The organism is Streptomyces sp. NPDC001848, from assembly GCF_042891915.1.
Classification (GTDB): Bacteria; Actinomycetota; Actinomycetes; order Streptomycetales; family Streptomycetaceae; genus Streptomyces.
Window position 1 is genome coordinate 1 of sequence record NZ_JBIATP010000011.1, and the last position, 54991, is coordinate 54991.

The 54991-nt window shown below is 71.4% G+C and carries 51 protein-coding genes, 7 tRNA genes and 3 pseudogenes; 18 read left to right on the forward strand and 43 right to left on the reverse strand.

Annotated features, from left to right (window positions below; all coding sequences use genetic code 11):
- Positions 1–94: 94 nt before the first annotated feature.
- The 4 genes and pseudogenes from ACFYZJ_RS22725 to pgsA form a co-directional block, all read right to left on the reverse strand.
- Positions 95–640 carry a hypothetical protein gene (locus ACFYZJ_RS22725; protein ID WP_388570784.1) on the reverse strand — a complete coding sequence of 182 codons (546 nt, stop codon included), beginning with the start codon at positions 638–640 and terminating at the stop codon, positions 95–97.
- Between the two features lie 133 nt (positions 641–773).
- The gene (locus ACFYZJ_RS22730; protein ID WP_388570786.1) at positions 774–1937 is read right to left on the reverse strand and encodes a glycosyltransferase family 4 protein; all 1164 of its coding nucleotides are present in this window, start codon (positions 1935–1937) and stop codon (positions 774–776) included.
- Entirely contained in the window at positions 1934–2857 is a 924-nt protein-coding gene (locus ACFYZJ_RS22735) for a phosphatidylinositol mannoside acyltransferase (protein WP_388570788.1), read from the reverse strand. Before ACFYZJ_RS22735 ends, ACFYZJ_RS22730 begins: the two co-directional genes overlap by 4 nt.
- Before the next feature lie 28 nt (positions 2858–2885).
- Positions 2886–3628 (reverse strand): annotated as a pseudogene (gene pgsA / locus ACFYZJ_RS22740) (phosphatidylinositol phosphate synthase).
- 250 nt (positions 3629–3878) lie between these two features.
- On the opposite strand from pgsA, the gene ACFYZJ_RS22745 reads away from it, so the two are divergent.
- Complete coding sequence (locus ACFYZJ_RS22745; RefSeq protein WP_388570790.1) at positions 3879–6077, forward strand: elongation factor G-like protein EF-G2; 2199 nt, start codon at positions 3879–3881, stop codon at positions 6075–6077.
- Between the two features lie 195 nt (positions 6078–6272).
- Positions 6273–7931 carry a hypothetical protein gene (locus ACFYZJ_RS22750; protein ID WP_388570791.1) on the forward strand — a complete coding sequence of 553 codons (1659 nt, stop codon included), beginning with the start codon at positions 6273–6275 and terminating at the stop codon, positions 7929–7931.
- A gap of 116 nt (positions 7932–8047) precedes the next feature.
- Here ACFYZJ_RS22750 and ACFYZJ_RS22755 read toward each other — a convergent pair whose 3' ends face one another.
- The 4 genes from ACFYZJ_RS22755 to ACFYZJ_RS22770 form a co-directional block, all read right to left on the reverse strand.
- Complete coding sequence (locus ACFYZJ_RS22755) at positions 8048–8614, reverse strand: HIT domain-containing protein (protein ID WP_103842611.1); 567 nt, start codon at positions 8612–8614, stop codon at positions 8048–8050.
- 69 nt (positions 8615–8683) lie between these two features.
- Entirely contained in the window at positions 8684–10660 is a 1977-nt protein-coding gene (gene thrS, locus ACFYZJ_RS22760; protein WP_388570793.1) for a threonine--tRNA ligase, read from the reverse strand.
- A gap of 113 nt (positions 10661–10773) precedes the next feature.
- Entirely contained in the window at positions 10774–12000 is a 1227-nt protein-coding gene (locus ACFYZJ_RS22765; RefSeq protein WP_388570795.1) for a hypothetical protein, read from the reverse strand.
- A complete protein-coding gene (locus ACFYZJ_RS22770) occupies positions 11997–12563 on the reverse strand; it encodes a DUF4365 domain-containing protein (RefSeq protein ID WP_388570797.1) in 567 nt (188 codons plus the stop codon). The genes ACFYZJ_RS22765 and ACFYZJ_RS22770 overlap by 4 nt, the downstream gene beginning before the upstream one ends.
- A 168-nt stretch (positions 12564–12731) precedes the next feature.
- On the opposite strand from ACFYZJ_RS22770, the gene ACFYZJ_RS22775 reads away from it, so the two are divergent.
- Complete coding sequence (locus ACFYZJ_RS22775; protein ID WP_388570798.1) at positions 12732–13457, forward strand: 3'-5' exonuclease; 726 nt, start codon at positions 12732–12734, stop codon at positions 13455–13457.
- Between the two features lie 47 nt (positions 13458–13504).
- On the opposite strand, the gene ACFYZJ_RS22780 is transcribed toward ACFYZJ_RS22775, so the two are convergent.
- The 7 genes and pseudogenes from ACFYZJ_RS22780 to ACFYZJ_RS22810 form a co-directional block, all read right to left on the reverse strand.
- Positions 13505–13576, reverse strand: a tRNA-Val gene (locus tag ACFYZJ_RS22780).
- A 39-nt stretch (positions 13577–13615) separates the two neighbouring features.
- Positions 13616–14062: an SRPBCC family protein gene (locus ACFYZJ_RS22785; RefSeq protein ID WP_388571206.1), complete on the reverse strand. Its 447-nt coding sequence runs from the start codon at positions 14060–14062 to the stop codon at positions 13616–13618.
- 128 nt (positions 14063–14190) lie between these two features.
- Positions 14191–14484: pseudogene (locus ACFYZJ_RS22790) on the reverse strand (Tat pathway signal sequence domain protein); the annotation flags it as partial.
- 61 nt (positions 14485–14545) lie between these two features.
- Positions 14546–14935 (reverse strand): annotated as a pseudogene (locus tag ACFYZJ_RS22795) (hypothetical protein); the annotation flags it as partial.
- A complete protein-coding gene (locus tag ACFYZJ_RS22800) occupies positions 14851–15426 on the reverse strand; it encodes an ABC transporter substrate-binding protein (protein ID WP_388570800.1) in 576 nt (191 codons plus the stop codon). The pseudogene ACFYZJ_RS22795 and the gene ACFYZJ_RS22800, both read right to left, overlap by 85 nt.
- A 745-nt stretch (positions 15427–16171) precedes the next feature.
- Positions 16172–16243, reverse strand: a tRNA-Val gene (locus ACFYZJ_RS22805).
- A 54-nt stretch (positions 16244–16297) separates the two neighbouring features.
- Entirely contained in the window at positions 16298–16735 is a 438-nt protein-coding gene (locus ACFYZJ_RS22810; RefSeq protein ID WP_388570802.1) for a TIGR02611 family protein, read from the reverse strand.
- Positions 16736–16925: 190 nt separating this feature from the next.
- On the opposite strand from ACFYZJ_RS22810, the gene ACFYZJ_RS22815 reads away from it, so the two are divergent.
- Both ACFYZJ_RS22815 and ACFYZJ_RS22820 read left to right on the forward strand, forming a co-directional pair.
- Positions 16926–17339, forward strand: a complete 414-nt coding sequence (locus tag ACFYZJ_RS22815; protein WP_003959770.1) for an SsgA family sporulation/cell division regulator — start codon at positions 16926–16928, stop codon at positions 17337–17339.
- Between the two features lie 260 nt (positions 17340–17599).
- Complete coding sequence (locus tag ACFYZJ_RS22820; protein ID WP_388570803.1) at positions 17600–18157, forward strand: CGNR zinc finger domain-containing protein; 558 nt, start codon at positions 17600–17602, stop codon at positions 18155–18157.
- 196 nt (positions 18158–18353) lie between these two features.
- Here ACFYZJ_RS22820 and ACFYZJ_RS22825 read toward each other — a convergent pair whose 3' ends face one another.
- Together ACFYZJ_RS22825 and ACFYZJ_RS22830 are read right to left on the reverse strand one after the other, a co-directional pair.
- Positions 18354–18506 (reverse strand): hypothetical protein, encoded by a 153-nt coding sequence (locus tag ACFYZJ_RS22825; RefSeq protein WP_177198606.1) that lies wholly within the window; start codon positions 18504–18506, stop codon positions 18354–18356.
- 182 nt (positions 18507–18688) lie between these two features.
- The gene (locus ACFYZJ_RS22830; protein ID WP_388570805.1) at positions 18689–19132 is read right to left on the reverse strand and encodes a hypothetical protein; all 444 of its coding nucleotides are present in this window, start codon (positions 19130–19132) and stop codon (positions 18689–18691) included.
- Between the two features lie 245 nt (positions 19133–19377).
- Here ACFYZJ_RS22830 and ACFYZJ_RS22835 point away from each other — a divergent pair, with 245 nt between their 5' ends.
- Complete coding sequence (locus ACFYZJ_RS22835; protein ID WP_388570806.1) at positions 19378–19902, forward strand: DsbA family protein; 525 nt, start codon at positions 19378–19380, stop codon at positions 19900–19902.
- A gap of 12 nt (positions 19903–19914) precedes the next feature.
- Here the strand turns inward: ACFYZJ_RS22835 and ACFYZJ_RS22840 are convergent, their stop codons facing one another.
- The 3 genes from ACFYZJ_RS22840 to ACFYZJ_RS22850 form a co-directional block, all read right to left on the reverse strand.
- A complete protein-coding gene (locus ACFYZJ_RS22840) occupies positions 19915–20739 on the reverse strand; it encodes a GNAT family N-acetyltransferase (RefSeq protein WP_388570809.1) in 825 nt (274 codons plus the stop codon).
- 52 nt (positions 20740–20791) lie between these two features.
- The gene (locus ACFYZJ_RS22845; protein ID WP_388570811.1) at positions 20792–21613 is read right to left on the reverse strand and encodes an aminotransferase class IV; all 822 of its coding nucleotides are present in this window, start codon (positions 21611–21613) and stop codon (positions 20792–20794) included.
- Positions 21614–21713: 100 nt separating this feature from the next.
- A complete protein-coding gene (locus ACFYZJ_RS22850; RefSeq protein ID WP_388570812.1) occupies positions 21714–22769 on the reverse strand; it encodes a chorismate-binding protein in 1056 nt (351 codons plus the stop codon).
- 180 nt (positions 22770–22949) lie between these two features.
- On the opposite strand from ACFYZJ_RS22850, the gene ACFYZJ_RS22855 reads away from it, so the two are divergent.
- From ACFYZJ_RS22855 to ACFYZJ_RS22875, 5 genes are all read left to right on the forward strand, one after another.
- Positions 22950–23022: transfer RNA gene (locus ACFYZJ_RS22855), tRNA-Gly, on the forward strand.
- Positions 23023–23060: 38 nt separating this feature from the next.
- Positions 23061–23134: transfer RNA gene (locus tag ACFYZJ_RS22860), tRNA-Cys, on the forward strand.
- A gap of 1 nt (position 23135) precedes the next feature.
- Positions 23136–23207 (forward strand) — tRNA-Val (locus tag ACFYZJ_RS22865).
- Positions 23208–23226: 19 nt separating this feature from the next.
- A tRNA-Val gene (locus tag ACFYZJ_RS22870) sits at positions 23227–23298 on the forward strand.
- A 34-nt stretch (positions 23299–23332) separates the two neighbouring features.
- Positions 23333–23404, forward strand: a tRNA-Val gene (locus ACFYZJ_RS22875).
- A 45-nt stretch (positions 23405–23449) separates the two neighbouring features.
- On the opposite strand, the gene ACFYZJ_RS22880 is transcribed toward ACFYZJ_RS22875, so the two are convergent.
- The 4 genes from ACFYZJ_RS22880 to ACFYZJ_RS22895 all read right to left on the reverse strand — a co-directional run bounded on the left by ACFYZJ_RS22880 (position 23450) and on the right by ACFYZJ_RS22895 (position 25701).
- On the reverse strand, positions 23450–23740 hold the full coding sequence (locus ACFYZJ_RS22880) for a zf-TFIIB domain-containing protein (protein ID WP_388570814.1): 291 nt from the start codon (positions 23738–23740) through the stop codon (positions 23450–23452).
- An 86-nt stretch (positions 23741–23826) separates the two neighbouring features.
- On the reverse strand, positions 23827–24750 hold the full coding sequence (locus tag ACFYZJ_RS22885) for a phosphotransferase family protein (RefSeq protein WP_388570816.1): 924 nt from the start codon (positions 24748–24750) through the stop codon (positions 23827–23829).
- Positions 24751–25019: 269 nt separating this feature from the next.
- Positions 25020–25226 (reverse strand): hypothetical protein, encoded by a 207-nt coding sequence (locus ACFYZJ_RS22890; RefSeq protein WP_388570818.1) that lies wholly within the window; start codon positions 25224–25226, stop codon positions 25020–25022.
- A gap of 199 nt (positions 25227–25425) precedes the next feature.
- Positions 25426–25701 carry a hypothetical protein gene (locus ACFYZJ_RS22895; protein ID WP_388570820.1) on the reverse strand — a complete coding sequence of 92 codons (276 nt, stop codon included), beginning with the start codon at positions 25699–25701 and terminating at the stop codon, positions 25426–25428.
- 197 nt (positions 25702–25898) lie between these two features.
- Here ACFYZJ_RS22895 and ACFYZJ_RS22900 point away from each other — a divergent pair, with 197 nt between their 5' ends.
- A complete protein-coding gene (locus ACFYZJ_RS22900; protein ID WP_388571208.1) occupies positions 25899–27209 on the forward strand; it encodes a serine/threonine-protein kinase in 1311 nt (436 codons plus the stop codon).
- A gap of 77 nt (positions 27210–27286) precedes the next feature.
- Here ACFYZJ_RS22900 and ACFYZJ_RS22905 read toward each other — a convergent pair whose 3' ends face one another.
- The 8 genes from ACFYZJ_RS22905 to ACFYZJ_RS22940 all read right to left on the reverse strand — a co-directional run bounded on the left by ACFYZJ_RS22905 (position 27287) and on the right by ACFYZJ_RS22940 (position 38296).
- Positions 27287–28105: a TrmH family RNA methyltransferase gene (locus ACFYZJ_RS22905; RefSeq protein WP_388570822.1), complete on the reverse strand. Its 819-nt coding sequence runs from the start codon at positions 28103–28105 to the stop codon at positions 27287–27289.
- A gap of 63 nt (positions 28106–28168) precedes the next feature.
- Complete coding sequence (gene cobA, locus ACFYZJ_RS22910; protein WP_388570824.1) at positions 28169–29401, reverse strand: uroporphyrinogen-III C-methyltransferase; 1233 nt, start codon at positions 29399–29401, stop codon at positions 28169–28171.
- Between the two features lie 146 nt (positions 29402–29547).
- On the reverse strand, positions 29548–33114 hold the full coding sequence (cobT, locus tag ACFYZJ_RS22915) for a nicotinate-nucleotide--dimethylbenzimidazole phosphoribosyltransferase (RefSeq protein WP_388570826.1): 3567 nt from the start codon (positions 33112–33114) through the stop codon (positions 29548–29550).
- A 343-nt stretch (positions 33115–33457) separates the two neighbouring features.
- Complete coding sequence (gene cbiE / locus ACFYZJ_RS22920) at positions 33458–34666, reverse strand: precorrin-6y C5,15-methyltransferase (decarboxylating) subunit CbiE (protein ID WP_388570828.1); 1209 nt, start codon at positions 34664–34666, stop codon at positions 33458–33460.
- A gap of 127 nt (positions 34667–34793) precedes the next feature.
- A complete protein-coding gene (locus tag ACFYZJ_RS22925) occupies positions 34794–35432 on the reverse strand; it encodes a GNAT family N-acetyltransferase (RefSeq protein WP_388570830.1) in 639 nt (212 codons plus the stop codon).
- Between the two features lie 166 nt (positions 35433–35598).
- Positions 35599–36432 (reverse strand): MetQ/NlpA family ABC transporter substrate-binding protein, encoded by an 834-nt coding sequence (locus tag ACFYZJ_RS22930; protein WP_388570832.1) that lies wholly within the window; start codon positions 36430–36432, stop codon positions 35599–35601.
- A 95-nt stretch (positions 36433–36527) separates the two neighbouring features.
- Positions 36528–37265, reverse strand: a complete 738-nt coding sequence (locus tag ACFYZJ_RS22935) for a methionine ABC transporter permease (protein WP_388570834.1) — start codon at positions 37263–37265, stop codon at positions 36528–36530.
- A complete protein-coding gene (locus ACFYZJ_RS22940) occupies positions 37262–38296 on the reverse strand; it encodes a methionine ABC transporter ATP-binding protein (RefSeq protein ID WP_388570836.1) in 1035 nt (344 codons plus the stop codon). Before ACFYZJ_RS22940 ends, ACFYZJ_RS22935 begins: the two co-directional genes overlap by 4 nt.
- Before the next feature lie 453 nt (positions 38297–38749).
- Here ACFYZJ_RS22940 and ACFYZJ_RS22945 point away from each other — a divergent pair, with 453 nt between their 5' ends.
- Entirely contained in the window at positions 38750–39109 is a 360-nt protein-coding gene (locus ACFYZJ_RS22945) for a hypothetical protein (RefSeq protein ID WP_388570838.1), read from the forward strand.
- A gap of 1 nt (position 39110) precedes the next feature.
- Positions 39111–39527: a hypothetical protein gene (locus ACFYZJ_RS22950; RefSeq protein ID WP_388570840.1), complete on the forward strand. Its 417-nt coding sequence runs from the start codon at positions 39111–39113 to the stop codon at positions 39525–39527.
- Here ACFYZJ_RS22950 and ACFYZJ_RS22955 read toward each other — a convergent pair.
- From ACFYZJ_RS22955 to ACFYZJ_RS22965, 3 genes are all read right to left on the reverse strand, one after another.
- The gene (locus tag ACFYZJ_RS22955) at positions 39517–40014 is read right to left on the reverse strand and encodes a GNAT family N-acetyltransferase (RefSeq protein ID WP_388570842.1); all 498 of its coding nucleotides are present in this window, start codon (positions 40012–40014) and stop codon (positions 39517–39519) included. The two genes, ACFYZJ_RS22950 and ACFYZJ_RS22955, sit on opposite strands and share 11 nt — an antisense overlap.
- Before the next feature lie 45 nt (positions 40015–40059).
- On the reverse strand, positions 40060–40566 hold the full coding sequence (locus tag ACFYZJ_RS22960; RefSeq protein ID WP_388570844.1) for a sigma-70 family RNA polymerase sigma factor: 507 nt from the start codon (positions 40564–40566) through the stop codon (positions 40060–40062).
- A gap of 89 nt (positions 40567–40655) precedes the next feature.
- The gene (locus ACFYZJ_RS22965) at positions 40656–41849 is read right to left on the reverse strand and encodes a glycerophosphodiester phosphodiesterase (RefSeq protein ID WP_388570846.1); all 1194 of its coding nucleotides are present in this window, start codon (positions 41847–41849) and stop codon (positions 40656–40658) included.
- A 325-nt stretch (positions 41850–42174) separates the two neighbouring features.
- Here ACFYZJ_RS22965 and ACFYZJ_RS22970 point away from each other — a divergent pair, with 325 nt between their 5' ends.
- Entirely contained in the window at positions 42175–42864 is a 690-nt protein-coding gene (locus ACFYZJ_RS22970; RefSeq protein WP_388570848.1) for a lysophospholipid acyltransferase family protein, read from the forward strand.
- A gap of 12 nt (positions 42865–42876) precedes the next feature.
- Here the strand turns inward: ACFYZJ_RS22970 and ACFYZJ_RS22975 are convergent, their stop codons facing one another.
- The 6 genes from ACFYZJ_RS22975 to ACFYZJ_RS23000 all read right to left on the reverse strand — a co-directional run bounded on the left by ACFYZJ_RS22975 (position 42877) and on the right by ACFYZJ_RS23000 (position 50177).
- A complete protein-coding gene (locus tag ACFYZJ_RS22975) occupies positions 42877–44400 on the reverse strand; it encodes an MFS transporter (protein ID WP_388570850.1) in 1524 nt (507 codons plus the stop codon).
- On the reverse strand, positions 44397–44948 hold the full coding sequence (locus ACFYZJ_RS22980; protein WP_388570852.1) for a TetR/AcrR family transcriptional regulator: 552 nt from the start codon (positions 44946–44948) through the stop codon (positions 44397–44399). The genes ACFYZJ_RS22975 and ACFYZJ_RS22980 overlap by 4 nt, the downstream gene beginning before the upstream one ends.
- Positions 44949–45085: 137 nt before the next feature.
- Positions 45086–46093 carry an aldo/keto reductase gene (locus tag ACFYZJ_RS22985; protein ID WP_388570853.1) on the reverse strand — a complete coding sequence of 336 codons (1008 nt, stop codon included), beginning with the start codon at positions 46091–46093 and terminating at the stop codon, positions 45086–45088.
- Between the two features lie 306 nt (positions 46094–46399).
- Positions 46400–47131 (reverse strand): alpha/beta fold hydrolase, encoded by a 732-nt coding sequence (locus tag ACFYZJ_RS22990; RefSeq protein WP_388570854.1) that lies wholly within the window; start codon positions 47129–47131, stop codon positions 46400–46402.
- 340 nt (positions 47132–47471) lie between these two features.
- Positions 47472–48902: an argininosuccinate lyase gene (gene argH / locus ACFYZJ_RS22995; RefSeq protein WP_388570856.1), complete on the reverse strand. Its 1431-nt coding sequence runs from the start codon at positions 48900–48902 to the stop codon at positions 47472–47474.
- Positions 48903–48983: 81 nt separating this feature from the next.
- A complete protein-coding gene (locus tag ACFYZJ_RS23000) occupies positions 48984–50177 on the reverse strand; it encodes an argininosuccinate synthase (protein ID WP_388570857.1) in 1194 nt (397 codons plus the stop codon).
- A 258-nt stretch (positions 50178–50435) separates the two neighbouring features.
- Here ACFYZJ_RS23000 and ACFYZJ_RS23005 point away from each other — a divergent pair, with 258 nt between their 5' ends.
- The 3 genes from ACFYZJ_RS23005 (at position 50436) to ACFYZJ_RS23015 (ending at position 52778) form a co-directional block, all read left to right on the forward strand.
- A complete protein-coding gene (locus ACFYZJ_RS23005; RefSeq protein WP_388570858.1) occupies positions 50436–51308 on the forward strand; it encodes a hypothetical protein in 873 nt (290 codons plus the stop codon).
- A 138-nt stretch (positions 51309–51446) separates the two neighbouring features.
- Entirely contained in the window at positions 51447–52034 is a 588-nt protein-coding gene (locus ACFYZJ_RS23010; RefSeq protein ID WP_388570860.1) for a pyridoxamine 5'-phosphate oxidase family protein, read from the forward strand.
- Between the two features lie 3 nt (positions 52035–52037).
- Entirely contained in the window at positions 52038–52778 is a 741-nt protein-coding gene (locus ACFYZJ_RS23015) for a L,D-transpeptidase (protein WP_388570861.1), read from the forward strand.
- On the opposite strand, the gene ACFYZJ_RS23020 is transcribed toward ACFYZJ_RS23015, so the two are convergent.
- Both ACFYZJ_RS23020 and ACFYZJ_RS23025 read right to left on the reverse strand, forming a co-directional pair.
- A complete protein-coding gene (locus tag ACFYZJ_RS23020) occupies positions 52729–54231 on the reverse strand; it encodes a sensor histidine kinase (protein ID WP_388570862.1) in 1503 nt (500 codons plus the stop codon). The genes ACFYZJ_RS23015 and ACFYZJ_RS23020 overlap by 50 nt on opposite strands.
- On the reverse strand, positions 54228–54968 hold the full coding sequence (locus ACFYZJ_RS23025) for a response regulator transcription factor (RefSeq protein ID WP_388570863.1): 741 nt from the start codon (positions 54966–54968) through the stop codon (positions 54228–54230). The genes ACFYZJ_RS23020 and ACFYZJ_RS23025 overlap by 4 nt, the downstream gene beginning before the upstream one ends.
- Between the last annotated feature and the right edge of the window lie 23 nt (positions 54969–54991).

Below are 54991 nucleotides of genomic sequence, written 5' to 3' on the forward strand. Positions count from 1 at the left end.
CCTCCGCCCTCACAGCCCTTCAGGCTCGGGTTCAAGCCCTGAGTGGCGACCCCAGCAGCATGATCAAAACAACGTGTTAATGATCTGCAAGCCCTTACGTCGTCGACCGGTCCGTCAACGCCGCCGGCGGCTCGTCGTCCATTTCGAAGGCCATCGGGAAGGGCGCGTGGCCGGCCAGGCGGAACCAGCGCACCTTGCGGTGCCGCCGCAGCGCCCGCGCGGCCCGTACGGCGTCGTTGTGGAAGCGGCGGGCCATCGGCACCCGGCGCACCGCCTCGGTCAGCTCCCGGGCCGCCGCCTCCCCGCCGGGCGCCTCACGCACCGCCTCGACCTGCTGCGCCTCCGCGAAGACGGCCCGCAGCGCCTGGCTCAGCTCGCTCTCGGCGACCTCCCGCTGCTCCTCCTCGGCCTGCCGGGCCGCGTGCGCGGCCTCGTAGAGGACGATCGACGCGGCCGGGTCGAGCACCCCCGAGGTGGCCAGCTCCTGCGTGACCGAGGCGCGCCGCAGCAGCTGCGCGTCGAGCGCGGCGCGCGCCGCGTCGATCCGGGCGTGCAGCCGGTCGAGCCGCCCCGCGGTCCAGCTCAGGTAGAGGCCGATCGCGACGAGGGCGACAAGGATCCAGATGAGGGTTGCGGTCACGGGCCGCAAGGCTACCGGGGCGCTCCGCCGGGCTTGTGGGGGCGGCCTGCCGTGGCCGTCGCCCGGGGCTGCCGCCCCCGGACCCCCGTTTCGCCTTGGACGGCCTCTTCCTCGATCGCCGGACGGGCCTGCTTCACTCCCGCGCCAGCCCCAGCCGCGCCCGCAGCCCCGTGGCCCGCTCGTCCGCCGCCACCGCTGCCGCGCCCGCCGTCACCGTTTCGTAGACGGACAGGATGTCCGCGCCGACCGTCGACCAGTCGAAGCGGCGCACATGGGCGCTTCCCCGGGAGCTCAGTTGGGCACGGCGGTCCGGGTCGTTCAGCAGGCGCACCGCGGCGTCGGCGAGGGCGTCGGCGTCCTCGTTGGCGAACAGCTCTCCGGCCGCTCCCTGGTCGAGGACCTGCGCGAAGGCGTCGAGGTCGGAGGCGAGGACCGGGGCGCCCGCCGACATGGCCTCCACGAGGATGATGCCGAAGCTCTCGCCGCCCGTGTTGGGCGCCACGTACACGTCGACGCTGCGCAGCAGGCGCGCCTTGTCCTCGTCGCTGATCATGCCGAGGAACTCCACCCGAGAGCGCAGGTCGGCGGGGAGTGTCTCGACCGCCTCCTCCTCGTCGCCCCGGCCGGCGACCAGCAGCCGCGTCTGCGGCCGGGCGGCCAGGATCTTCGGCAGGGCCTTCATGAGGACCGGCAGGCCTTTGCGCGGTTCGTCGATGCGCCCTATGAAACCGATCGTGTCCCCCTGCCACGCGGGCCTTGGCTCGGCCTTCGCGAAGAAGTCGACGTCCACGCCGTTCGGGATGACCACCGCGTCGCCGCCCAGGTGTTCGACGAGGGTGCGCCGCGCGTACTCGCTCACCGCGATCCGCGCGCTGATCTTCTCCAGGGCGGCCTGGAGGATCGCGTACGCGGCGATCATCGCCCGGGAGCGCGGGTTCGAGGTGTGGAAGGTCGCCACGATCGGGCCCTGTGCCGCCCAGCAGGCCAGCAGGCCGAGGGAGGGCGAGGTGGGCTCGTGGATGTGGATCACGTCGAACTCGCCGTCGTGCAGCCAGCGCCTGACCCGGGCCGCGCTCAGGAAGCCGAAGTTCAGGCGGGCCACCGAGCCGTTGTACGGCACCGGCACGGCCCGGCCGGCCGAGACGACGTAGGGCGGCAGCGGGGTGTCGTCGTCCGCGGGGGCGAGGACGGACACCTCGTGCCCGAGGCGGATGAAGTACTCGGCCAGATCGCGGATGTGGAACTGGACGCCGCCCGGCACGTCCCAGGAGTACGGGCAGACGATGCCGATCCTCACGGCGTGCCCTTCTCGGGGTCCTTGCTCGGGTCCAGGTCGGCGAGCCACAACCGCTGCAGCATGTGCCAGTCCTCCGGGTGTTCGGCGATCCCCGTGGCGAAGGCGTCGGCCAGCGCCTGTGTCATGACAGACGTCTTCTCGGACCGGCTACCTGACTGGGGTACCTCGATCGGGGGATGCACACGGCCCTGCATGACGGGCGAGTCGTCGTACCAGAGGGTCACCGGCAGCAGCAGCGCGCCCGTCTGCTGGGCGAGGAGGGCCGGCCCTGCGGGCATTCGGGCCCTCTCGCCGAAGAAGGTCACCTCGACGCCGGAGGCGGACAGGTCGCGGTCGGCGACCAGGCAGACCAGTCCGCCGTCGCGCAGCCGCCGGGCCAGGGTGCCGAACGCTGATCCGCCGCTGTGCGGCAGCACCTCCATGCCGAGGCCCTCGCGGTAGGCGACGAACCGGTCGTAGAGAGTCTCCGGCTTGAGCCGCTCGGCGACCGTGGTGAACGGGGTGCGCAGCTCGGTGGTGACCCAGGCGCCCGCCAGGTCCCAGTTGGCCAGGTGCGGCAGGGCGAGGATCACGCCCTTGCCGGCGGCGAGTCCGTCGGTCAGGAAGTGCAGGTCCTTGGCGTCGAAGCCGCTCTTTATGCGCTCGGGGCTCCACACGGGCAGCCGGAAGGACTCCATCCAGTAGCGCAGGTACGACCGCATGCCCGCCCGCGTCAGCTCGGCGAGCCGCTCCGGGGTGGCGTCGGGCACCACGCGCGCGTAGTTGCTCTCGAGCCGTCGTACGCCCTTGCCGCGCTGCTTCCAGGCGAGGTCGGCGATGGTCCGGCCGAGCCTGGTGGCCACGGGCTCGGGCAGCGTCCTGACCGTGCTCCAGCCGAGGCCGTACAGCCCGTCCGTGAGCCGATCCTGCAGGCTGGTCATGCCGCCGCCCCGCTCCTGTGTTCGACGCTCACTTGGTCGCCTCGCTGCCGTGCGAGGCGTTCTCGCCGTTCGGCACGGCCGCGGCGGCGTCCGCCTCGGCGGATTCCCGGCGCACGGTGACGACCCGCTGGACCAGCGTGACCAGGCTGCCCACGGCGACGATCCACAGCGCGATCGGCAGCAGCCACTGGATGCCGGGCACGCCGAACTTGTGCAGGCCCGCGAACCCGGCCGCGACCAGCGAGATCACCAGCCGCTCGGCACGCTCCACCAGCCCGTTGACCGCGACGGGCAGCCCGATCGACTCGCCACGGGCCTTGGTGTACGACACCACCTGGCCACTGGCCAGGCAGAAGATCGACACCGCGCACAGGACGTTGTCGTGGCCGTTGCCCGCGTACCACAGGGCAAAGCCCCCGAAGATCGCGCCGTCGGCGACCCGGTCGAGCGTGGAGTCCAGGAAGGCGCCCCAGCGGCTGGAGCGGCCCAGCTGGCGGGCCATGTTGCCGTCGACGAGGTCCGAGAAGACGAACAGCGTGATGACGACCGTGCCCCAGAAGAACTCGCCCCGCGGGTAGAAGACCAGTGCGCCCGCGACCACGCCGGCGGTGCCGATCAGCGTGACCGTGTCGGGGCTGACGCCCCGCCGAATCAGAAACGCGGCGAACGGTGTGAGAACACGCGTGAAGAAAGCACGCGCGTACTTGTTCAGCATGGCCTTCCCGACGGTCGGTGAGCCGCGCGGCCCCTGCTGGCCACCGGCGCGCCCAATCGTAGCCACGCGCGCGTGCGCGCGACGGCCGGGCACCCGACCCCGGTGTCACGACCTGATGGCGCCCGGGTCACGGATCGATCGTGCCCTGCGGAGCCCGGCCGGGAAACGGGATCACGTCGCTCGTATGGACGCATTGTGACGCGAGTGCAAAGCTCGAAAGAACCGCGGGCGTCACCGGAGCCGCCTCGCACGCGGGTCCGCATGTCCGCGCCCACAGTGACCTCACCGTGCACGGGAGGCAAGGCCATGGGCGACAAGGCGAACGTACACCCCGGAGCCGCCGGCAGGGCAACGGCGGCCGACCGGCCCGCGTCCGTACGGAATGTGGTGCTGGTCGGCCACAGCGGATCGGGCAAGACGACTCTGGTGGAGGCTCTCGCGCTGACGGCGGGAGCGGTGAACCGGGCGGGCCGTGTGGAGGACGGCGGCACCGTCTCCGACTACGACGAGATCGAGCACCGGCAGCAGCGCTCGGTGCAGCTCTCCCTGGTTCCCGTCGAATGGAACGGGATCAAGATCAACCTGCTGGACACTCCTGGATACGCCGACTTCGTCGGCGAGCTCCGGGCCGGTCTGCGGGCCGCGGACGCGGCCCTTTTCGTCGTCTCCGCCTCGGACGGTGTGGACGGCTCCACCCGCATGGTGTGGGAGGAGTGCGCGGCCGTCGGCATGCCGCGCGCGATCGTGATCACACACCTGGAGGCGGCCCGGGCCGACTTCGAGGAGATGACCCGCCGTTGCGCGGAGGCGTTCGGCGGGGACGACCCCGACGCCGTCCTGCCGCTGTACCTGCCGCTGCACGGCCCGCAGGGCCCCGACGGGCACGCGCCCGTGACCGGACTGATCGGGTTGCTCACGCAGAAGCTGTTCGACTACTCGAGCGGCGAGCGCAAGGAGTCCGAACCGGGTCAGGACCAACTGCCGGGGATCGAGGAGGCCCGCAACCGCCTCATCGAGGGGATCATCTCCGAGAGCGAGGACGAGACCCTCATGGACCGCTACCTCGGCGGTGAACAGGTCGACATCAAGACGCTGATCGAGGACCTGGAACGGGCCGTGGCACGCGGCAGCTTCTTCCCCGTCCTGGCCGCCGCCCCCGCCGCCGAGGGCGCCAGGCAGGGCCTCGGCACGGTGGAGCTGCTGGAGCTGATCACCGGCGGGTTCCCGACCCCGTTCGAGCACCCGATGCCGGGGGTCACCACCATCGACGGCAAGCCGCGCGAGCTGAAGGCCTGCGACACCGAGGGCCCGCTGGTCGCCGAGGTCGTCAAGACCGCCTCCGACCCCTACGTCGGCCGCCTGTCGCTGGTCCGCGTCTTCTCCGGCACCCTGCGCCCCGACCAGACGGTGCACGTCTCCGGACACGGCCTGGCCGACCGCGGCCACGAGGACCACGACGTCGACGAGAAGATCGGCGCCCTGGCCATGCCCTTCGGCAAGCAGCAGCGCCCGGTCACGCACGCCGTCGCGGGCGACCTGGTGTGCGTGGCCAAGCTCGGCCGTGCCGAGACCGGGGACACCCTCTCGGCCAAGGACGATCCGCTCCTGATGGAGCCCTGGCAGATGCCCGACCCGCTGCTGCCGCTCGCGATCCAGGCGCACAGCAAGGCCGACGAGGACAAACTCTCCCAGGGCCTGGCCCGGCTGGTCGCCGAGGACCCGACCATGCGGCTGGAGCAGAACCAGGACACCCATCAGGTGGTGCTGTGGTGCCTCGGCGAGGCGCACGCGGACGTCGCCCTGGAGCGGCTGCGCAGCCGGTACGGCGTCCAGGTCGACGTGGTCCCGCACAAGGTGTCCCTCCGGGAGACCTTCGCGGGCAGGTCCGGCGGCCGGGGCCGTCATGTGAAGCAGTCCGGTGGGCACGGCCAGTACGCGATCTGCGAGATCGAGGTCGAACCGCTGCCGGGCGGCTCGGGCATCGAGTTCGTGGACAAGGTGGTCGGCGGGGCCGTGCCCCGGCAGTTCATCCCGTCCGTCGAGAAGGGGGTGCGCGCCCAGGCCGCCAAGGGCGTGGCCGCCGGCTACCCGCTGGTCGACGTGCGGGTCACGCTGCTCGACGGCAAGGCGCACTCCGTGGACTCCTCGGACGCCGCCTTCCAGACGGCGGGCGCGCTCGCCCTGCGTGAGGCGGCCGCCGACGCCACCATCCATCTGCTGGAACCGGTGGCCGAGGTGTCGGTGCTGGTGGGCGACGAGTACGTGGGCGCGGTGATGAGCGACCTGTCCGCGCGGCGCGGTCGGCTGCTGGGCACCGAGCAGGTCACCGGCGGCCGGACCCTCGTCCGGGCCGAGGTGCCGGAGATCGAGATCGGCCGGTACGCGGTCGACCTGCGCTCCCTCTCGCACGGCACCGCACGCTTCAGCCGCTCCTACGCGCGGCACGAGCCGATGCCGCCGCAGTTGGCACAGAAGGTCCGTCAAGAGGCGCAGCAGGCCTCGTAGTTGAACTCTCGTTCCCGTTTCCATGCCTGGGGCGGGCGGCTTCCGGTCGTCCGCCCCCGCATGTCAGTGCCTGCGGATACGCTGATGTCCTGATCAATTCGATGCACGATGAGCACGATGACCTGTTCAACAGGTGTGCGGAGCAAGGAAGTCGGGAAAGGCCGCAGGAGCGGGTTCGGCGGCGAGGGGGCGGCAGTGACGGACGGATTCGATTTCAGCCCCGGGGCGCAGGTGCCCCTTTCGGGCTCCGCGGGCCAGACGGCGGCGACCTACGCCCTGGCCTCGGCGGCGTACCGGGAGGACGACGAGGTCACGAAGATCCTCCAGGCCGACAACGAGTGGCACACGTCGACCGTCAAGCCCCCGCGTCCGTGGGCGAGGATATTCCGCCCCAAGCTCGGTGAGGCGTACTCCCGGGCAGTGATCGACCGGATGCTGGGCGTCGGGCGCAAGCCCCTCATCCAGTCCTTCGGCACCGAGCCGCAGGTCGTCGTGGAGCACTGCCTGGCGGCCCACCGCATCCGCCGGGAACGCGACAACTGGCTGGCGGCGGTGACGGTGCTGTGCGGGGTGCTGTTCCTGCCGGGGCTCCTGGTGTGGCTGCTGGTGTTCCAGATCCGGACCACCCTCGGCAGGCGGACGGACCGGAGCGCCGGTGCGCTCGCCACGACCCTTCTGGTCGCTGTCGGCGCCCTCGCCGTGATCTTCCTGATCCGTATGCCGTTCTCCGGCTTCTGGGCGTGGTACGCGCGCGCTGCGGTCGTCATGCCGGTCGTCGGCTGGTTCTGGGCCAAGCAGATCTGCGAGCGGACGGCGAAGGACCTGCGTGAGCGCTGGGAAAGTCTGCTGGCCGGCGGCGGCCTGGGCGCCAAGATCCCCGAGGCGGTGCCCGGACACCCCGGCGACGCGGCCGAGCAACTGCGCAAGGAGCTCACCCGGCTGAGCGCCGAGCAGCGGTCCAACTCCGTCTTCTACGCCGGCCCCAAGGGCATTCTGGGCATGGGCACGCGCTGGGGCAGCTGGCAGTTGGCCGAGGACCTGGTCTCCGCCGAGCCGGGGAAGGACTTCCACCCCTTCCGCAGCTGGGACGTGATCACCGCCATCCAGGGCGACCTGGCGATGCTGGAGCGGACGTCGATCAACACCGGTGGCTTCCCGAAGCCCTCCATCACGCACTGGATCGTCACACCGATCGGGGAGAAGGCGACGGAGGTGTCGCGGCCGAGCGGCACCGACGTGGACGCGTACACGATCAAGACGCACGCGATACAGGACATCTGCAACAAGCAGCAGTTCGGCAGCGGCGACCGGCACTACCTCGGTGTCCAGTGGTCGCTGTGGGACGGCCAGTTGATCATCACCATGCTCATCACGGTGACGGTGCTGCACGACACCCTGCGGATCGAGGTCACCGGACACGCCCTGGGGCCCGTCAACTCCCTGTTCACCACGAAGCCTGAGCCCAAGGAGAAGGAGGTGGCGAAGACCGTCAAGTTCTGGGAGACCCGCAAGGTGAGGCTGCCGCTGGTCGACGCGGACGAGGTGGTGCGGCTGGCCGCGCGCGCCCCGCTCAGCTGGTATCCGCCGTTGCTGAACTGGCTCGGCGGCTCACTGACCCTCCCGGAGCCGTTCGGCCTGCGCCACGCCTGGGCGGACCAGCCGTGGCGTCACCGCTTCATGGCCGACGACGCGCTGCGCGCGGCCACGCCGGTACTGCGGGTGGTGCACGCGGCGGCGATACGGGTCCTGAGGGACCACGGGGTGGACGTGGAGGCGTTCGGGACGCGGTCGGCGTTCCTCAGCACGCAGGTGCAGGATCCCACGCCGAAGAAGGCGGACGTCTACGACGCGTAGTGCCGCCGGCGGTTTGGCGTTGCCGTTCCGGCCGATGGCGGTGCTGGGCCGTCGGCGCCGGTGGCGAGGGCTACCGCCCCCAGCACCGCCATCGGCCGGAACGGCCTCGTCCTCGATTACGCAGAGCCCGTAGGCCAGGCCTCCGCCAGCATCTTCCGGGTGTCCGCCAGCAGCTGCGGCAGCACCTTCGTGTGGCCGACCACCGGCATGAAGTTCGTGTCGCCGCCCCAGCGTGGCACGACGTGCTGGTGCAGGTGGGCGGCGATGCCCGCGCCGGCGACCGAGCCCTGGTTCATGCCGATGTTGAAACCATGGGCCCCGGAGGCCGTGCGCAGCGCCGTCATCGCCTGCTTGGTCAGCTCGGCGAGCTCCGCCGTCTCCGGCTCCGTGAGGTCGGTGTAGTCGGCGACGTGACGGTAGGGGACGACCATCAGGTGGCCGCCGTTGTACGGGTACAGGTTGAGCACCGCGTACACCTGCTCGCCCCGCTTGACGATCAGCCCGTCCTCGTCCGACTTGGCCGGGATGGAGCAGAACGGGCAGCCGTCGTCGGCCCCCGGACCGGTCGGCTTGTTCTCGCCCTGGATGTAGGCCATCCGGTGGGGCGTCCACAGGCGCTGGAACGCGTCCTGCGTCCCCACTCCGATCTGCTGCTCCGGCTCACTCGTCATGAGGTGCAGCATATGGCGTCGGTGCCGGGGCAGGGCAAAGGCCCCCGGATCGCCCGGGGGCCTTCGGACTCCTGACGGCCGTCAGACCTGCGCCCGCTCCTCGACGACCTTCACGATCTTCGCGATGGCCTCCTCGAACGGGATGCCGTTCTCCTGGGAGCCGTCCCGGTAGCGGAACGACACCGATCCGTGGGACATGTCCTCGTCGCCCGCGATGACCATGAAGGGCACCTTCTGCTTCTGGGCGTTGCGGATCTTCTTCTGCATGCGGTCGGAGGAGGAGTCGACCTCGACGCGCAGGCCCTTCTTCTTCGCGGCCGCGGCGAACTTCTCCAGGTACTCGACGTGCGCGTCGCCGATCGGGATGCCGATCGCCTGGACCGGGGCCAGCCACGCCGGGAAAGCGCCCGCGTAGTGCTCGAGCAGCACCGCGAAGAACCGCTCGATGGAGCCGAAGAGCGCGCGGTGGATCATGACCGGGCGCTGCTTGGAGCCGTCGGCGGCCGTGTACTCCAGGTCGAAGCGCTCCGGCAGGTTGAAGTCCAGCTGGACCGTCGACATCTGCCAGGTCCGGCCGATGGCGTCCTTGGCCTGCACGGAGATCTTCGGGCCGTAGAAGGCCGCGCCGCCCGGGTCGGGCACCAGCGGCAGGCCCTGCTTCTCGGCGACCTGGCGCAGGGTCTCGGTGGCCTCCTCCCAGGCCTCGTCGGAGCCGACGAACTTCTCCGGGTCCTTGGTGGACAGCTCCAGGTAGAAGTCGGTCAGGCCGTAGTCGCGCAGCAGGTTGAGCACGAAGGTGAGGGTCTTGTCGAGCTCCTCGGCCATCTGCTCACGCGTGCAGTAGATGTGCGCGTCGTCCTGGGTGAAGCCGCGGGCGCGGGTCAGGCCGTGCACGACGCCCGACTTCTCGTACCGGTACACGGTCCCGAACTCGAACAGGCGCAGCGGCAGTTCGCGGTAGGAGCGGCCGCGCGCGTCGAAGATCAGGTTGTGCATCGGGCAGTTCATGGGCTTGAGGTAGTAGTCCACGCCCTCGTCGAGCTGCATGGGCGGGTACATGCCGTCGGCGTACCAGTCCAGGTGGCCCGAGGTCTCGAAGAGCTTCCCCTTGGTCGCGTGCGGGGTGTAGACGAACTCGTAGCCCTCCTCCTCGTGACGGCGGCGCGAGTAGTCCTCCATCACGCGGCGGACGATGCCGCCCTTGGGGTGGAAGACGGCGAGGCCGGAACCGATCTGCTCGGGGATCGAGAACAGGTCCAGTTCGGCGCCGAGTTTGCGGTGGTCCCGCTTCTCGGCCTCGGCGAGGAAGTCCAGGTACGCCTTCAGTTCGTCCTTGGACGGCCAGGCGGTGCCGTAGATGCGCTGCAGCATCGGGTTCTTCTCGCTGCCGCGCCAGTAGGCGGCCGCGTTGCGCATCAGCTTGAACGCCGGGATGAGGCGGGTGGAGGGCAGGTGGGGACCGCGGCAGAGGTCCTTCCAGCACAGCTCGCCGGTCTTGGCGTCCAGGTTGTCGTAGATCGTCAGCTCGCCGGCGCCGACCTCGACGTCCGCGCCGTCCTCGGAGGAGGCGGAGCCCTTGAGACCGATCAGCTCCAGCTTGTACGGCTCGTTCGCCAGCTCCTCGCGGGCGGCCTCGTCGGTGACGACGCGGCGGGAGAAGCGCTGGCCGCGCTTCTGGATCTCCTGCATCTTCTTCTCGATGGCCTTGAGATCCTCGGGCGTGAACGGCTTGTCGACGTCGAAGTCGTAGTAGAAGCCGTCCTTGACCGGCGGGCCGATGCCCAGCTTCGCCTCGGGGAAGATCTCCTGCACGGCCTGGGCCATCACGTGCGCGGTGGAGTGGCGCAGGATGTTCAGGCCGTCCTCGGAGGAGATCTCGACACCCTCGACGGTCTCGCCGTCCTTCACCTCGTAGGCGAGGTCCTTCAGCTCACCGCCCACGCGTGCGGCGATGATCGAGCGCTCGCCGGCGAAGAGGTCGGCGGCCGTAGTGCCCGTCGTCACCACGCGCTCTTCCCGCTCGGAATCGCGTTGGATGATCACACGGACGTCTGACACCGGACTCTCCTGACTGCTGGTGGATGCGGCGCCATACCTGGAGCGCGCGCATGACTGGGATCGTACCGACCCACGGCCGCCCACCGCGAAACGGTTCCGGTGCCCCGAGGGGCTCAGTCCCCGCCGCACACCTCCTCGAAGAAGGTCGTGATCTCCGCGGTCTCCTGGAGTGACTTCATCAGCCGGTCCCGCTCCGCCTCGTCGACCTGCACCGGTGCCACCCCGGACGCGGCCGCGAGGCGGCGGAAGCCACCGCGGCTCTCCAGCCGCCCGTGCACCCTGATCGGCAGTCCGACGAGGTGGGCGTGGCCCGCGATGCGGTACGACTCCTCGTCGAGGGTCATCCGTACGTGCGGCACCTCGGCCCCGGCGAGGACCCGCAGCCGTACGGTGCCCTCGCCGCGCGGGCCGGAACGGCGAAGGCGGACGACGGCCCCGGTGATCCGCACCGGTACGGACGGCTCCTCGCGCAGATAGCGGGCGCCGGCCTCGCGCAGGGCGGGCAGGTCTCCCGGGGAGAACTCGACCGGCTCGACGGGCGTCCCACCGCCCTCGGGGACACCGGCGGCGGGCGCCCACTCGACGGCGATCCGGGCGCCTTCGGAGCCGCGCACGAGGGCGACCAGCGCCTGTGTCAGCTCATGACTGACCCCGGCCTCGACGGCGCTGTCGAACGCGTCCATGCCGCCGGTCGCCCGCTGGTAGTCGACGGCCTCGCGGGCGGCGTACAGCGCCTGGTGGAGGCGTACGGCGAGCGGCCGGCCGGTGGCGACGGGGACGAAGGCGGTGAGCCTCCGGCCGCCGGTGGCGGCACCGATCAGGACCTGCTCCAGCGACGCGGCGGCGGGCCTGCGGTGCCGGGCGCCGTGGTAGCCGGCCCGGGCGCGGGTGGCGAGCGCGGCCGCCAGCAGCATCTGGCGGGCGGCGGTGCGCAGCTGGTCCTCGACGTCCCAGGGAGCGGCACCCACGGGTCCCGCCGGCACATCACGCCACCAGTGGATCTCGTCGCTGGGCACGGTGAGACCGAGCAGCACGTCGCGGGCGGAGGGCGAGCCGCTGCGGGTGAGGGCGAGCAGAGCCTCGCCGATCAGGTCGTCGCAGTCGGGGAAGGCGCGGCTCTCCGGCACCAGCAGGCTCGTTCCCGTGCCGCCGGGGCCTGGTGGGGTCCACCGGCCGTAGTGTCCGGGGGCTCCGCCGCGGCGTTGCCAGCCGTGGCGGTGCAGCAGGGCGCCGAGCACGGCGGGGTCGACCTGGTCGGGAGCGGGCGGCCGGTTCCACAGCGGCTCGGCCGGGTGCGGCCGGACGGTGCGGGACTGATCGTCGAGGGGACGGTGTGTCACGGTCTGCCTCCCGTTCCGACCCGGGTCATGATCTCGCACAGGGCGCGGTCGTCGAAGATGCGCGAGGTCGGGACGCGCACGGTGGTGCGGTGCCGGCCCGTGATCGGGTGTCCGGCGAGGTTGGTCCAGTAGCAGCAGTGCCGCAGGTCGAGGCGGTCGTGGCCGGCCCGCAGCCACTGCTCCTGGGACCGGGGGACGATCATCACGACCAGGATCTTGTGCACGGACACCGGGGTGCGGGCGAGCTTGCGCAGGTGCTCGTTGTCGAGCGTGAAGGAGAAGGTGCGGCCCGGGGGGTTCGGGGGGATCTGGTACGTGGCCTTGAGCTGCACCTTGATGGTGACCTCGTCGTCGACGGTGTGTCCGGGCGCGCTGTGGCTGACGTGCCAGTCGATGCCGTTGTCCGGGAAGGGCTGGGACAGCGAGCAGCCGGCCGCGGCGGCGACCGCGTGCAGATAACCGACCTGCAGTGTCTCCATGCAGGCGGTGGTGGCGAGTGTGCCGCGAAGCGGTGCCGTCCGCTCCGGCAGCAGCCCGCCCCGCTCGGGCTGCGCTATCGCCATGACCAACAGCCTTCCAGGCGTCGTGAATCCCCGCTCGAGTCCCCTGAACTGCAAAGACTCGTACTCCTGTTGTGTCCTTCCGGCGTACGGTGCAAACGGCCCGGGTATCACCAAACGGGCAGAAGACGGTACGTCAGCTGCTACGGGTGAACGAGGAGTTGAGTAGGCATGACGTTCTGGTACGAGGGCCCGCTCGCCGCGTTCGACACGGAGACCACCGGCGTGGATGTCGAGACCGACCGGATCGTGTCGGCCGCCGTCGTCGTCCAGGACGCTCCGGGGGGCCGGCCGCGGGTGAGCCGCTGGCTGGTGAACCCGGGGGTGCCGGTGCCCGCGGAGGCGACGGCCGTGCACGGGCTGACGGAGGAGCACCTGCAGCGCAACGGCCGCTGGCCGTCGCCGGTGATGGAGGAGATAGCCAGGGAGCTGGGCGAACAGGCGGTGCGGGGCCGGCCGCTGGTGGTGATGAACGCGCCGTTCGATCTGACGCTGCTGGACCGGGAGTTGCGGCGGCACAGGGCGTCCTCGCTGGAGCGCTGGTTCGCGTCGGCACCTCTGCGCGTGCTCGACCCGCGCGTGCTCGACAAACACCTGGACCGCTACCGCAAGGGCCGCCGCACCCTCACCGATCTGTGCGCGCACTACGGGGTGCCCTTGGAGGGGGCGCACGACGCGGCGGCGGACGCACTGGCCGCGATGGAGGTCGTACGGGCCCTGGGGCGTCGTTTCTCGGCCCGGCTGGAGCGCCTCTCCCCCGCCGAGCTGCACACGCTGCAGGCGACGTGGCACGCGGCACAGGCACGCGGGCTGCAGGCATGGTTCGCCCGGAACGGCACGGAGGAGCCGGTCGACACCGCCTGGCCGCTGCGCCCCGAGCTTCCGGCAGCCGCCTGAGCGCACGAAAAAACCGGTCCGTCGTGGACGGACCGGCCTTCTCCGGGTGGGCGATACTGGGTTCGAACCAGTGGCCTCTTCGGTGTGAACGAAGCGCTCTCCCACTGAGCTAATCGCCCGGGAACGCACTGAACAATACAGGCCCCGGCGGGGTTCCTTCAAACCGCTTCCAGGTACGTCCGTAGTCCGCGCCGCCCGGCCCGCATCATCAGCCGGTGGTTCGCGCGGAAGACCGGCCGCCCCGGCACGGCGAACCTCCTGAGCAGCGGCTTGTTCACGCGAACCGCCTGGTCGTAGCGGGCGAGGGTGCCGGAGCCGGCCGCGGTGACCGTCCAGCGGGCCCAGCCGTCGACGTCACCGGACAGCGCGACCTCAAGGATCCCGGCTGCCGGGTCGCGCCGCACCTCACGCACGGTGAAGGTCAGGTCGTACGGCAGCAGGGAGCGGACCCGGACCACGCCGGTCGTGTCGTCGATCCGGGTCACCTCCCGCACCTGGCGCCACCACCGCGGGTACTCCTCGGGCCGCTCCAGCACCGCGTACACGGCGGCGGGCGGCGCGGGCAGGGCCCACAGGCTGCGGAAGCGGTAACGGGTCCGGTCCATGCCCGGAGTCTTCCCGGGTCCGCCCCCGGTATCTGAGTACGGGTACTCATGCCGTGCGGACGTGACGGGCGCCACACTGACGGGTGCGAGCGCCGCCGCCCGTGCGGCGGCGCTCCCCCACCGGCCGGCTACGACGGCATCCTGTCCCCGAGCAGCGCCAGGTTCTCGATGGCCGCCAGGCCGTAGAGCCCGGTGTCGTTGCTGGACACCCAGGCGGCCTCGCTGCCCGGGACCAGCGTGACCGGGCCGCTCAGCGGTGCCGTCTTCCACGGCGAGGACTCGGTGTAACCGTCTGAGGCGTAGAACTTCGTCCACGCGCGCCTGGCGAGCGTCGCGTCGCCGGTCTGGACGGCGGCGTACGCGTCGAGGCGCGAGTGACCCTGAAAGAGCAGCAGCGTGCCGAAGTCGGAGCCGTAGCAGGCCTTCCGCGGTGTCGTTGCTGGACACCCAGGCGGCCTCGCTGCCCGGGACCAGCGTGACCGGGCCGCTCAGCGGTGCCGTCTTCCACGGCGAGGACTCGGTGTAACCGTCTGAGGCGTAGAACTTCGTCCACGCGCGCCTGGCGAGCGTCGCGTCGCCGGTCTGGACGGCGGCGTACGCGTCGAGGCGCGAGTGACCCTGAAAGAGCAGCAGCGTGCCGAAGTCGGAGCCGTAGCGGGCCTTCCGCTCGGCCTTGGTGGCCCCGTGCCCGGCCGAGAGGGACGACTTGGGCCGGTCCTGGGCGACAATCTTCGGGTCGGTGACGATCCCGGCCTTCACCCGGTTGTATCCGTCCTGCCACCACTCCGTCAGATCGGCCTTGTCGAAACCGAGTCCGTCCTTGGTGTAGAACGCCTTGCCGTTCTGGCGGAGGTAGAGGTCGTACAGGTACATGATGCTGAAGTAGCCCGTGTCCCCGGGACCTTGGTCTTGTCGTGGATCGACTTCAGGGCCTTGAAGTACTCGTCCCAGCTCCAGCCCGTCGCCGGCTCGACGCCGGCCTTCCGGAAGACCTTCTTGTCGATGACGAGCGCCATGGTGTTGGAGCCGACGGGAATCCCGAGCTGCTTGCCGTCGACCTCGCCTACCTTGGTGACACCGGCACGGAAGTTGCTCAGGCTGATATTGCCCGCGTCGATCTGTGACCCGAGGTCGAGAAGGACGCCTCTCCTGTCGTACTTCCGAAGGAATGTGACGGCGTTCTGGAAAACATCCGGGGGATTTCCGCCGGACGCCTGCGTCTGGAACTTCTCCCAGAAAGACTGGTAGTCCTGGAAGTCTGTTTTGACCTTGATCTTCGGATACTTCTTCTCGAAGAGCTTGATGGTTTCGTTGATCTTCTTCGCCCGCTCGTCGGCGCGCCACCACGAGTAACGGATCGTCACCGTTCCGTCCGCGGAAGTGCCGCCGTCGCCGCCGCAGCCCGTCGCCGCCGCAGCCCGTCGTCGCTTCCAGCCCGAGGGTGGCCATCGAGGCTCCCGCCGCCTTCAGGATCGTGCGCCTTTCAACATTCCCGGTTCCCACAGTCGGGCCCCTCCCCGCAGCGACGCCGCCGCTCGTGAATCGTTTCAAGTAAGCGCTTGCTGGCACAAGATACGGAGGCCCTCCGGGCTCGTCAATGATTCGGCAGGATTTGGTGAGAGCGCGTCGGGCGCCACCGGGCAGCGAAGCGGGACGAGTTGGGGCCGTTGACGAGAAGCACGCAGGCCGCGAGGGCCGACGCCGCCCAGGTCGGCCGGTGCCGGCGCGCCGACCCGGCGGGCCGGGGCGCCGGGCTGCCGGGCCGCGGCGCCGGGCTGCCGGGGTACCGTAATGCAGGGAGGGCGGGAGCTGGATGCCGGGTTCGGCCGTGCGCGCGGGGCGGACGGACGTCCGGCTCACCAGGCAGGGACGGACGTCCGGCTCACCAGGCAGGGACGGACGTCCGGTTGACCGGGCCAAGACAGCCCGCAACGGACGCGCAGAAGTGCCGGCGAGGAGCGGAGGACCCGCACAGGGTCAGGCGTGGAGGGCGGCAGGCGGGACGGGGTGCGGGTGGCGAAGCCCCCGCCCGCGAGGCGCAGCCGAGCAGAAAACGACAAGAGCGGAGCGGCTCGCGTGTTCTGCGAGCACACTCCGCCCTCGGCCTTGTGGGCGATACTGGGATCGAACCAGTGACCTCTTCGGTGTGAACGAAGCGCTCTCCCGCTGAGCTAATCGCCCGGGCGCAGGAAGAACATTACCGCATGTCAGGGGATGCCTCCGACCGAGGGCTGGTCACTCCTCCCTGATGTTCCAGGGCATCGCCAGGCCGAACTTCCAGACGTACACCCCGGCCAGCGCGGCCACGATCGCCACGCCCGCGGTCGTCAGGAGGAGGTTGCGGCGCCGCACCCTGGGATCGAGTGCACGCTGTGTCGCCTCCGTGACCTTCCGTTTCGTCCAGCGCAGGACCAGCTGGGCCCAGACGAACTCGGTCGCCCAGATCGCCATGCCGGCGAAGATCACCAGCCAGCCGGGGCCGGGCAGCGGAAGCATGACCACGCCACCCGCGACCACGGCGAGGCCGATCACGAAAACGCCCACCTGCCAGCTGAGGTGCAGCACCCTTCGGGCCTTGACGAATTCCGGCGCCCTCGAACCGAGCGGCCGCTCGGTCTTCGGCTCCTCGGCGGCCACGGCGGCCTCACCCCGCTCGTCACTCCCCGTATTCATACAGTCAAACCTACCCGAGAGAAACCAGTCACCGGAATGGCCGCATCGCACGAACGATGTCTCGGCCGGAAGAGCTACGTAAAGAGAGGCAAAACACTCAGAGGGGTTTACAACGGCACCGTAGGTGGCATGTCGATTTCGCCGACGTGCGAATCCCCGAGCGCACACTGAGCGAAAGGCCTTGGCGCTTATGAACACCACGGTCAGCTGCGAGCTGCACCTGCGCCTCGTTGTGTCGAGCGAGTCCTCACTGCCTGTACCCGCGGGACTGCGGTATGACACGGCCGATCCCTACGCCGTGCACGCCACCTTCCACACCGGAGCCGAGGAGACCGTCGAGTGGGTGTTCGCCCGCGACCTCCTCGCGGAGGGCCTGCATCGGCCCACAGGGACCGGCGACGTCCGCGTCTGGCCGTCGCGCAGCCACGGTCAGGGCGTCGTCTGCATCGCCCTGAGCTCCCCGGAGGGCGAGGCCCTGCTCGAGGCCCCGGCACGGGCACTGGAGTCGTTCCTGAAGCGGACCGATGCGGCCGTGCCGCCCGGTACGGAGCATCGCCATTTCGATCTCGACACCGAGCTCTCCCACATCCTGGCCGAGAGCTAGCGCAGGACAGCCACGCCACCCGGCGCCGTCCACTCGGGGAGACGGCTCGGGCAAGGACAACCGCATACGGCACACCCGGGCGCCGTCACCGCGAGCCCTCGCGGAGGGGGCGCCTCGGCCTTTTACGCCGGGTGATCACTCGCCCGCACTGCGTGAGGTGTCCGAAGGCGAGCCCGCGGCGGCCCTCTCGGGGCGGGAAGCCGCTAGGCTCGGCCAGCATCGGCGGGCGTCCGCCCGACCTCCAGGCCAGGGAGCGACACGTGCTGATCACCCATGACACCCGGTGCGCGCTCGATCTCGTGGTGGACCTCGTGAACACCACACCGGAGGGCGACGAGCCGGACGGGCTCCCGGATGTCGCCGCCCTCGACGACTTCGCGCGCAGACACGCCGTGAGCGATCTCGGTGTCCTGTCGGAGTTCGACCTGTCGGCGGTACGCAAGATCCGCGGGCGGTTCGCCGCGGTCTTCGCTGCGACGGACGCCCGGACCGCGGCAGGCCTCATCAACGAGCTGGTCGCGGCGGCGGGCACCACGCCCCGGCTGACCGACCACGACGGCTATGACTGGCACGTGCACTACTTCGCCCCCGGCGCCTCCCTGGCCGACCACATCGCCGCGGACGGCGGGATGGCGCTGGCGTTCTTCGTGGTGGCCGGAGAGCAGGAGCGGCTGCGCCGCTGCGAGGCGCCCGACTGCCGGCGCGCCTTCGTGGACCTCTCCCGCAACCGCTCACGGCGCTACTGCGACAGCCGTACCTGCGGGAACCGCCTGCACGTGGCCGCCTACCGGGCGCGCCGCAAGGAGGCGGCCGGCTGAGCGATCCCCTGTCCGGACATCGGCAGCGGACGGTCGGGACCGGCCGCCGGTGGCTGGAGAAGGGCGACCGGAGACACTGAGGAACCGGACGCGCCCAGATGTCACCCTCCGTGACAGGCGAAGGCGCTCTCTGCGTCGCTCACCCGGTGGGCTGACGGAGCCCGCGGCGGGTGGCGCCAGGGGCTCCGCATACGGCTCACAGCAGCAGCAGATCGTGCAGCGATGCCATGAGCAGCAGACAGCCGATCACCGCAAGAAAGATCATCAGCGGTGGCTGGGAAAGCGCGAAGAGACAACCCCGACGCTCCTCGGGAGGAGCGGCGGTGTCGCTCTGGGTTCTGTCCAGCATCTCGCGGTGATGATGGCGCAGCCCGCACCCGCCCGGCGATCAACACGCACGGGATGACGATGTGTTCGCCAATTCCGCGAGGTGCGGAACGAAGATGATCTAGGCGTGCTCACCCTTGATCGCCAAGGCGCCGTGACCCGACCGCTCCGCTGCTTCCATCCGGTCGGCACCGGGCGAAGGCGTCATATTCCGTGCTTCTTCAGGATGGCCTCGATATCGCTGAAGTCGTCCGTGGGCGCGGCCGCCCGGGGCTCCGCCGCGGGACGGACCGCCGGAGGCCCTCCGGTGCCGAGCGCCGGCGTGGAGGACGAGGGAGCCACCGCCTCCCGCCGCGCGGCACGCGCCGCCCTGCGCTCCTTGCGGGTGCCGCCGCGCCTGCGTTCCACGGCCCGGGTGGTCGCGAACAGCAGCCAGGCGACCCCGAGCACGCCGAAACCCGCCCATGCCGTCGGGCTGAACGCGGTGTCGGCCAGCCAGCCCACCACTCCCGTCATCACCAGACCGATGGGCACGAGCGCGTACGCGGCGAGACGGGCCGCCGCGAGAAAGCGTTTGCGGAAGGCCGTGACCGCGGCGATGCCGAGGCCGGCCGCGGAGACGGCGGAACAGACAGTCTCGGCAATCATCCGGTCCTCCAGGCGGACATCGGTCGGGCGTGGGAGGGTTCGTCCCTTCCATCCTGCACCGCCCCACGCCCCGCGGGCCACGGTCCGGACACACCTCAGGGACATCTTGGGGACATCTCGGGGTCGGCTCCTCCCCAGGGTGCGCACCCGTCTCCACCCCTGACCTGACCGGCGCTCGGCACCCTCCATCCCTGGGTGCGGAGATCGCGTTTGGGGGCCGTCGCGGGTGCTGGGAGACTGTGACCATGAGTGACTCCTCCCCAGCCCGCGTCGCCGCCCCCGTCCTCGACGTCTGGTGCGAACTCCAGTGCCCCGACTGTCGTACCGCCCTCGATGATCTGCGCGCGCTGCGCGACCGCTACGGCGACCGGCTGGAGCTGCGGCTTCGGCACTTCCCGCTGGAGAAGCACCGGCACGCCTTCGCCGCGGCGCAGGCCGCCGAGGAGGCGCTGGCACAGGGGCGGGGCTGGCCGTACGTGGAGGCCGTGCTCGGCCGGGTCGAGGAGCTGGACCGCGAGGGAGAGGCGATCCTCATCGAGGTGGCCCGTGAACTCGGGCTGGACGCCGAGGAGTTCGACACGGCTCTGATCGACGGCCGGCACATCCTGATCGTCGACGCCGACCAGGCCGAGGGCAAGGCCATCGGCGTGACCGGGACTCCGACCTATGTGATCGGCGGCGAGCGTCTCGACGGTGGCAAGAGCCAGGAGGGGCTGCGCGAGCGGATCGAGGAGATCGCGGACCGGCTGCTGGCCGAGCAGGGGGCCTGACCCGGCCAGGTCCTACAGCAGGGTTTTGTACAGGGCGTACTGCGTCGTCCGGTAGCCGAGCGACTCGTAGAGGCGCTCGGCCGGGGTGTTGCCCGCGAACACGTTCAGTCCGAGGACCCGCAGGCCGGCGGTGAGCGCCTGGGCCTCCGCCAGCAGCATCAGCGTGCGGCCGTGGCCCCGCCCGCGGTGGGCGGCGTCCGCCTCCACGTCGAAGACGAACGCCTTGTCCTCGCGCACCGCCAGCCACAGGGTGCCCACACGCGTGCCCTCGTGCTCCAGCACGCTGAACGTCATGCCCTCGCTGCGCAAGCCCTGCGGCAGGAGCTGCTCGTGGTCGCGTCGTGCCTTGGCGTGCGCCGCGGCCTCGGATACGCCCCGCTCGATCCACGTGCGGGCGTACTGCTCGCGTTGGTACTCCTGCCAGGCCGCGAACTCCGCCTCCGTCATGGGGCGTGCGCGGCTGCCGGCGGGCAGCGGGGGCGGGGTGTCGCCGAGCCGCTTCTCCATGCCGCGGTTGCGCAGGACGTAACCGAGCGCCTCGGTGAGCCGCAGTGCCGCCCGGGCGTCAGCGGGGACCATGACCTCGATCTGCCGGCAGCCCCAGCCGCGCGCCACCTCCTCCGCGGCGAGTGCGGCCACGGTGCCCCGGCCGCGCCGGCGGTCGGGCTCCTCGATGCGCAGGTCGATGATGCGGGCCACCGAGTCGCCGAAGGACGGCGAGGTGCCGAGGTGTATCGCACCGACGGGACGGCTGTTCACACACACCTCGTAACGACGCGAGCGCGTCCCGTCGGCGTGGTGCTGAAGCGGCTCGGTCGGCCGCAGGGTCGTGGTCATCACGGGTGTTCTACCCGAGGCGGCGACCCACGTCAGCCGGATTTTCCCGGGCTCACGGATCCAGGTCGTTCCCGGACCGCTCGTCGAAGATCCGCATGGCCTTCGCGGTCACCGGACCGGGCGCCCCCGCGAGTTCCCGGCTGTCGACCCGGTGCACGGCCTGCACGTCCCGCAGCGTGGAGGTGAGGAAGATCTCGTCCGCGTGTTCGAGGACGTCCAGCGGCAGATCGGTCTCCTTGGCGCCGGTCCACTCCACGGTCAGGGCGCGCGTGATGCCGGCGAGACAACCGGAGGCGAGCGGCGGGGTGTGGATCTCCCCGTCGAGCACGACGAAGACGTTCGACCCGGTGCCCTCGCAGAGCCGCCCGGCCGTGTTCCCGAACAGGGCCTCGGTGGCGTCCTGCCCGGTCGCCCGGGCGAGCGCGACGACGTTCTCGGCGTACGAGGTGGTCTTGAGGCCGGTCAGGGCGCCGTGCTCGTTACGGGTCCAGGGCACCGTGATCACGGCCGTGGAGTCGGGGCGCCGCGTGGTCGCGCCGAGGGCGACGACGAGGGTGGGGCCCTGGTCGCCGCGGTCGGAGCCGAGCGGGCCGTGGCCGCCGGTGTACGTGATGCGCAGGCGCCCGAGCGGCATGGGATTGGCCTCGAGGACGGCGGCGCAGGCACGGCGGACCTCGTCGAGGTCCGGGTCCGGAAGGCCGAGGCCGCGGGCGGAGCGGGTGAGCCGGTCGAGGTGGCGGGTCAGTGCGAACGCCCGGCCCTCGACGGCCTTGACGGTCTCGAAGACGCCGTCGCCGACGGTCAGTCCGTGGTCGAAGACGGAGACACGGGCGGACTCGATGTCCTGCAGCCCACCGTCGAGCCAGAGCTTCACTGGTCTTTACCTCGCAAGATCGTGGCGGAAGCGTCGTGCGACGCGTCGTCCGGCCCGTGGCCGCGCCGCCGGGCCCCGGACGTGTGCCGCGCATGAAGGGTCATTCCGGACCCAGGTCCTGAACGTCCCGGTACTCCCCCGACGCTACCGCGAGCAGCCGGGCGGCCTTCAGCTCGGTCTCGCGCCATTCGCCCTCCGGGTCGGAGTCCCAGGTGATGCCGGCACCCGCGCCGAACCGCAGGACGGCCGGGCCGTCGGCGCCCCGGTCGATCCAGAAGGTGCGGATGCCGACGGCCAGCTCGCCCACGCCCCGGTCGGCGTCGACCCAGCCGATGCCACCGCAGTAGGGGCCGCGGGGCGCGGTCTCCAGGGCGTCGATGATCCGCAACGCGCTCGACTTGGGGGCGCCGGTGATCGAACCGGCCGGGAAGGCGGCGGCGAGCAGCTCCGGCCAGCCGGCGTCCGGGCGCAGCTCGCCGCGGACGGTGGAGACGAGGTGCACGAGGCCGGGGTGCTTCTCGACGGCGCACAGGTCGGGCACGGTGACGCTGCCGGTGACGCAGACGCGGCCGAGGTCGTTGCGGACCAGGTCCACGATCATCACGTTCTCCGCGTAGTCCTTCTCCAGCAGCTCCGCCTCGGTGCGGGCGGTGCCCTTGATCGGGCCGGACTCGACGGTGCGGCCGGCGCGGCGCAGGAACAGTTCGGGGGAGGCGGTGGCTATCTCCACGCCGTGCTCCGGCAGGCGGATCGTTCCCGCGTAGGGGGCGGGGTTGCCGCGGGCCAGCACGGCGGTCAGGGCGTCCACGTCGGCGCCCGGGTCGACCGGCGCGGACAGCACACGGCAGAGGTTGACCTGGTAGACCTCCCCGGTGGCGATGTGCTCCCGGATCCGGCGCACGCCCGCCGTGTACGCGTCGCGGTCGAGGGAGGACGTCCAGTCACCGGCCTCGGGCCCCCGCCAACCGCCGGGGACGGGCGCGGGTACCGGCTCCTTCCGTACGTCCGCGAAGCGGGCGCAGGTCAGACGCCCCTCGTAGTCCGCGCAGACGGCCCAGAAGCCGGTGGAGTCGAGGGCGGCCGGGTCACCCGTGACATCGAGGAGACCGGTGGCGACGCGGTCGCCGAAGCGGGCGAGAGGAGGCAGGTCGGACACGCTGCCGAGTCTAGGGCGGGTGTCCTGCGGGTGGCCCGGGAGTGTCCTGCCGGGTGCCCCGGCCGTGCCCCTGACCAGGTGCAGCGCAGCACGCTGCGCAAACGCGTTTTTGTACTGGCCCGGGAATCCGCTAGAGTTCAACACGTCGCCGGGACGCGCAGGCGGACCGACAAACGACAAGCGGACGTAGCTCAGTTGGTAGAGCGCAACCTTGCCAAGGTTGAGGTCGCGAGTTCGAGCCTCGTCGTCCGCTCGTAGGAAGCAGGGGATCTTCCCGACCCCCGCACTCCTGGTGGAGTGGCCGAGAGGCGAGGCAACGGCCTGCAAAGCCGTCTACACGGGTTCAAATCCCGTCTCCACCTCCAAGGACGATTAGCTCAGCGGGAGAGCGCTTCCCTGACACGGAAGAGGTCACTGGTTCAATCCCAGTATCGTCCACTGGATCTTCGGATCCCTCGCGCGATTAGCTCAGCGGGAGAGCGCTTCCCTGACACGGAAGAGGTCACTGGTTCAATCCCAGTATCGCGCACGCAGTGCCCGTGATCTTCGGATCGCGGTCCCGAGGACGATTAGCTCAGCGGGAGAGCGCTTCCCTGACACGGAAGAGGTCACTGGTTCAATCCCAGTATCGTCCACGCATCGAAGCCCCCGGCCGAGCGGCCGGGGGCTTCTTCGTGGGCTCAGCTGGAGAACAGCATGTGGCCGAAGCTCTTGTGGCGGTGGTGGCCGTAGTGGCCGTGGCCCCCGTGATGGCCCTCGTGGTGGCCGCCGTGCGGGGCACCCCAGGCGGGAGCGGCCGGGTACGCCGGCGGGGGCGGCGGGGCGGGCTGCGCCCACTGGGCCTCCAGGCGGGTGAGCGCTTCCAGCTCCCCGTAGTCGAGGAAGATGCCGCGGCAGCCGCTGCACTGCTCGATCTGGACGCCGTTGCGGTTGTAGGTGTGCATCGGCGCGTGACACTTCGGACACTGCATGCTCGGCTCAACTCCTCGCCGGTCGGTGGGGCTTCGCCGGACAGAGACTCGGCGCGGACCCGGTCGGTTGCACGCCGCGGCGCGGGTCACTGCGCCAACTGCGGCGAAATCCGGGCCATTCGGGCGCAGGCGTCGACCACGGCCTGTTCCACCTCGTCCAAGGCGCGGCCCGCGGCGACGGACTTGACGACGGCCCGGGCGGCCGTCTGCACGGTGAGTGCGCGGGCGGGAACGTCCAGGGCGGGCCAGGGGTCGCCGGTGGCGGGCACCCCCGGCCCACCCGCCCGGCGGTACGCGGCGAGGAACCGGGCCCACTCGTCCGGGGGAAGCAGACCACAGCCGTACCAGGCGGCCGGGCGGGCCAGGTCCCAGGCGGGTTCGCCGAGACCCAGGTCGTCCACGTCGATGAGGAGCCAGGGGCCGGTGTCCGCGGGGTGACGTACGAGCTGGCCGAGGTGGAGGTCGCCGTGGCAGAGACTGCGCGCGGAGGGCATGGGCGCCTCGGCCCGGGCCCAGGCGGGCAGGGCGGCCCAGGCGGCGAGGACGCTCGCGGCAGCCGGATGAGGGCGGACAGCGTGGAGGCGCTGGACGGCACGGGCGGCCTTCAGGGGGCCGCGCATGGCTGGGAGCCCGGTGGGGGCGGGCGCCTGGTGCAGCCGGGCGAGAAGGGTGGCGGCGGCCTCCCAGGGGGCGGCGTCCGGAGTGTCGGGATCCACGGCGGTGCCGTACGGCCAGAAGGTCACCGAGCGGCCGTGGAGGTCGGCGGGTGTGGAGCGCAGGGGCGCCAGGAAGATCTCGGGGAGGTCGGCGGCGATCCCGAGACGGAGGGAGAACTCCCCGAGGTCCGTACCCGGGGCATGCGCCTTGGCGACCGTGTCACCGTGCCGCACCACCGTGCCGTCCTCCCGCTCGGCCAGCACGGCGTCCGGATGATGCCCACAGCCTCCTCCCCGAGGATGAGCCGCACGCCGGACCTCGGCGGTCAGGGCAGGCAGTATGTCGGCGGTCACGGGTCTCCCTGGGCAGCACGGCACTCGCCCCGAGCGTACGCACCACACCGGAGCCTTGGTCCTTCCCCAAGACCACAGCGACCACCAGGTGAGGAACCGCGACGGCGAGAACCAGGTCCGCGAAAGCGGCGCCGGTCCAGGCGCAAAAAAACGCCCGCGCAGCTCCCCAGCTGCGCGGGCGTCGGTGCCGTCCGTCGGACCCCCGTCCCCACGGGGTTGCATGGGTGGATGTCCCCGCCCGGACCGCTCTTCCGGGCCTGGGGCGCCGCTCAGCGCCCCAGCATCACGCCCACGGACGACGCTTGTGTGACCACTGCATCCCAGCCGCCGAAGGCGTACACGAGCAGGGCCGCCAGGGGAAGGACCATCGCGGTCGCCACCAGGGGGTGGCGGCGGCCCGGGCGGGGGGTGCCGAACGCGGTGTACGCCCTGCGCCCCTGCGTACGGATCAGTGTCCGCGGTGCCGTGTGGGCCATGGTCCCTCTCCTGACCGTGGTGCTGTTGTCGTTGGCAGCGGCGGGTGTCTGACCTCGGGGGACGAGTGCTGCACCCGCCGCTTGACCTCAAATCTAGGGTTCCGGCGCCCCTTGGTCGTCATGCCCTCGTATCGATTGCCTGGCCTCCCGGAGGAGGAGCGATGACCTGCGGCGTACTCCCCTGGGTGGAGACGAGGTCCTAGGTCTCAGGGTCTTCCCGGAGGGGGCGCCCGGTGCGTCCCTTCTGCTCCGATCCGTCTTCCCGTGGTATCGGCTGTTCCACCAGCGCCAGCACCCGGTTCGCCATGAAGCGGGCGGTGCGCACGACCGTGCCGGAACGCGTGACTTCGCTCACTTCCACCACCCCCCTGCGCACCGCCGTCTCCACCCGGCGGCCCGCCCTGCTCGCCACCACCTCGTACGTACGCGTCGTGTCCCCCGCGTCCACGACTATCTCCACACGATCACCCTTCACGGGTTCAATCCCCCTTCCCCAGCTGGGCGTTTGGGATCATGGACGGCGCTCAACGGTCCTGTTCGCGCCTGCCCTGACCACCTCTCAAGTCTCCCACCGGGCACTGACAATCGATCGGGGCGTGAGGGCGCGGCCTCTGCGCGCACCCGGCCGTGGAAACGTAAGCTGTGGCTCGTCAAACGGACCGGGCAGCGGGGATGGACATGGCGATGATGCGCCTGAGGCGTGAGGACCCGCGTGTCGTCGGCTCGTTCAGGCTTCACCGGCGGCTCGGCGCGGGCGGGATGGGCGTCGTCTACCTGGGCTCCGACAAGCGGGGCCAGAGGGTCGCGCTGAAGGTGATCCGGCCGGATCTCGCGGAGGATCAGGAGTTCCGGTCGCGGTTCGCACGTGAGGTCTCGGCGGCACGGCGGATTCGTGGCGGGTGTACGGCGCGGCTGGTGGCCGCCGACCTGGAGGCGGAACGTCCGTGGTTCGCCACGCAGTACGTGCCCGGGCCGTCGCTGCACGACAAGGTCGCCGAGGAGGGCCCCCTCACGGCAGCCGAGGTGGCCGCCGTCGGCGCCGCACTGTCGGAGGGTCTGGTCGCGGTGCACGAGGCCGGGGTCGTCCACCGGGACCTGAAACCGTCGAACATCCTGCTGTCCCCGAAGGGGCCCCGGATCATCGACTTCGGCATCGCCTGGGCGACCGGTGCCTCGACGCTCACCCACGTCGGGACGGCCGTCGGTTCGCCCGGCTTCCTCGCCCCCGAGCAGGTGCGCGGGGCCGCGGTCACGCCCGCCACGGACGTGTTCGCCCTGGGCGCCACGCTGGCGTACGCGGCGACCGGGGACTCGCCCTTCGGACACGGCAGTTCCGAGGTGATGCTCTACCGCGTGGTGCACGAGGAGCCGAAGCTGCACGGCGTGCCGGACGCCCTGGCTCCGCTCGTTCGCGCCTGTCTCGCGAAGGACCCCGACGAACGGCCGAGCACCCTCCAACTCTCGCTTCGGCTCAAGGAGATCGCGGCCCGGGAGAGCCAGGGCCTCACGGACGCACGACCGGCCGACCGGCGCGGCGAGGTGGACCGGCCGTCGGGGCGGCTCGCTCAGCAGTACGCGGAGCAGCGCACCGTGCGCCGCCCGCAGGGGCCGGGCACTCCCCCGCCCCGCAGCAGCGGCTCCCGGCCGGGATCGCGTCCGACGCCCGCGCAGCGCGGCACCTCGACCCGCTCCGGCGGCCGTCCCGCACCGCGCAGTGGCGCCGGGCGGCCGGCGCCCCGTACCACCGGGACCGGGCGGCGCCCGGCCAACCCGCGACTGCTGCGCCAGCGGATCTTCGTGTTCGTGGTGGTGACGCTGCTGGTGGCGCTGGGCATCGCGGCGGCCCAGGGGTGTCAGGGGCCGGCGCGCGGCTTGGACGACGGACGCCTGCGCAAGGACGTACGACCGGAGCAGTCGTACGCCCCCCTGACCGGCGACCTGATGGCCGAGCAGTACCACAGCGTGCTCGACCAGGACGGCTGACCGGACGGGCGGACGTTCGGCGGCCGTCACAGCCCGGGCGGGCGCCGCGACGCAGCACAGCCGCGTCGGAGAGGACGCTACGGCTGAGGGCGGCCCGTGGCGACCGCGTAGAAGGCGACCGCGGCCGCCGCGCCCACGTTGAGGGAGTCGACGCCGTGGGCCATGGGGATGCGGACCCATTCGTCCGCGGCGACCAGCGCCTGGGTGGACAGGCCGTCGCCTTCCGCACCGAGCATCAGCGCGACCCGGTCCATCTTGTGCGGAGCCGTCTCGTCGAGGGTCTTCGCCTTCTCGTCGGGGGTGAGCGCGAGGAGAGTGAAGCCGGCCTCGCGGACCGACTCCAGGCCCTTCGGCCAGGTGTCGAGGCGCGCGTAGGGCACCGAGAAGACCGCGCCCATGGACACCTTCACGCTGCGCCGGTACAGCGGGTCGGCGCAGTCGGGCGACAGCAGGACCGCGTCCATGCCGAGGGCGGCGGCGGAGCGGAAGATCGCGCCGATGTTGGTGTGGTCGTTCACGGATTCCATGATCACAACCCGGCGGGCGGCGGCGAGGAGCTCGTCCGCCGTCGGCAGTGGCTTGCGCTGCATGGAGGCGAGCGCGCCACGGTGCACGTGGTAGCCGGTGACCTGTTCGGCCAGTTCCGGGCTGACGGCGTACACCGGGGCCGGAAGTTCGTCGATGACGTCGCGCATGACGTCGACCCACTTCGAGGACAGCAGCATCGAACGCATCTCGTAACCGGCCGCCTTGGCCCGTCTGATGACCTTCTCGCCCTCGGCGATGAACAGGCCCTCGGCGGGCTCGCGCTTGCGGCGCAGCTCCACGTCGGTCAGGCCCGTGTAGTCGGTGAGGCGCGGGTCGTCGGGATCCTCAACGGTGATGAGATCGGCCACAGGGTGATACTGCCTTGTCCAAGGAGCGGTGCCAACGGCTGGAACGGGACGTGTTACCCCGGGTTACTCGACCGGCCGCGGCCCCACCGTCACGACCTCGCCGATGACGATGACCGCAGGGGGCTTCACGTCCTTCTCGCGTACGGTCTCCGCGACGGTCGCCAGGGTGGCGTCGACCCGGCGCTGGGCGGCCGTGGTGCCTTCCTGGACCAGGGCGACGGGGGTGTCGGGGGCCTTGCCGTGGGCGACGAGCGTCCCGGCGATCTTCCCGATCTTGTCGACGCCCATGAGGATCACGAGTGTGCCGGTGAGCTTCGCCAGCGACGCCCAGTCGACCAGCGAGCGTTCGTCGTCCGGGGCGACATGACCGCTGACCACCGTGAACTCGTGTGCGACACCGCGGTGGGTGACGGGGATACCGGCCGCGCCCGGGACCGAGATCGAGCTGGAGATGCCCGGGACCACCGTGCACGGGATGCCCGCCTCGGCCAGCGCCTGCACCTCCTCCATGCCGCGGCCGAAGACGAACGGGTCGCCGCCCTTGAGCCGTACCACCGACTTGCCCTGCTTGGCGTGCTCGATCAGCGCGTTGTTGATGGCCTCCTGGGCCATGAAACGGCCGTACGGGATCTTCGCCGCGTCGATCACCTCGACGTGCGGCGGGAGCTCGGCGAGCAGGTCGCGGGGTCCGAGACGGTCGGCGATGACCACGTCGGCCTCGGCGAGGAGGCGCCGGCCGCGGACGGTGATCAGGTCCGGGTCGCCGGGGCCGCCGCCGACCAGTGCGACACCGGGGGTGCGGGTGCGGTGGTGCGGGGCCACGAGCGTGCCGTCGCGCAGCCCCTCCACCACGGCGTCACGGATGGCGGCGGTGTGCCGGGGGTCGCGGCCCCTTGCCTCGGTGGTGAGCACGGCGACCGTGACGCCCTCGCTGTGACCGGTCGCGGGGGTCCAGGCGGTGGCCGCGTCGGCGTCGTCGGAGCGGACGCACCACACCCGGTGCGCCTCGGCCTCCGCCGAGGCCCGGGAGTTGGCTTCCGGGTCGCTGGTTGCGATCAGGGCGTACCAGGCGTTCGCGAGGTCGCCGTCCTCGTACGGGCGCTTCTTCCAGGTGATCTCGCCCGAGTCCGCCATGGCTTCGACCGAGGGGGTCGCTTCCGGGGAGACCAGAACGATGTCCGCTCCTGCCGCGATGAGCGCCGGGAGGCGGCGCTGGGCGACCTGGCCGCCGCCGAGGACGACGACGCGGCGTCCGCTCAGACGGAGCCCTACGGGGTACGGGGGGTGTTCGGCCATGGAGGTGCGGCTCCTCGTGCGGCGGTGGGGACGGCGGCCTCTGCGGCTTTGGAGGGGCCTGACGTGCGGATTCTAAGCTGCGGACGGCAGGGGCGGCTCATCCGGTCGAAGGGTGGGCCGCCCCTGCGCTCCGATGCGGAGCCGTCCTACTTCTCGGTGACTCCGGCCGAGTCGAACGTCGCCACCTCGTGCATCGCCCTCGCCGCGCTCTGCACCAGCGGCAGGGCCAGCAGGGCTCCCGTGCCCTCGCCCAGGCGGAGGTCCAGGTCGACCAGGGGGCGCAGGCCCAGCTTGTTCAGGGCGGCCACGTGGCCGGGCTCGGCGCTGCGGTGGCCGGCGATGCAGGCCGCGAGAACCTCGGGAGCGATAGCGCGCGCCACCAGGGCGGCGGCACCCGCGCTGACGCCGTCCAGGATGACCGGCGTGCGCAGGGACGCGCCGCCGAGCAGCAGGCCCACCATCGCCGCGTGCTCCAGGCCACCGAACGCCGCGAGGACACCGATCGGGTCGGCCGGGTCCGGCTGGTGGAGTTCGATGGCGCGGCGCACGACCTCCGTCTTGCGGGCCAGCGTCTCGTCGTTGATGCCGGTGCCGCGGCCCGTCACCTCGGACGGGTCCGTGTCCGTGTAGACCGCGATCAGGGCTGCCGAGGCCGTCGTGTTCGCGATGCCCATCTCGCCGGTGAGCAGCGCCCTGTTGCCGGCCGCCACCAGGTCGCGGGCCGTCTCGATACCGACCTCGATCGCCTGCTTGACCTCCTCGCGGGTGAGCGCGGGGCCGGTGGTCATGTCGGCCGTGCCGGCGCGGACCTTGCGCGGCAGCAGACCGGGAGTGGCGGGCAGGTCGGCGGCCACGCCCACGTCGACCACGCAGACCTCGGCACCGACCTGGTTCGCGAAGGCGTTGCAGACCGCGCCGCCGCCGAGGAAGTTGGCGACCATCTGGCCCGTCACCTCCTGGGGCCAGGGGGTGACGCCCTGGGCGTGCACGCCGTGGTCGCCCGCGAAGATGGCGACGGCCGCGGGCTCCGGGATCGGCGGCGGGCACTGCCGGGACAGCCCGGACAGCTGGGCGGAGATGATCTCCAACATGCCGAGCGCGCCCGCGGGCTTGGTCATCCGCTTCTGCCGCTCCCAGGCCTCGCCGAGCGCCTTGGCGTCCAGCGGGCGGATGCCGGCGACGGTCTCCGCGAGCAGGTCGTGCGGCTCCTCGCCGGGCAGCGCGCGACGGCCGTACGTCTCCTCGTGCACGACCCAGGACAGCGGGCGGCGCTTGGACCAGCCCGCCTGCATCAGCTCGGGCTCCTCCGGGAACTCGTCGACATACCCGACGCACAGGTACGCCACGACCTCCAGGTGCTCGGGCAGGCCGAGGGCGCGGACCATCTCGCGCTCGTCGAAGAAGCTGACCCAGCCGACGCCGAGGCCCTCGGCACGGGCGGCGAGCCACAGGTTCTCGACGGCGAGCGCGGAGGAGTACGGGGCCATCTGCGGCTGGGTGTGCCGGCCGAGGGTGTGGCGACCGCCGCGGGTGGGGTCGGCGGTGACCACGATGTTCACCGGCGTGTCGAGGATGGCCTCGATCTTCAGTTCCTTGAACTGCTTCGCCCGGCCCTTGGGCAGCGACTTGGCGTACGCCTCGCGCTGACGCATGGCCAGTTCGTGCATCGTGCGGCGCGTCTCGGCGGAGCGGATGACGACGAAGTCCCAGGGCTGGGAGTGGCCCACGGAGGGCGCCGTGTGGGCGGCCTCCAGGACGCGCAGCAGCACGTCGTGCGGGATCGGGTCGCTGCGGAAGCCGTTGCGGATGTCGCGGCGCTCGCGCATCACGCGCAGGACGGCCTCGCGCTCGGCGTCGTCGTATCCGGGCGCCGCCGGGCCGGTGGACTGTCGTGCTTCTTCCACTGCGGCCGTGCTCTCCTCCTGGTCGGCGGCCCTGGTGTCCAGGTCGTCCGCCTGCTGTGCGACGACGGGCTCCGCTTCCTCCGCCTGCGGCTCCGGGGCGGGTGCCTCGCCCTCGCGGGGGCCGGGGACCATGGCGACGGGCTCCTGTACCGCCGGCTCCTCCCGCTGCGCTGCGGCCGGAGCGGATTCCTCGGCGGGCGGCTGCTCCTGGGCGGGCAGCGGCGGCACGGTCAGGGCGTGCGGTGGGGTGGGAGCCAGGTGCGGGGTGGTCGGCACGGTGCCCTCGACGGGCACGAACCGGCCGAACGACTGGTCCGCCTGGAGCTCCGCAGGGGCGTCGGCCGGCACGGCGGCCGGGGCGGCGGGCGCTTCGGCGGGCACGGCGGGTGCGGCGGTCTGCTCGCCGCCCGGCTGCTGCGGATCGTGCGCCTGGGTGGGGCCGTCCTCCGGCACGGCCTGTGCGGGCTCGGCGACCGCGGGCTGCGCCTCCTCAGGAGCCTGCTGCGGCGCGGGCTCGGCGAGGCCCGGGGCGTCAGGGGTGCGGGCCTCGGTGTCCGCCAGGGGCGCCTGCCGGTCCGGTGCCGATGCCACGGCAGGGATCCGGCTGGGGTCCTGGACCTGCTCGGCCGGGGCCTGACCCTGGTCGTGGGAGTGCTCGGCCGGGGTACCGGCGACGGGTCCGTGGTCCTCGGCGGGAGCCGCCGGGTGCGCGACGGGCTCCGGGACAGGGGCCTCCGCGGTCTGCCGGGCCGCACCCGCCTCGGCCGCGGGCGCGGCCACGCCGAGGTGCGGCTCGCCGTCCACGGGCGGTACGGGCCCGAAGTCCTGGGCGGCATCCGCCACGGGCGCGGCGTCCGGGATCTGCGGGACGACCCCTGCGGGCGTCCCGTCCTGCGCCGGTGGGGCGTCGTGCGCCGGTACGGCTCCGGGAAGCTGCGAGCCGTCGTGCTGCAACCCGTCCCCCTGGGAGCCGTCGTTCCGCGCCCCGTGCGGCAGGGCGTGCCCGGCGTCGTCGGCCCGGCCTTCCTCGGGCCCGTCGAGCGCACCCTCCGGAGCCGGCCCGCCGTGCGCGACCTGCGGCGCCTCGGGCGACGGCTGCGGCACGTGCTGCGGCGCAGGGTCGACCAGCGGGTCGGAGCCGTGCGGGACCTGAGGCGTGGCCTCGGCGGTCACGGGCGCGGCCTCCGGAGCGACCGGGGGGGTGGTCGGCTGAGCCGTCCCCACCGGTTCGGGCGCCGGTGCCGGCACGACCGTTTCTGCGGCCGTCCCCTCGTCGCCCACCGGCGGCACGGCGTGCTGCTGCGGCGGAGGCCCCCACGGCACCGCTCCCTGCGGGGAGTTGTCCCCCGGCTGTGGCACGTCGAGGTACTCGGGCCCGGTCGTGGGCGGGCCCGAGGGGCGCATCGGGGCGTCCGCCGGGCCGCGGTCGGAGAGCGTGCGCACCGGGCTCGCGGAGGTGTCCGGGATGGGCGGGCCGAGATGCAGCGGGCGGCGCGGCGACGTCGGCTGCGGCGCGGGCGCCGGAGGCGGCGTACGGACCGCGCCGACGTCGATGGCGCCGCTGTCCCGGCCGGCCGCCTCGTGCGGACCGGGCTCGTGGGGATACGGCGCCGGAGCCGGGGCGTGCTGCGGCATCTCGTTGCCCCACGCGCCCTGCTGGCCCGGCATCAGGAGCAGGTCGTCGTCCTCGGGAGCGCCGTCGGAAGGGTCGAGGTAGGTGTACGCGCCCGGCGTGAGGACGCCCGGCTGCTCCACCATGCCTGCGTTCTCCGGCAGCCCCTCGCCCGGGACCTGGCCGGTGTCGGTCATGCGTACCCCTCGCCCATCGGTTAGTGCTTCTACGACCAGCTGGCCCGGAACGGCGCGCCGACCGCCCGCAGTGAAGAACGAGCGTGCGTGCCCAGCGGCACGAACGACCCGCCCACAATGACGACAAAGCCATTGAACGGCATTGTCGCGGTCGTTCCGCCGTCGCGACAGGGTGATCCGCGACGGTCCGCTGTGGACTGCGCCACGTTGCGCGCCCTCCGGTCCGGCCGTACCGCCCCCACCCCAAAAGGGGTGCGCTTTCCGGACATTGGCTGACGAATGCCGGATCACCCGAGTACGGTACGACGGTCGGCCAGCCTACCGCGCCGGTACGACAACCGGATCACGGGGAGCGTTCGGCCAATCGGCCGCTGAGCAGGAACGCAACGCTCCGCTCCTTCTCCGTCCAGGCCCGCGTGTCGAGTTCGACGGACTGCAGCAGGGCGCACTCGACGTCGTACCCGTGTTCCGTGAGGTCCCTGCCGACGAGTTCGGCCGCGTCGCGGGTCGCGGCATGGGTGACGATGCGCTGCGGGCGGCGGTCGGCGACGGCGGAGACGACCGCCACTCCCCCGCCGCCGACGCGGACGACGTCCGGTTCCGGCAGGTTCTCCAGGATGTGCGGGGCGGTGCCGTGCACGACCTGGAGCTGGACGCCGAACTGGCGTGCGGCGGCCGTGGTCCGGCCGCATGCGTCGGGGTCCTGGTCGACGGCGATGACGGCGGCCCCGCAGCGGGCGGCCTCCACCGCGAACGCGCCGCTGCCGCTGCCGATGTCCCACACCAGGTCGCCCACCCGGGGGCCGAGCCGGGCGAGTTGGGTGGCGCGCAGCAGGTCCGTCTCCCCTTCGCCGAGCCCGCCGCCGTACGCCTCGGCGGGCAGCGCCCAGCCGCGCGGGTCGGCGCCTGGGTCACGGCCGGCGATCCAGCCGCCGTCGGCCGCGGTGACGGGTCCGCCGATGACGATGACGACGTTGGGGTCGCGCCAGGTGTGGTCGGCGGCCTTGTCGGAGGTGACGACGGTGACCTGTTCCCGTTCGGTGCCCAGCTCCTCGCAGATGACGAAGGTGCGATGGACGCCGTCGAGGAGCAGTCCGAGTTCGGCGGGTCCGGCGCCCGGTGAGGTGAGGACCGCGACTTTGGTGTGGGCGCGGCATACGTTGACCGCGCGTCGCAGGGTGCGGCTATGTGCGACGACCACCTGTGCGTCATCCCAGGGCATCCCGGCGCGCGCGAAAGCTGCGGCCACGGAGGAGACGGCGGGGACGACTTCGACCTCCAGGCCGTACTCGGGGGCGCGCAGGGTGCGTACGACACCGAAGAAGCCGGGGTCGCCGTCGGCGAGGACGACGGCGGTGCCGCGGTGGGCGGCGATGCGGCGGGCGGCGAGGGCGACACTGCCGAGGCGGATGCGCTCGGCGCTCGGAGGCACTTCGGGCAGGGTGAGGTGGTGGGCCGCGCCGGCGACGAGCGTGGCGGCCCCGAGGGCGGAGCGCGCCGCGGCGGTCAGCGGCGAGCCGTCCCAGCCGATCACCGTGACCCGGTCGGCCATCGTCGTCAGTCTCCAGGTTTTCGTGCAGGTCGTCAGGGGGCAGCCCGTACGGCGGGCTCCGTGAGGGTATCCCGTTCGGCTGGGTGCACTCGCCCCGGGATGGGTCCGTGGGAGCGGTCCCTCGCTGTCAGTTCCAGTTCGGGAACGAGGTGAAACCCCCGCTGTCGGCCAGTTCGTCACTGACCCCGTCGAGGTCCTCGGGCAGCAGGCTCCACACGATGAAGTCGGTCCGCACGTCCGTCCAGGTGCCGTCCTCCGCACGGACGCGCGCTATGCAGGCGTTGCGCAGGACCCCCTCGCTGATGCAGCCGATCTTCTGGGCGACCTGCTGGGAGGCGGTGTTGTCGGCCGCGGTACGCAGTTCGATCCGCTCGAACTTCTGGTCGCCGAAGAGCCATTGGGCGGTCGCGAGCGCGGCTTCGGAGGCGTAGCCCTCGCCGCGCGCCCAGGGGGCGATGATGTAGGACAGTTCGGTGGACCGCACATGCCAGTTGGTCCTGGTGAGCTGGATGACGCCCACCAGGCGCTGGGTGAGGAACTCGGTGACGGCGAGGTCGAGGCCGCGGCCCGCGGCCCGCTCGGCGGGCGCGTACTCGGTGATCCAGGCGCGGGCACCCTCCTCGGTGAACGGCTGGGGCACGTCGGTCCAGGCGCCGACCAGCTCGTCGTTCATCATCTCGGCCAGCGCGGGGACGTCATCCTCGTCGAGAGGGCGCAGGACCAACCGCTCCGTGCTGATGGAGACGTTGGGGAAGGTGCTCGTCATTGCGCCGCTCCGTAACCTTCGAAAAACCGTCAGGGCCTGCTGAACTGCCCAGCATGCAGCATGGAGGCGGCGAAACGCACCACGGGGTCCACACCCGGTGAGGGAGCGGACCCCGTGCGTGGCGATACGCGGCGTACGCGGCGTCGGCGGCTGCCGAGGGACGGGGTCAGAAGGACGGGATGACCGACCCCTGGTACTTGTCCTCGATGAACTTCTTCACCTCGGGCGAGACGAGGAGCTTGGCCAGCTTCTTGACCCGCGGGTCGTTCTCGTTGCCCTTCTTGACCGCGAGGAAGTTGCCGTAGGGGTTGTTCTTCGCGGACTCCAGGACGAGGGCGTCCTTGGCGGGCTTCAGGCCGGAGGAGATGGCGTAGTTGCCGTTGATCACCGCGGCGTCCACGTCGTCCAGGGAGCGCGGGGTCTGTGCCGCCTCCAGCTCCTTGAACTTGAGGTTCTTCGGGTTCTTGGCGATGTCCTGGGGGGTCGCCTCGTTGCCCACGCCGCTCTTGAGCGTGATGAGTCCGTTCGCGGCGAGCAGCTTCAGCGCACGCGCCTCGTTGACGGTGTCGTTCGGGACGGCGACGGTCGCACCGCTCTTCAGCTCGTCGGCCTTCTTGATCTTGTGCGAGTACAGGCCGAGCGGCTCCAGGTGCACCGTGACGACCGGCACGATGTGGGTGCCGTTCTTCTTGTTGAAGTCGTCGAGGTACGGCTGGTTCTGGAAGTAGTTGGCACCGACCGACCCGTCCTCGGTCGCCGTGTTCGGCGTGACGTAGTCGGTGAACTCCTTGACCTGGAGGTCGAGGCCCGCCTTCTTGGCCAGGTTGTCCTTGACGAAGTTCAGGATCTCGGCGTGCGGGGTGGGGCTCGCGGCGACGACGAGCGGGCCGTCGGAGCCGGAGGAGGCGGAGGTGCTCTGGCCGGAGCCACAGGCGCTGAGCCCGAAGATGAGGGCTCCCGCGGCGAGGACGGCAGTGGTGATCTTGGCGGTGTTACGCACGAAAAGTGCCTTTCCTTATGGGTGGTGCGACCCCGTCATGGGTGTACGGGGAGTTCCGGGGATACGGCGGGTCAGGACTGTGGGCGTGGCGCGGCTCAGGCGACCTTGCGCACATCGGCCGCCGCGGGCTCCTTCGCCTTCAGCAGCCGCAGCTTCGGCGCCGGTCCGGAGCGGCCGCCGCGGCGGTGCAGGGCGCGGGCAGCGAAGTCGCCGGCGAACTGGATGAGCGAGATGACGACGGCCAGGACCGCCACGGTGATCCACATCAGCTGGGTCTCGAAGCGCTGGTAGCCGTAGCGGATGGCGATGTCGCCGAGACCGCCGGCGCCGACCGTGCCGGCCATCGCGGAGTAGCCGATGAGGGCGACGACGGTGGTGGTCGCGGAGGAGATCAGGGAGGGCAGGGCCTCCGGTACGAGGACCTTGCGCACGACGGTCCAGGTGTTGCCGCCCATCGCCTGCACGGCCTCGACCAGCCCGCCGTCCACTTCGCGGACAGCCGTCTCGACGAGGCGTGCGAAGAAGGGGATGGCGCCGATGGCGAGCGGCACGATGGCGGCCTCGCGGCCGATCGTCGTCCCCGTGACCCAGCGCGTGAAGCTCATCAGCGCGACCATCAGGATGATGAACGGCATCGAGCGGGCGATGTTCACGACCTGCCCGAGGACCTTGTTGGCCACGATGTTCTGAAGCAGTCCGCCACGGTCGGTCAGCACCAGCAGCACGCCGAGCGGCAGGCCGCCGACGACGGCGATGAGGGTGGACCAGCCGACCATGTAGAGGGTGTCCCACGAGGCCTGGGACAGCAGGGGCTGCATCTCGGTCCAGGTCACCTGGCACCTTCCTTCACCAGCGGGGCCTCCTGGCCCACCACGTCGATCTGCAGGCCCTGCTCGCGCAGGAAGCCGATCGGCACGACGTTGTCCTCGTAGCGGCCGGGCAGTTCGATGCGCATCCGGCCGACCTGGAGACCGCCGACGGTGTCGATGGCGGCGCCCAGGATCGAGATGTCGATGTTGTAGGTGCGGGACAGCTGGGAGATGACGGGCTGCGTGGCGGCCTCGCCCTGGAAGGTGACGTCGACGACGGTCCGGTCGTCGCCGGAGGCGTCGCCGCCGACCGGGAAGAGCGCGGAGGCCAGCTGGGAGCCCGGGGTGGCGAGCAGCTCGCCGACCGTGCCCGACTCGACGATGCGACCCTTGTCCATCAGGGCGGCCGAGTCGCAGACGCTCTTGACGACGTCCATCTCGTGGGTGATGAGCAGGACGGTCAGGCCGAGCTGCCGGTTGAGGTCGCGCAGCAGTTGGAGGATGGAGCGGGTGGTCTCCGGGTCGAGGGCGCTGGTCGCCTCGTCGGAGAGCAGCACCTTGGGGTCGCCGGCGAGGGCGCGGGCGATGCCGACGCGCTGCTTCTGGCCGCCGGAGAGCTGGGCCGGGTAGGCCTTGGCCTTGTCGGCGAGACCGACCAGGTCGAGGAGTTCCAGGGCCTTACGGGAACGTTCCTTCCCGGACTTGCCGAGGATCTCCAGGGGCAGCTCGACGTTGTCCTGGACGGTGCGCGAGGACAGCAGGTTGAAGTGCTGGAAGACCATGCCTATCCGGTTGCGCGCCGCGCGGAGGTCCTTGCCGGCGCGTGCCCCGCGGCCGGCGAGCGCGGTGAGGTCCTGGCCGGCCACGGTGACCGTGCCGGAGGTGGGGCGCTCCAGGAGGTTGACGCAGCGGATGAGCGAGGACTTGCCGGCGCCGGACTGGCCGATGACGCCGTACACCTCGCCCTCGCGTACGTGCAGGTCGACGCCGTCGAGGGCGGTCACCTCGCGGCCGCGCGAACGGTAGACCTTGGTCAGGCCCGATGTGGTGATCACTGGGTTTCCGTCACTGTCGAGTGCAGGGCGTGGGTGTGCGCCGGGCACGGGTGCGTGCATGGCGACGCGGCACGGTTCTCGCAAGGGCGATGGAACCGCGGAGAACGTGTGCGCGGGGGTCGGTCGCGTACGACGCGTGCGTACGGACATTCCACGACGGTCTCGCTTCGGGGCGCGGGACTCCGGGTGGTGCGGGGGCCCTCTAGCAGGCGCACATTCGACACATACAACGAGCACCGGGCGTCATGGTCGCCTCGGTCGCAACGGTGCGGCAGCTCGTCGTGGTCATGGGTGCAAGTAAAGCAGACACGAAGCCGCGACCTGACACGACTGTCCGAATAGCGGACGGATCGCACTGGTTGTGGTCAACGCCACGGCGGGTGGGGCGGCGCCGTGGTCGGCCCAGCCGGGGGCGGGAACATCGGTGCTTTTGGCCCGTAATAGGGTCGCTGCATGCTTGACGCCCTGACGCTGGCGACCGGTGTCGCCGCGCTGCTGCTCGCCGCCTGGTGCGGCTGGGCCGCCCACCGTGACCAGCCCACGAAGGACTGGCACTTCATCGGCATGGCCGTGGTGACGCTGCTGGCCCTGGTCCAGCTGGCCGTCGGCATCGTCCAGCTGACGCGGGGCGAGAAGCCGGCGCAGGGCACGACGATCTTCGTGGCGTATCTGCTGGGCGCCTTCGCGTGCATCCCGGCGGCGGGGTTCATGTCGCTGGCGGAGCGCACACGGTGGGGTTCGGTGACGGTCGCGGCCGGCGGAGTGGTGCTCGCCGTGCTGGAGGTGCGGCTCTATGACATCTGGGGAGGCTGAGATGACGGCCGTCGAACAAAGGCCGAAGCGGCTCATCAGCGGGCCGGGGATGCTGCTCGTCTGGTTCTACGGGGTGATGGTCGTCGGTGCGGTGTCGCGCTCGGTGTTCCAGATCGCCACGGAGTTCGACCGGGCACCTCTCGCCTACACGCTCTCGGCGGTTGCCGGGCTGGTCTACGGGTTCATCACGTACTCGCTGGTGCGCGGCGGGGAGACAGCCCGCAAGGCGGCGCTGGTGTGCTGCGCCGCCGAGCTCGCGGGTGTGCTGACGGTCGGTACCTGGACGCTCCTCGAGCCGTCCGCCTTCCCGGACGCGACCGTGTGGTCCGACTACGGCATGGGGTACGTCTTCATTCCGGTGCTGCTGCCGCTGTCCGCGATGTACTGGCTGCGGAAGTCCCGCAGCGTCACGCCGTAGTCGCGTACGTACCCGCCGGCTTCTCCAGGACGATCATCGGTACGCCGTCCGCTCCCTGAGCGGTGCCCACCGTCTCGTAGCCGACCCGGCGGTACAGGCGCAGATTGCCCTCGCTGCGGTGGCCGGCGCTGAGGCGGAACTTCTTCGCGCCGTGCTGCTCCACCAGCGCCGCCTCCGCCGCGCGCAGCAACCGGGCGCCGATGCCGTGACCCTGCAGCCGCGGGTGGACGCAGAGCTTGCCGATCGAGGCGGCCCCGTCCTCCGTCACGCGGCCGCGTACCGAGCCGACCACCTCCTCGCCGAGCCGGGCCACGAAGACGCAGTCCGAGGCGACCTCCTCGCGGACCGAGTCCAGGGTCTGGACGAGCGGGTCGATGCGGTAGTTGCCGTACAGCGCGGCCTCACTCTGGAAGCACAGGTACTGCAGCCTGAAGATCTGCTCGGCGTCCTGCTCGGTCGCCACAGAGATGGTCACGCTCATGCCCATGTGCGCACGCCTCCCGCTCACCTGATCACCGGTCGTCCCTCACTCCTATCCCCGCGGTTCGAGGGCCGCAACCTCCGCCGCGAGCAATCGACGCAGACATCCCAGGCATTTGGAGCGTTCCGGGCCGAGACTACCCTGTGAGATACCCAACTCCCCTGCGATCTCCCGGTAGGTCAGGTCCTGCGGGGAGAGCAACGCCGCCATGAGGCGCGGACAGCGGCCGGGGAGGCGGCGCACGGCGGCGTGCAGTGCCCGGCGGCGGGCCGCGAGGAGGGCCTGCTGCTCGGGGCCGGGTCGCGTGTCGTCGGCCGGGTCACCGCGGTACGGCTGTTCGAGGCGGGCGGCGCGTCGGCCACGGCGTGCCTCCAGACGGACGGCGCGGCGCAGCCATTCCTGCGGGTCGACGAGCGGCCGGTCGGCCTGGAGCCGCTCCAGGAGCCGGAGCCACACCGCCTGTTCCAGATCGCCCGGCTCCATCCCGGCCGCGTGCGCCTCCGCCGACGCCTCGGCGGCGAGCAGCGGACGCAGGGTGCTGACCATCTCGTGCCTCATACGCGACGGGACGCGTCCGCCCAGGCGCCGGGTTGCCGGGGCGGACGGGAGTCCCCCCGATCGGGGTACGTCTGTCGCGTGCTGACCGCTCAGCGGCGCAGGAAGTCCTCGCGGGCGAGCACGCCGGTGTCGGCGTTGTCGGTGAAGACGCCGTCGATGCCGGTCGCGAAGTAGGTCTTGAAGGCGCCGAAGACGTCGCCGTAGGCCGTCGGGTCCGTGCCCTTCTGGAAGTTCGTGGGCAGGAAGGTGTTCTCGTCGCGCATCGTGTACGGGTGCAGGATCAGGCCCGCGGCGTGCGCGTCGGCGACGAGCGTGGAGGGCTTGGTGAGGTTGCCCTTGGCGTCCTTCGGGATGACCAGGTCGAGGGTGGGGCCGATGCCCTGGGCGTAGGACGCGATCTCTTTCAGGCCCTTCGGGGTGATGAGGTCGGCGACCGTGCGCGGGTCGCCCGCCTCGACGAAGTCGAAGGGGCGGGTGTTCGCGGCGGACAGGAGCACCACGAGCGGGTTGTCGACGAGCTTGTTCAGGCGCTGGATGCTGGTCGGCTCGAAGGACTGGATGACGACCGGCGAGTTCTTCTTGTCCCTGCCGTGCTTGCGCAGGGCCTCGGAGAGCAGCTGCTCCATGTCGAGGCCCTGCTTGCGGAAGTACGTGGGGTGCTTGGTCTCGGGGTAGATCCAGACCTGCTTGCCGCGCCTGCGGGTCTGCTCGTCCTGCCACTTCAGGACCTCTTCGAAGGTGGGGATGCCCCAGCGGCCGTTGTAAAGGGTGTTGTGCTGGCGGGTGGCGGGGATGCGCTCGACGGCGCGCAGCGTCTTCAGCTCGGCGAGCGTGAAGTCCTCGGTGAACCAGCCGGTGGTGGGGACACCGTCCAGGATCTTGGTGGTCTTGCGGCTCGCGAACTCGGGGTGGTCGGCGACGTCGGTGGTCCCGCCGATCTCGGGCTCGTGCCGGCACACCAGGTGGCCGTCCTTGGTGGGCACCAGGTCACCGGCCTCCACGATGTCGGCGCCCAGGTCGAGGGCCAGGTTGTAGGAGCCGAACGTGTGCTCGGGACGATAGCCGCTGGCCCCGCGGTGACCGATGATCGTCGGCACGGGCAGGCCCTTCAGCCCGCCGCCCGTGTGCCGCCCCTCCGCTCTCGCGGCCCCCGGCAGTCCGAGGACCGCTCCGCCGGCGCCGAGCACCGCCGCACCGAGGAGCGCCCGCCGACCCGCCCCCCGGCCCTGGCTCCGTCCTTGCCCTTGCGCTTGCCCTTGCTCGAAAGACTCCTGCGTGCCCATGGGTTCCTCCCGCCACACCTGCTCGAAGCGGCTCGATCGTAGGTGCGGACGCGTGACGACCGGGAGACATGTGCGGGAACGCGCGGCGGACGCGGACCGTCCTCCCGGGTGCATGGTGAGGGCGTTGGTGGATACGCGGACTGATGGCCCGTCACCCGTCGGTGCGGCGTTCGCCACACCCGTCCGGCGGATGACGAACGTGCAACAAAACCGCCATCGCAGGTAAACACTCGTCAATGACGCGTATCCACTCGGTGAACCCGGTGTGCGACACCCCGGTCGTCACGAGTATCGTCCTCACCTGCACAGACTCATACCGCATCCCTTGACACCGGAGGGCCCGTTGTCCCGCTTCGCGCTCATCAAGGCAGTGCTCGGACCGATCATGCGCCTGATGTTCCGCCCACAGGTGGAGGGCGCGGAGCACATCCCGGCCGACGGCCCGGTCATCATGGCCGGCAACCACCTGACGTTCATCGACTCCATCGTGCTGCCGCTCGTGACCAAGCGGCAGGTGGTCTTCATCGGCAAGGACGAGTACGTCACGGGCAAGGGCCTCAAGGGCCGTCTGATGGCCTGGTTCTTCACGGGCGTCGGCATGATCCCGGTCGACCGGGACGGCGCGAGCGGCGGTGTGGCCGCGCTGATGACCGGGCGCCGGGTGCTGGAGGAGGGCAAGGTCTTCGGCATCTACCCGGAGGGCACGCGCTCGCCCGACGGGCGGCTGTACCGGGGGCGCACCGGTATCGCGCGGCTGACGCTGATGACCGGGGCGCCGGTGGTGCCGTTCGCGATGATCGGCACGGACAAACTGCAGCCGGGCGGGCGGGGGATGCCCCGTCCGGGACGGGTCACCGTGCGGTTCGGTCAGCCGATGGAGTTCTCCCGGTACGAGGGCATGGACCGGGACCGGTACGTGCTGCGGGCCGTCACCGATTCCGTGATGGCGGAGGTCATGCGGCTGTCGGGGCAGGAGTACGTGGACATGTACGCCACGAAGGCGAAGGCGGCATAGCCGGGCCGGGGGTCACGGGGTGCTCTCCAGCCTCTGCCCCCGCAACAGGAACCACGCTGCCACCGCCGTCGCCAGCAGGACCGCCGCGCCCGCTCCCGTCGCCAGCCTGAGCCCCTCCACGAACGCCTCGCGGGCCGACGTGAGCAGTGTCTCGGCGGTGGCCGGCGGCAGGTGTGCCGCCGTCTCCACCGCGCCGCCCAGTGATGCGTGAGCCGTGGCCGGGGTGCCCGGCGGGGCCGGGAAGGTCCGGTAGGTGCCCGTGACGATCGAGCCGAGCAGGGCGATGCCGAGGGCCGCGCCGAGTTCGTACGCCGTCTCCGATACCGCGGAGGCGGCGCCCGCCCGGTCCTTGGGCACGCCGCCGAGAATCACGTCCGCGGTGACGGTGAACGACAGGCCGGCGCCGACGCCCACGACCAGCAGCGCGGTTCCGATCAGCGAGTAGCCCGTGGTCCGGTCGAGCAGGGTGAGGGCGGCCAGCGCCAGACCCACCGCGGCGAGCCCGCCCGAGACCACCGCCCGTACCGAGAAACGCCGCGCCGCCGCGCCCGCGACCAGGCCCGCCGCCACCGCGCCGAGGGCGGCGGGCAGTTCGGCGAGGCCGGCCTCGAACGGGCGCCTGTCCTGGACGAGTTGCAGGTACTGGGAGAGGAAGAAGACCAGTCCGGACATGCCGAGCACGGTCAGCAGGTCCGCGAGCACGGCACCGCTGAAGCCCCGGCGCCGGAACAGCCGCATGTCGAGGAGCGGGACCGGCAGCGTCAGTTGCCGGCGTACGAAGCCGTGGAGCGCGGCGGCACCGAGGAGCCCGGCACCCATGGCCGGCCAGGAGAATCCGTGGGCGGCCGCCTCCTTGACGGCGTACACCACGCCGATCATCCCGACGAGCGACAGGATGACGCTCGGCAGATCCCACGGCCCCGGGTGCGGGTCGCGGGACTCGGGCAGCGTCCTGATGCCGACCAGGACCAGAACCGCCAGCACCGGCAGGTTGATGAGGAACACCGAGCCCCACCAGAAGTGCTCGAGCAGCAGCCCGCCGACGATCGGGCCGACCGCCGTCCCCGCCGAGGCGGTGGCGCCCCAGATGCCGACGGCGAGGCTGCGCTCGCGCGGGTCGTGGAAGATGTTGCGGATCAGGGCCAGCGTGGCGGGCATCAGGGTCGCTCCCGCGACACCGAGGAACGCCCGGGCCAGGATCATCATCTCCGGCGACTGGGCGTAGGCGTTCAGGACGGACGTCGCACCGAAGGCCGTGGCGCCCCCGAGCAGGATGCGCTTTCGGCCGACGCGGTCGCCGAGGCTGCCCATGGAGACGAGCAGACCGGCGATGACGAAGGAGTAGACGTCGCCGATCCACAGCAACTGGGTGCCCGAGGGCTTCAGGTCCTCACTGATGTAGGGGGTCGCGAGGCCGAGGACGGTCGCGTCCACGGCCACCAGCAGCACGGCGAGCACGAGGACGCAGAGCGCGAGCCACCGGCCCGGGCGCTTCTCCGCCTGCGGCGCGATGGCCGACTGCAGGGTGCTGGTCATGATTCCTCTCTCCGCAGGGCGCCGCCGAGCAACAGCTCGGCGATCATGGTGGGGAAGTCCCTGGCGGCCACACGGCCGTCCAGTACGGCCCAGGCGCACGAGGCGATGAGCCCGTACAGCGCCTCGGTGAGCCAGGCGGGGGGGAGGTCGACGCGGAACTCGCCGCTGTCCCGGCCGCGCAGGAACACCGCGGCGATCCGGGTGTCGATCCGCGACCAGCCCTCGTTCTGCCCCTCGCCCTCCCACAGCTGGTTCTCGCCGTAGAGGAAGGCGAGCAGCCCGGCCGCGGGCTGGAGCTCGCGCACCAGCCTGTGTACGGCGTCGGCCGCCGAGCCCTCGTCCAGCCGGGCCGCGTCCAGCGCCGCCTCGCACTCCTCGATGCCGAGCACCTCCAGGGCCCGTACGAGGGCGTCGCGCCCGGCGAAGTGGCGGTGCAGGGTGGCCCGGCTGATCCCGGCAGCCTTGGCGACCTCGTCCATGGTCGCGGTGGATTTGCGGGTCAGCAGGGCGGCTGCGCTGCGCAGCACGTGGTCGCGGTCGAGAGCCATGAGACGAGCATAGCCCGTTTGAGACAATTGTGTCTCATGAAAGGCATTCGTGTTTCATGCGCGCGGCCCGCGTCTCCGGGCAGGCGCATGCATCAGTGCCACGGCAGTTGCCCCACGTCTCCGGGCAGGTGCCTGAATCAGTGCCAGGGCAGCTGCCCGCGCCGCTCCCAGTAGGCACGCGGGTCCTCGGTGAGCGTCCCGAGGCGGGACAGCTGCTCGTCGTCGAGGTCGACGGTCGCGGCCTGCAGGTTGGAGGCGAGCTGACCGGTGGTGGCCGCGCCGGAGAGGACGACGCCCACCCAGGGGCGGCGCAGGATCACGGCGAGGGCGACCGCGTCGCAGCCGAGGGACGTCTGGGCGGCCACGGCCTTCAAGGCGTCCGGGGCGTGCGGATCCGCCAGCCGTCCGTTGGCCATGCCCTCCTTGACGATCACCGTCAGTCCCGCGTCGTGGGCCTCGGCAAGGGCGGGCTCGGCGGAGGTCTCCAGGAGGTTGTAGGTGGACTGGACGGCACGGAAGAGCGGCTGACCGTCGACCGTTACGGCGAGCGCGGCGCGGATCGCGTCGGCCTGCGCCGGGCCGCTGGTGGAGAAACCGATGGTGAGCCCCTGTGCGGCGGCCTCGGCCAGCCGGGCGTGGAGTTCCCTGTCGGTCAGGGCCGGGCTGTCCGGAGTGACGGAGTGGATCTGGTAGAGGTCGAGCCGGTCGCCGAGCAGTGCGGCGGTCTCGGCGCGCTGCCGCTCGTACGTGGCGACACCGTGGTCCTTGACCTCGTGCTGCACGGCGTCGGTGGTCCACCGCGCGGTGTAGGTGTAGCCCCACTTGCTGCCGACGACCACGTCGTCGATGTCGGGGCGGGCGGTCAGCCACTCGGCGAGGAACTCCTCCGAACGGCCGTAGGAGCGGGCCACGTCGAAGTAGCGGACGCCCTGCGCGTAGGCGGCGTCCAGGAGTTCATGGGTGCGCTCGCGCAGGGCGTCGACGGTGCGGTCGGCAGGAAGGTCCCGGTCACGGCCGAGGTTGATGTAGCCGGGGCGGCCGACCGCGGCCAGTCCGAGTCCGATGTGCGCGCTGGCCGTGGTGGCGGCCCCGGGGGTCTCCCCTGCTCGAGCGAAGCCGAGAGCTTGGGGAAGGCTGAACGGCATGGCGGGCTCCTTGCACTCTCGGCAGGCCGGGACCCGCCCCAATCTACCGGGGCTCCCGATTCGCCCCGTATTGACTACCGGCGCCTCCGGTTCACCCCGTACCGACTACCGGCGCCTCCGATTCGCTCCGTACCGACTACCGGCGCCTCCGGTTCACCCCGTACCGACTACCGACGCCTCCGATTCGCCCCGTACCGACTACCGGCGCCTCCGATTCGCCCCGTACCGACTACCGGCGCCTCCGGTTCACCCCGTACCGGCCACCGGGGCCCGGATGCACCCCGTCCTGACCACCAGCGCTTCCGCTCACCCTGTGCTGACGCAGCGCGGTTCGAATGCCGGGTCGGCCGGGCCCTTCCGGTTCAGGGCGTTGAGCACCCACTGTTCGACGAGCGGCGACTTGGGGGCCTGGTCGTGTTCCGTGGTGTCGAGCGGACAGCGGTCCTGGAGCAGCACGTTGGTCACGTACGAGGCCGGGCCGTCGAGGAAGGCGCTGGTGTACGGGACCACGACCTCGTCGTTCCGGGTGGCGATCACCGTGTAGTCCGGGCCGACCGGGGTCTCCGGGTCGGAGTTGAGATTCGCCAGGAAGGCCGAGCCGGCGGTCTGGTCGACGCAGGAGGGACAGACGGTGGCGCCTGCGGCGAGGGCGAGCGGGTTGGTGGTCCCGTGGTTGGAGGGAACGATGCCGACGAGGTCGTCGACCTTGGTCGCACCGCCGAGGAACTTGACGTAGTAGCGCGGCATCATGCCGCCCTGGCTGTGACCGACGATGTCGACCTTCTTGGCGCCGGTCGCGCCGAGCACGGCGTTCACGAAGTCCCGCAGCTGGGCCGCCGAGTCCGGGATCGGGGCGGTCTCCATGTCGCCGTAGTCGAAGGAGAAGACGCAGTAACCGGCGTTCGCCAGCGCGGGCGAGAGGGTCAGCCAGTTCTCGTAGGAGGTCTTGAAGGTGCCGTTCACCAGGACCACCGGCTGCGGGTGGGCCGAGTCCGGCTTGCAGGACCAGTCGTTGGCGCCCGGTGGCGCGACGTCCACGGTGTCCGCGCCCGCCGAGGGCGTGAAACCGACGGTGCACAGCGTCGCGGTCGCGGCGACGGCGAGGAGCCGGGCTCTTCGCCTTCCGCTTCTTGCACTTCTTCCACTTCCGCCAGTTCGTCCGCTTCGTCCGCTTCGTCCGCGCATGATGTCCCTTCCTGCTCGGTGTGGGCCGACCGGCGTTCGACATTGCCGACCGCAAGCGGAATAGTTACCTCCGAGTAGACGGGCGTCAAGAATCCGGACAGTGGCTGAAACGCATCTGTTACCCGGCGCATGGACAGCACGAAGGGCCCGGACGCTGTCCGAGCCCTTCGGTGGGAGGTCGAGGGAGGTCCCGCTACCCCTGCTTGGCCGTGGCCCACTGGCGCTGCGCGGCGAGGTCCGCCTTGACCTCGGCGAGCTGCACGGCGACCGCCTCGGGGGCCGTGCCGCCGCGGCCCTTGCGGGAGGCGAGGGCGCCGGGGACGTTGAGGACGGAGCGCACCTCGGGGGTGAGGTGGGCACTGATCTTCGCGAACTGCTCGTCCGTCAGTTCGTCCAGCTCCTTGCCCTCGGCCTCGGCGACCTTCACGCACTCGCCGGCCACCTCGTGCGCCACCCGGAACGGCACCCCCTGCTTGACCAGCCACTCGGCGATGTCGGTGGCGAGCGAGAAGCCGGCCGGGGCCAGCTCCTCCATGCGCTCGCGGTGCACGGTCAGCGTGGCCATCATGCCGGTGAACGCCGGAAGCAGGACCTCCAGTTGGTCGATGGAGTCGAAGACCGGCTCCTTGTCCTCCTGGAGGTCGCGGTTGTACGCGAGCGGGAGGGCCTTGAGGGTCGCCAGCAGGCCCGTCAGGTTGCCGATCAGGCGGCCGGACTTGCCGCGCGCCAGCTCGGCGATGTCCGGGTTCTTCTTCTGCGGCATGATCGACGAACCGGTGGAGAACGCGTCGTGGAGCGTGACGAAGGAGAACTCCTTCGTGTTCCAGATGATGACCTCCTCGGCGATCCGGGAGAGGTTCACGCCGATCATCGCGGCGATGAAGGCGAACTCGGCGACGAAGTCACGGGAGGCCGTGCCGTCGATGGAGTTGGCCGCACTGCCGTGCTCGAAGCCCAGGTCCGCGGCGACCGCCTCCGGGTCCAGGCCGAGGGAGGACCCGGCAAGCGCACCGGAGCCGTACGGCGACACGGCCGTCCGCTCGTCCCACTGGCGAAGCCGTTCGGCGTCCCGGGACAGGGACTGCACGTGGGCGAGCACGTGGTGCGCGAAGAGCACCGGCTGGGCGTGCTGGAGGTGGGTGCGGCCGGGCATCGCCACGTCCGGGTGGGCTTCCGCCAGGCCGATCAGGGCGCCCTGGAGGTCGGCGATCAGACCGCCGATGATCCGGGCGTGGTCGCGCAGGTACATACGGAAGAGGGTGGCGACCTGGTCGTTGCGGGAGCGGCCCGCGCGCAGCTTGCCGCCCAGCTCCGGGCCGAGGCGCTCCAGCAGCCCCCGCTCCAGGGCCGTGTGGACGTCCTCGTCGGCGATCGTGCCGGTGAAGGAGCCGTCGGCGACGTCCGACTCGAGCCGGTCGAGGCCCGCCAGCATCCGCGTCAGCTCGTCGTCCGTGAGGAGCCCCGCCTTGTGCAGCACGCGCGCGTGGGCTCGGGAGCCGGCGATGTCGTACGGCGCGAGCCGCCAGTCGAAGTGGACGGACGCGGACAGCTTCGCCAGGGCCTCGGCGGGGCCGTCGGCGAAACGGCCGCCCCAGAGCCGTACGTCACCGGTGTTGCTGCTCACTTGGGTTGCTCCTAGAGAGGGTGTCGGTGTGCCACCGCCTCCCCACGACATGGGGAGGCGGTGGTCGGGCCAGTGGGCCGGTCAGGCGAGGTCCCGCTTGGCCGCGATCTTCGACGACTGGCTGAAGATGTCGATGAAGCCCTTGGCCGCGGACTGGTCGAACGTGTCGCCCGTGTCGTAGGTCGCCAGGTTGAAGTCGTACAGCGACTCCTCGGACCGGCGGCCGGTGACGACGGCGCGGCCGCCGTGCAGGGTCATCCGGATGTCGCCGGAGACGTGCTGGTTGGCCTCGTCGATGAAGCCGTCCAGGGCCCGCTTGAGCGGGGAGAACCACTGGCCGTCATAGACCAGTTCGCCCCAGCGCTGCTCGACCTGCCGCTTGTAGCGGGCGAGTTCCCGCTCGACCGTGACGTTCTCCAGCTCCTGGTGGGCGGTGATCAGGGCGATCGCGCCCGGAGCCTCGTACACCTCGCGGGACTTGATGCCGACGAGCCGGTCCTCGACCATGTCGATCCGGCCGATGCCCTGGGCGCCGGCACGCTCGTTCAGCTGCTGGATGGCCTGCAGGACGGTGACGGGCCTGCCGTCGATGGCGACGGGGACGCCCGCCTTGAAGGTGATGATCACCTCGTCGGCCTCGCGGGGCGTGGCCGGGTTCTGGGTGTACTCGTAGATGTCCTCGATCGGGGCGTTCCAGATGTCCTCGAGGAAGCCGGTCTCGACGGCGCGGCCGAAGACGTTCTGGTCGATGGAGTACGGGGACTTCTTGGTGGTCGCGATCGGGAGGTTCTTCTCCTCGCAGAACGCGATGGCCTTGTCGCGGGTCATCGCGTAGTCGCGGACCGGGGCGATGCACTTCAGGTCCGGGGCGAGGGCGACGATGCCGGCCTCGAAGCGGACCTGGTCGTTGCCCTTGCCGGTGCAGCCGTGGGCGACCGTGGTGGCGCCGTGCTTCCTGGCGGCGGCGACGAGGTGCTTGACGATCGTCGGCCGGGACAGGGCGGAGACCAGCGGATAGCGGTCCATGTAGAGGGCGTTGGCCTTGATCGCCGGGAGGCAGTACTCCTCGGCGAACTCGTCCCTGGCGTCGGCGACCTCGGCCTCCACGGCACCGCAGGCGAGCGCGCGCTTGCGGATGACGTCCAGGTCCTCGCCGCCCTGGCCGACGTCCACCGCGACGGCGATGACCTCGGCGCCCGTCTCCTCGGCGATCCAGCCGATGGCGACGGAGGTGTCCAGACCGCCCGAGTAGGCGAGTACGACGCGCTCGGTCACGGGGTTCTCCTCACACTGCGCTCACTGACATGCATGAGTATGCAGAACTCTGCATGATTCGTCAATGCGACTCGCCCACGACCCGCCTGCTGCCGCCTGCCACCTGCTTGCCACCCCCCTTTTTTTGTGAACCCGTTGAACGGCAGCAATCGCTTTCCCGTACCCCTCCCCGAACGCAGGCGCCGCGTTTCACAGCAGTCACGCCAGTGACTGCCGTGTTCGTCACAGCAGTCATCCCGACCCGAGTGAGGCATCTTCATGTCCAGGGCTCTTCCGAAGTACAACAAGCGCCGTGTGGCGATCATCGGCGGCGCCGCCGCAGTGGTGCTCTCCGGCGCCGTCATCGCCGGTTCCGCCCTCGCCGGGGAGACGTCCAAGAGCAACAGCGCCCGGACCCTTGCGGCGGGGCCCGGCACGATCACCTGCCCGGACGTGAAGTCGCAGCTCCCCGCGATCCCCGCAGCCGCCCAGGCCGAGGTGGACCGTAACCTCCAACTGCTCGACACCCAGATCGCCGAGGCCGACAAGCGCCTGGTGGACACGGTCGGCCAGGGCGGACCCAACTTCGTCAACAACGCGATCCTCGGTCCCCTCAAGGACAAGCGGGTGGCGACGATCAACCGCATCGCTACGGCGATCGGCCGCACCGCCGCCAAGCCGCAGGGCCTGGACGCCCTGGCTCCGTGCACCCTCGACGCCGGCGGCGCCGCGAACAACGCCGGCACCAACACCGCAGCCCCGAGCGCGACGGCGACCCAGCAGGCCGGCGGGAACGCCAATAGCGACAACAAGGGGAACAAGGGGAACAAGGGGAACGCTGCCGGCGGCAGCACCGCCGCGGGCACCGTCTCCTGCCCCGACGTCAAGTCCAAGCTGCCCGCGATCCCCGCATCCGCCCAGGCCGAGGTCGACCGCAACCTGGCCCTGCTCAACACCCAGATCGCCGAGGCCGACAAGCGGCTCGCCACCTCGGTGGGCCAGGGCGGGCCGAACTTCGTCCAGAACGCGATCCTCGGCCCGCTGGCGGACAAGCGCCGTTCGACCATCGACCGCATCGCCATCGCGATCGGCCGGACGTCCGCCAAACCGCAGGGTCTGGACTCCCTGGCCGCCTGCACGCTCACCAAGTGACGTGACAGGCGCTGTGGCCGCCCCGCGCGCCGGCCGGGGCGGCCACGAGCGACCGGACGCCGCCGTTCGGGGGTGATCCCCGGTCTTTCCCGCACATTCCTTAGACAGTCGAACGATGTGCCCCCATACTCGGTGGACATGGGAAAGACCTATGAGCGCATAGACGGCAGGCTGCGGACGTTCATCGAGGCACAACCCCTGTTCTTCACCGCGACCGCTCCCCTGTCGGCCGACGGCACGGTCAACCTCTCCCCCAAGGGCCTCAGGGGCTCGTTCGCCGTGCTCGACGACCGCACCGTGGCGTATCTGGACTTCGCCGGAAGCAACGCCGAGACGATCGCGCACCTGCGCGAGAACGGCCGGATCACCCTCATGTGGTGCGCCTTCCAGGGCCCGCCGAACATCGTGCGCGTGCACGGCCGCGGCGAGCCGGTCTTCCGCGACGACCCCCGCTTCAGGGAACTGCTCACGCACTTCCCGGACATCGACCCCACCCCGCACGGCCTGCGTGCCGTCATCGTGGTGACGGCCGAACTCATCCGGGACACCTGTGGCTACGCGGTGCCCTTCATGTCCTACGAGGAGGACCGCGACCTGCACGGCAAGCGCTTCGCGCGGGAGGACGACGCCTCCCTCGATGAGTACTTCCGGAGGAAAGACCACGTCCGAACGAGTCTGGACGGCCTGCCGGGACTGCCGTTGCCCCTGCCTCCGGCTACGTTCTGAACCATGCGCCCCGGTGTCGTCGCCGCTCTCGCCTCCGCCTCCCTGCTCCTGCTCGGCGCCGTGCCGGACCCCGCCGAGGACGCCCCGCTGCCGGAGCGGATGGCCGACACCGGCGGCGGTACCCAGCTGATCACCGCCGAGGCCCCCTCGACCGGCGCGACGTCGGGCACGGTCACCTGGTGGGACCGCACCGGCGGGCGGTGGGTGAAGGCGGGCTCGGCACCCGCACGCTTCGGGGCGAAGGGGCTCGTGGAGGGCGACTCACGCGTGCAGGGCACGAGCACGACACCGACGGGCCTGTACGACCTGCCGTTCGCGTTCGGCATCAAGGCCGCGCCACCGGGGGCGAGGGCGCCGTACCGGCGGGTGCGGCAGGACACCTGGTGGTGCGAGGACAACGACTCGCTGTCCTACAACCGCTGGACGGAGCCCCTCCCCGCCGACTGCCGCGCCTCCGAGTCGGAGCACCTGATCGCGTACGCCCCGCAGTACGACTACGCCTTCGTCATCGGTTTCAACTACCGGCTGCCGGTGCGGGGCCGTGGCGCCGGCATCTTCCTGCACGTCAACGGCAAGGCGGCGACGGAGGGTTGCGTGTCGGTGCCGGAGGATGCGATGAAGCGCATCCTGACGTGGGCGGATCCCGGGCGCCGGCCGCACATCGCGATCGGGACGGCAGGCGGGGAGACCGCGATCACCCGTTACTGGAGCCACCGGGGCCGCCGGTCGGCAGGCGCACCGTGAACGTCGTCGCCCCCGGGCGACTCTCCAGGCCCACGCTCCCCCTGTGCGCCTCCGTCACCGCCGCCACGATGGACAGGCCCAGCCCCGCTCCGCCGCCCTGGTGCTCCGGGCGGCGGCGGTGTTCGGCCCGGGTGAAGCGTTCGAAGACCCCCGGCTGGATGTCGGTGGGGACTCCCGGTCCGTCGTCGTGGACCGTGAGGACGGCTTCCGTGCCGTCCGTACTCAGGGACACCGTCACCTTGGTGCCCACGGGCGTGTGCAGACGAGCGTTGGCCAGCAGGTTCGCCAGCACCTGATGGAGGCGGTGCGCGTCCCCCGTCACCGTCACCGGCTCCTCCGGCAGCTCCATCGTCCAGCCGTGGTCGGGGCCCGCGGCCCGCGCGTCCGTGACCGCGTCGAGGACCAGGCGGGTGAGGTCGACGGGGCGCCGCTCCAGGGGGCGGCCCGCGTCCAGACGGGCCAGCAGCAGCAGGTCGTCGACCATCTCCCCCATCCGGCCCGACTCCGCGGCGATCCGTTCCAGGGCGCGGGTCACCTCCGGCGGGACCGGACCGGGATGCAGCAGCGCCAGCTCCGCGTGCCCCCGGACCGAGGCGACCGGAGTGCGCAGCTCGTGGCTGGCGTCGGCGGCGAAGCTGCGCAGCCGCTCCTCGCTGGCGTGCCGCTTGGTGAACGCGTCCTCGACATGGCCGAGCATGCGGTTGAAGGCGGAGGCGACCCGGCCCACCTCGCTGCGCGGCTCGCTCTCCGGGGCGCGCGGTGGCAGCGCGACCTCGCCGCTGGCGAGCGGGAGTTCGCTGACCCGGGTCGCGGTCGCGGCGACCCGGCTGAGCGGACGCAGGGACCAGCGCACCCAGACGGCGCCCGCGACACCGGTGACCGCGAGGGCTGCCCCGAAGACGACCGCGGCGACGAGTTCCAGGCGGTGCACCGCGGCATCCACCGGCTCGAGCGGCAGTCCGGTGATCAGTACGTCACCGTCCAGGCCGCCGGTCGCCATGAGACGGTACTCGCCGAGGGAGGACAGGCAGACGCTGTGGCCCCTGCCGTCCACGGGTACCGCGGCGAGCGTGCGATCGTCCCGCGCGCTCAGCGGGGCGCTGAGATCGGTGCTGTCACTGCCCGGGTGCACCAACCCCACATTGGTGACCCTGCCCCCGACCAGCCGGGCGCCGAAGGTGCCGGAGGATTGCTTGCGGGTGTCGGCGTGCTCGTCGCCGTCGTCGTCCGACGGTTTGACGCCGTGCTCCAGGCTCGCCGCGAACCGTGGGCCGACGTCCCGCAGCTGCTGGTCCACCCGGCCGGTGAGGAAGCCGTCCAGCTCCACCACGGCGGCCACCCCGACGGCGGCGCAGCTGAGCGCCAGCAGCACGACCAGCCCGGCGGTGAGCCGGGCCCGCAGGGTACGCGGCCGGGGCAGGCGCCGTACCGCTGCGCGCAGCCTGGTCCTCACCGGGCCACCGGCTTCAGCACGTACCCGGCGCCGCGCACGGTGTGGATCATGGGTTCGCGCCCTGCGTCCACCTTCTTGCGCAGGTAGGAGATGTACAGCTCGACGACGTGGGCCTGGCCGCCGAAGTCGTACGACCAGACGCGGTCGAGGATCTGGACCTTGCTGAGCACGCGCCGAGGGTTGCGCATCAGGAAGCGCAGCAGCTCGAACTCGGTCGGCGACAGCTCGATCAGCTCGCCGGCCCGGGTGACCTCGCGGGCCTCCTCGTCCATGACCAGGTCGCCGACGGTCAGCCGGGGCCCCTCCTCCAGCTGCCGGGCCATGCCGGCGCGGCGCAGCAGGCCGCGCAGCCGTGCGACGACCTCCTCCAGGCTGAACGGCTTGGTCACATAGTCGTCGCCGCCCGCCGTGATGCCGGCGATGCGGTCCTCGACGGCGTCCCGCGCGGTGAGGAAGAGCACACACACGTCCGGTTTCACGTCGTGCAGCTCGCGCAGCACGGCGAACCCGTCGGTGTCCGGGAGCATCACATCCAGGACGACGGCATCGGGCATCAGGTCACGGGCCTCGGCGACGGCGGCGGCGCCGTCACCGGCGGTGCGCACCTCCCAGCCCTCGTAGCGCAGGGCCCCGGACAGCACCTCGGCGAGGTCGGGGTCGTCGTCGACGACGAGGACGCGCAGGGGCGTGCCGTCTGGGCGGGCGAGGGCGGGGCGGCCGGAGCGTGGTGTGTTCATCGCGCTTACCAGGATCCACTCTG

Bases quoted from the DNA above. Each gene is read 5' to 3' on its own strand.
- ACFYZJ_RS22735 (WP_388570788.1), bottom strand. From the start codon at position 2,857: ATGACCAGCCTGCAGGATCGGCTCACGGACGGGCTGTACGGCCTCGGC.
- ACFYZJ_RS22745 (WP_388570790.1), top strand. From the start codon at position 3,879: ATGGGCGACAAGGCGAACGTACACCCCGGAGCCGCCGGCAGGGCAACG.
- ACFYZJ_RS22755 (WP_103842611.1), bottom strand. From the start codon at position 8,614: ATGCTGCACCTCATGACGAGTGAGCCGGAGCAGCAGATCGGAGTGGGG.
- ACFYZJ_RS22770 (WP_388570797.1), bottom strand. From the start codon at position 12,563: ATGGCGATAGCGCAGCCCGAGCGGGGCGGGCTGCTGCCGGAGCGGACG.
- ACFYZJ_RS22775 (WP_388570798.1), top strand. From the start codon at position 12,732: ATGACGTTCTGGTACGAGGGCCCGCTCGCCGCGTTCGACACGGAGACC.
- ACFYZJ_RS22785 (WP_388571206.1), bottom strand. From the start codon at position 14,062: ATGGACCGGACCCGTTACCGCTTCCGCAGCCTGTGGGCCCTGCCCGCG.
- ACFYZJ_RS22810 (WP_388570802.1), bottom strand. From the start codon at position 16,735: ATGAATACGGGGAGTGACGAGCGGGGTGAGGCCGCCGTGGCCGCCGAG.
- ACFYZJ_RS22815 (WP_003959770.1), top strand. From the start codon at position 16,926: ATGAACACCACGGTCAGCTGCGAGCTGCACCTGCGCCTCGTTGTGTCG.
- ACFYZJ_RS22825 (WP_177198606.1), bottom strand. From the start codon at position 18,506: ATGCTGGACAGAACCCAGAGCGACACCGCCGCTCCTCCCGAGGAGCGT.
- ACFYZJ_RS22830 (WP_388570805.1), bottom strand. From the start codon at position 19,132: ATGATTGCCGAGACTGTCTGTTCCGCCGTCTCCGCGGCCGGCCTCGGC.
- ACFYZJ_RS22835 (WP_388570806.1), top strand. From the start codon at position 19,378: ATGAGTGACTCCTCCCCAGCCCGCGTCGCCGCCCCCGTCCTCGACGTC.
- ACFYZJ_RS22840 (WP_388570809.1), bottom strand. From the start codon at position 20,739: ATGACCACGACCCTGCGGCCGACCGAGCCGCTTCAGCACCACGCCGAC.
- ACFYZJ_RS22880 (WP_388570814.1), bottom strand. From the start codon at position 23,740: ATGCAGTGTCCGAAGTGTCACGCGCCGATGCACACCTACAACCGCAAC.
- ACFYZJ_RS22890 (WP_388570818.1), bottom strand. From the start codon at position 25,226: ATGGCCCACACGGCACCGCGGACACTGATCCGTACGCAGGGGCGCAGG.
- ACFYZJ_RS22900 (WP_388571208.1), top strand. From the start codon at position 25,899: ATGGACATGGCGATGATGCGCCTGAGGCGTGAGGACCCGCGTGTCGTC.
- cobA (WP_388570824.1), bottom strand. From the start codon at position 29,401: ATGGCCGAACACCCCCCGTACCCCGTAGGGCTCCGTCTGAGCGGACGC.
- cobT (WP_388570826.1), bottom strand. From the start codon at position 33,114: ATGACCGACACCGGCCAGGTCCCGGGCGAGGGGCTGCCGGAGAACGCA.
- cbiE (WP_388570828.1), bottom strand. From the start codon at position 34,666: ATGGCCGACCGGGTCACGGTGATCGGCTGGGACGGCTCGCCGCTGACC.
- ACFYZJ_RS22925 (WP_388570830.1), bottom strand. From the start codon at position 35,432: ATGACGAGCACCTTCCCCAACGTCTCCATCAGCACGGAGCGGTTGGTC.
- ACFYZJ_RS22945 (WP_388570838.1), top strand. From the start codon at position 38,750: ATGCTTGACGCCCTGACGCTGGCGACCGGTGTCGCCGCGCTGCTGCTC.
- ACFYZJ_RS22950 (WP_388570840.1), top strand. From the start codon at position 39,111: ATGACGGCCGTCGAACAAAGGCCGAAGCGGCTCATCAGCGGGCCGGGG.
- ACFYZJ_RS22955 (WP_388570842.1), bottom strand. From the start codon at position 40,014: ATGGGCATGAGCGTGACCATCTCTGTGGCGACCGAGCAGGACGCCGAG.
- ACFYZJ_RS22960 (WP_388570844.1), bottom strand. From the start codon at position 40,566: ATGAGGCACGAGATGGTCAGCACCCTGCGTCCGCTGCTCGCCGCCGAG.
- ACFYZJ_RS22965 (WP_388570846.1), bottom strand. From the start codon at position 41,849: ATGGGCACGCAGGAGTCTTTCGAGCAAGGGCAAGCGCAAGGGCAAGGA.
- ACFYZJ_RS22975 (WP_388570850.1), bottom strand. From the start codon at position 44,400: ATGACCAGCACCCTGCAGTCGGCCATCGCGCCGCAGGCGGAGAAGCGC.
- ACFYZJ_RS22980 (WP_388570852.1), bottom strand. From the start codon at position 44,948: ATGGCTCTCGACCGCGACCACGTGCTGCGCAGCGCAGCCGCCCTGCTG.
- ACFYZJ_RS22985 (WP_388570853.1), bottom strand. From the start codon at position 46,093: ATGCCGTTCAGCCTTCCCCAAGCTCTCGGCTTCGCTCGAGCAGGGGAG.
- ACFYZJ_RS23005 (WP_388570858.1), top strand. From the start codon at position 50,436: ATGTCCAGGGCTCTTCCGAAGTACAACAAGCGCCGTGTGGCGATCATC.
- ACFYZJ_RS23010 (WP_388570860.1), top strand. From the start codon at position 51,447: ATGGGAAAGACCTATGAGCGCATAGACGGCAGGCTGCGGACGTTCATC.
- ACFYZJ_RS23015 (WP_388570861.1), top strand. From the start codon at position 52,038: ATGCGCCCCGGTGTCGTCGCCGCTCTCGCCTCCGCCTCCCTGCTCCTG.
- ACFYZJ_RS23025 (WP_388570863.1), bottom strand. From the start codon at position 54,968: ATGAACACACCACGCTCCGGCCGCCCCGCCCTCGCCCGCCCAGACGGC.